The sequence below is a fragment of the Croceitalea sp. W27 genome, assembly GCF_055693185.1.
The window spans coordinates 2,803,768-2,860,247 of sequence record NZ_CM146327.1 but is presented as its reverse complement, the minus strand read 5'-3'; the positions used below and the strand labels follow the sequence as shown (position 1 = coordinate 2,860,247).

68 protein-coding genes, 1 tRNA gene and 2 pseudogenes (2 of these 71 only partly in view) are annotated in these 56,480 nt (G+C 35.4%); 50 read left to right on the top strand and 21 right to left on the bottom strand.

Annotation, left to right across the window (positions count from 1 at the left end; translation table 11 throughout):
• Positions 1–7, top strand: the 3' portion of a protein-coding gene (locus ACZ1GR_RS12990; protein WP_472609385.1) for a hypothetical protein. The gene continues 596 nt to the left of window position 1, outside the view; only the last 7 of its 603 coding nucleotides appear in the window; its start codon lies off the left edge, out of view; it ends in the stop codon at positions 5–7.
• Here the strand turns inward: ACZ1GR_RS12990 and ACZ1GR_RS12985 are convergent.
• From ACZ1GR_RS12985 to ACZ1GR_RS12950, 8 genes are all read right to left on the bottom strand, one after another.
• Positions 2–709: a porin family protein gene (locus tag ACZ1GR_RS12985; RefSeq protein WP_472609384.1), complete on the bottom strand. Its 708-nt coding sequence runs from the start codon at positions 707–709 to the stop codon at positions 2–4. The genes ACZ1GR_RS12990 and ACZ1GR_RS12985 overlap by 6 nt on opposite strands.
• A 79-nt stretch (positions 710–788) precedes the next feature.
• A complete protein-coding gene (locus ACZ1GR_RS12980; RefSeq protein ID WP_377768094.1) occupies positions 789–1,271 on the bottom strand; it encodes an ExbD/TolR family protein in 483 nt (160 codons plus the stop codon).
• A gap of 10 nt (positions 1,272–1,281) precedes the next feature.
• A complete protein-coding gene (locus tag ACZ1GR_RS12975) occupies positions 1,282–1,908 on the bottom strand; it encodes an ExbD/TolR family protein (RefSeq protein WP_377768093.1) in 627 nt (208 codons plus the stop codon).
• An 11-nt stretch (positions 1,909–1,919) separates the two neighbouring features.
• Positions 1,920–2,360, bottom strand: a complete 441-nt coding sequence (locus tag ACZ1GR_RS12970; protein ID WP_377768092.1) for a hypothetical protein — start codon at positions 2,358–2,360, stop codon at positions 1,920–1,922.
• Between the two features lie 26 nt (positions 2,361–2,386).
• Positions 2,387–3,112 (bottom strand): MotA/TolQ/ExbB proton channel family protein, encoded by a 726-nt coding sequence (locus ACZ1GR_RS12965; RefSeq protein WP_377768091.1) that lies wholly within the window; start codon positions 3,110–3,112, stop codon positions 2,387–2,389.
• A gap of 77 nt (positions 3,113–3,189) precedes the next feature.
• Positions 3,190–3,277, bottom strand: a tRNA-Ser gene (locus ACZ1GR_RS12960).
• A gap of 154 nt (positions 3,278–3,431) precedes the next feature.
• Positions 3,432–4,463 carry an asparaginase gene (locus ACZ1GR_RS12955; protein WP_472609383.1) on the bottom strand — a complete coding sequence of 344 codons (1,032 nt, stop codon included), beginning with the start codon at positions 4,461–4,463 and terminating at the stop codon, positions 3,432–3,434.
• 9 nt (positions 4,464–4,472) lie between these two features.
• On the bottom strand, positions 4,473–5,240 hold the full coding sequence (locus tag ACZ1GR_RS12950; RefSeq protein ID WP_472609382.1) for a TatD family hydrolase: 768 nt from the start codon (positions 5,238–5,240) through the stop codon (positions 4,473–4,475).
• A gap of 128 nt (positions 5,241–5,368) precedes the next feature.
• On the opposite strand from ACZ1GR_RS12950, the gene ACZ1GR_RS12945 reads away from it, so the two are divergent.
• Entirely contained in the window at positions 5,369–5,812 is a 444-nt protein-coding gene (locus ACZ1GR_RS12945; RefSeq protein WP_472609381.1) for a retropepsin-like aspartic protease, read from the top strand.
• Between the two features lie 52 nt (positions 5,813–5,864).
• On the opposite strand, the gene odhB is transcribed toward ACZ1GR_RS12945, so the two are convergent.
• Entirely contained in the window at positions 5,865–7,082 is a 1,218-nt protein-coding gene (gene odhB / locus ACZ1GR_RS12940) for a 2-oxoglutarate dehydrogenase complex dihydrolipoyllysine-residue succinyltransferase (protein ID WP_472609380.1), read from the bottom strand.
• A gap of 26 nt (positions 7,083–7,108) precedes the next feature.
• Positions 7,109–9,910 carry a 2-oxoglutarate dehydrogenase E1 component gene (locus tag ACZ1GR_RS12935; protein ID WP_472609379.1) on the bottom strand — a complete coding sequence of 934 codons (2,802 nt, stop codon included), beginning with the start codon at positions 9,908–9,910 and terminating at the stop codon, positions 7,109–7,111.
• 118 nt (positions 9,911–10,028) lie between these two features.
• Between ACZ1GR_RS12935 and ACZ1GR_RS12930 the strand changes: the two genes are divergently transcribed.
• On the top strand, positions 10,029–10,544 hold the full coding sequence (locus ACZ1GR_RS12930; protein WP_472609378.1) for an alpha-ketoglutarate decarboxylase: 516 nt from the start codon (positions 10,029–10,031) through the stop codon (positions 10,542–10,544).
• Here ACZ1GR_RS12930 and ACZ1GR_RS12925 read toward each other — a convergent pair.
• The 4 genes from ACZ1GR_RS12925 to ACZ1GR_RS12910 all read right to left on the bottom strand — a co-directional run bounded on the left by ACZ1GR_RS12925 (position 10,541) and on the right by ACZ1GR_RS12910 (position 14,494).
• Positions 10,541–10,903 (bottom strand): hypothetical protein, encoded by a 363-nt coding sequence (locus ACZ1GR_RS12925; protein ID WP_472609377.1) that lies wholly within the window; start codon positions 10,901–10,903, stop codon positions 10,541–10,543. The two genes, ACZ1GR_RS12930 and ACZ1GR_RS12925, sit on opposite strands and share 4 nt — an antisense overlap.
• 16 nt (positions 10,904–10,919) lie before the next feature.
• Entirely contained in the window at positions 10,920–12,191 is a 1,272-nt protein-coding gene (locus ACZ1GR_RS12920) for a metal-dependent hydrolase family protein (protein WP_472609376.1), read from the bottom strand.
• A gap of 90 nt (positions 12,192–12,281) precedes the next feature.
• On the bottom strand, positions 12,282–13,298 hold the full coding sequence (galE, locus tag ACZ1GR_RS12915; RefSeq protein ID WP_472609375.1) for a UDP-glucose 4-epimerase GalE: 1,017 nt from the start codon (positions 13,296–13,298) through the stop codon (positions 12,282–12,284).
• A 41-nt stretch (positions 13,299–13,339) separates the two neighbouring features.
• Positions 13,340–14,494, bottom strand: coding sequence for a DegT/DnrJ/EryC1/StrS family aminotransferase (locus tag ACZ1GR_RS12910; protein ID WP_472609374.1), 1,155 nt, complete (start codon positions 14,492–14,494; stop codon positions 13,340–13,342).
• A gap of 149 nt (positions 14,495–14,643) precedes the next feature.
• On the opposite strand from ACZ1GR_RS12910, the gene ACZ1GR_RS12905 reads away from it, so the two are divergent.
• From ACZ1GR_RS12905 to ACZ1GR_RS12860, 10 genes are all read left to right on the top strand, one after another.
• On the top strand, positions 14,644–15,819 hold the full coding sequence (locus tag ACZ1GR_RS12905) for a 3-deoxy-D-manno-octulosonic acid transferase (protein WP_472609373.1): 1,176 nt from the start codon (positions 14,644–14,646) through the stop codon (positions 15,817–15,819).
• A gap of 33 nt (positions 15,820–15,852) precedes the next feature.
• Positions 15,853–17,235, top strand: a complete 1,383-nt coding sequence (locus ACZ1GR_RS12900) for a sugar porter family MFS transporter (RefSeq protein ID WP_472609372.1) — start codon at positions 15,853–15,855, stop codon at positions 17,233–17,235.
• 399 nt (positions 17,236–17,634) lie between these two features.
• The gene (locus ACZ1GR_RS12895) at positions 17,635–17,757 is read left to right on the top strand and encodes a hypothetical protein (protein WP_377768077.1); all 123 of its coding nucleotides are present in this window, start codon (positions 17,635–17,637) and stop codon (positions 17,755–17,757) included.
• 440 nt (positions 17,758–18,197) lie between these two features.
• On the top strand, positions 18,198–19,412 hold the full coding sequence (locus ACZ1GR_RS12890; RefSeq protein WP_472609371.1) for a phage integrase SAM-like domain-containing protein: 1,215 nt from the start codon (positions 18,198–18,200) through the stop codon (positions 19,410–19,412).
• A 159-nt stretch (positions 19,413–19,571) separates the two neighbouring features.
• A complete protein-coding gene (locus ACZ1GR_RS12885) occupies positions 19,572–20,069 on the top strand; it encodes an RNA polymerase sigma factor (protein ID WP_472609370.1) in 498 nt (165 codons plus the stop codon).
• A 1-nt stretch (position 20,070) separates the two neighbouring features.
• Positions 20,071–20,703 (top strand): hypothetical protein, encoded by a 633-nt coding sequence (locus ACZ1GR_RS12880; RefSeq protein WP_472609369.1) that lies wholly within the window; start codon positions 20,071–20,073, stop codon positions 20,701–20,703.
• Between the two features lie 314 nt (positions 20,704–21,017).
• Positions 21,018–22,319, top strand: a complete 1,302-nt coding sequence (locus tag ACZ1GR_RS12875) for a dienelactone hydrolase family protein (RefSeq protein WP_472609368.1) — start codon at positions 21,018–21,020, stop codon at positions 22,317–22,319.
• A 244-nt stretch (positions 22,320–22,563) separates the two neighbouring features.
• On the top strand, positions 22,564–23,634 hold the full coding sequence (locus ACZ1GR_RS12870) for a cupin domain-containing protein (RefSeq protein WP_472609367.1): 1,071 nt from the start codon (positions 22,564–22,566) through the stop codon (positions 23,632–23,634).
• 22 nt (positions 23,635–23,656) lie between these two features.
• On the top strand, positions 23,657–24,502 hold the full coding sequence (locus tag ACZ1GR_RS12865; protein WP_472609366.1) for a TolB-like translocation protein: 846 nt from the start codon (positions 23,657–23,659) through the stop codon (positions 24,500–24,502).
• 9 nt (positions 24,503–24,511) lie between these two features.
• A complete protein-coding gene (locus ACZ1GR_RS12860; RefSeq protein WP_472609365.1) occupies positions 24,512–24,901 on the top strand; it encodes a tautomerase family protein in 390 nt (129 codons plus the stop codon).
• A gap of 108 nt (positions 24,902–25,009) precedes the next feature.
• Here the strand turns inward: ACZ1GR_RS12860 and ACZ1GR_RS12855 are convergent, their stop codons facing one another.
• Positions 25,010–25,711, bottom strand: a complete 702-nt coding sequence (locus ACZ1GR_RS12855; protein ID WP_472609364.1) for a LytR/AlgR family response regulator transcription factor — start codon at positions 25,709–25,711, stop codon at positions 25,010–25,012.
• Positions 25,704–26,699, bottom strand: coding sequence for a sensor histidine kinase (locus tag ACZ1GR_RS12850; protein WP_472609363.1), 996 nt, complete (start codon positions 26,697–26,699; stop codon positions 25,704–25,706). Before ACZ1GR_RS12850 ends, ACZ1GR_RS12855 begins: the two co-directional genes overlap by 8 nt.
• A 247-nt stretch (positions 26,700–26,946) precedes the next feature.
• Here ACZ1GR_RS12850 and ACZ1GR_RS12845 point away from each other — a divergent pair, with 247 nt between their 5' ends.
• From ACZ1GR_RS12845 to ACZ1GR_RS12710, 28 genes and pseudogenes are all read left to right on the top strand, one after another.
• Positions 26,947–27,297 (top strand): DUF3471 domain-containing protein, encoded by a 351-nt coding sequence (locus ACZ1GR_RS12845; protein WP_472609362.1) that lies wholly within the window; start codon positions 26,947–26,949, stop codon positions 27,295–27,297.
• A 76-nt stretch (positions 27,298–27,373) separates the two neighbouring features.
• On the top strand, positions 27,374–28,492 hold the full coding sequence (locus ACZ1GR_RS12840) for an alpha/beta hydrolase (protein ID WP_472609361.1): 1,119 nt from the start codon (positions 27,374–27,376) through the stop codon (positions 28,490–28,492).
• 4 nt (positions 28,493–28,496) lie between these two features.
• The gene (locus ACZ1GR_RS12835) at positions 28,497–29,063 is read left to right on the top strand and encodes a DUF4199 domain-containing protein (RefSeq protein ID WP_472609360.1); all 567 of its coding nucleotides are present in this window, start codon (positions 28,497–28,499) and stop codon (positions 29,061–29,063) included.
• Positions 29,064–29,169: 106 nt separating this feature from the next.
• Positions 29,170–29,658, top strand: a complete 489-nt coding sequence (locus tag ACZ1GR_RS12830) for a hypothetical protein (protein ID WP_472609359.1) — start codon at positions 29,170–29,172, stop codon at positions 29,656–29,658.
• Positions 29,659–29,692: 34 nt separating this feature from the next.
• The gene (locus ACZ1GR_RS12825; protein ID WP_472609358.1) at positions 29,693–30,715 is read left to right on the top strand and encodes an alpha/beta hydrolase family protein; all 1,023 of its coding nucleotides are present in this window, start codon (positions 29,693–29,695) and stop codon (positions 30,713–30,715) included.
• 107 nt (positions 30,716–30,822) lie between these two features.
• A pseudogene (locus ACZ1GR_RS12820) lies at positions 30,823–31,275 on the top strand (RteC domain-containing protein).
• A gap of 82 nt (positions 31,276–31,357) precedes the next feature.
• Positions 31,358–31,663 (top strand): annotated as a pseudogene (locus ACZ1GR_RS12815) (recombinase); the annotation flags it as partial.
• Positions 31,664–31,878: 215 nt separating this feature from the next.
• On the top strand, positions 31,879–32,439 hold the full coding sequence (locus ACZ1GR_RS12810) for a Crp/Fnr family transcriptional regulator (RefSeq protein WP_472609357.1): 561 nt from the start codon (positions 31,879–31,881) through the stop codon (positions 32,437–32,439).
• Between the two features lie 107 nt (positions 32,440–32,546).
• Positions 32,547–32,951, top strand: a complete 405-nt coding sequence (locus ACZ1GR_RS12805) for a YybH family protein (RefSeq protein WP_472609356.1) — start codon at positions 32,547–32,549, stop codon at positions 32,949–32,951.
• Positions 32,952–33,009: 58 nt separating this feature from the next.
• Positions 33,010–33,192: a hypothetical protein gene (locus tag ACZ1GR_RS12800; protein WP_472609355.1), complete on the top strand. Its 183-nt coding sequence runs from the start codon at positions 33,010–33,012 to the stop codon at positions 33,190–33,192.
• Positions 33,193–33,313: 121 nt separating this feature from the next.
• A complete protein-coding gene (locus ACZ1GR_RS12795; protein ID WP_472609354.1) occupies positions 33,314–33,877 on the top strand; it encodes a TetR/AcrR family transcriptional regulator in 564 nt (187 codons plus the stop codon).
• A gap of 43 nt (positions 33,878–33,920) precedes the next feature.
• Positions 33,921–34,328, top strand: coding sequence for a nuclear transport factor 2 family protein (locus ACZ1GR_RS12790; RefSeq protein ID WP_472609353.1), 408 nt, complete (start codon positions 33,921–33,923; stop codon positions 34,326–34,328).
• Between the two features lie 15 nt (positions 34,329–34,343).
• Complete coding sequence (locus ACZ1GR_RS12785) at positions 34,344–35,324, top strand: alpha/beta fold hydrolase (protein ID WP_472609352.1); 981 nt, start codon at positions 34,344–34,346, stop codon at positions 35,322–35,324.
• 10 nt (positions 35,325–35,334) lie between these two features.
• Positions 35,335–35,850: a glyceraldehyde 3-phosphate dehydrogenase NAD-binding domain-containing protein gene (locus tag ACZ1GR_RS12780; protein WP_472609351.1), complete on the top strand. Its 516-nt coding sequence runs from the start codon at positions 35,335–35,337 to the stop codon at positions 35,848–35,850.
• The gene (locus ACZ1GR_RS12775; protein WP_472609350.1) at positions 35,847–36,323 is read left to right on the top strand and encodes a hypothetical protein; all 477 of its coding nucleotides are present in this window, start codon (positions 35,847–35,849) and stop codon (positions 36,321–36,323) included. Before ACZ1GR_RS12780 ends, ACZ1GR_RS12775 begins: the two co-directional genes overlap by 4 nt.
• A gap of 109 nt (positions 36,324–36,432) precedes the next feature.
• The gene (locus ACZ1GR_RS12770) at positions 36,433–36,843 is read left to right on the top strand and encodes an RrF2 family transcriptional regulator (RefSeq protein WP_472609349.1); all 411 of its coding nucleotides are present in this window, start codon (positions 36,433–36,435) and stop codon (positions 36,841–36,843) included.
• 61 nt (positions 36,844–36,904) lie between these two features.
• Positions 36,905–37,864 carry an alpha/beta fold hydrolase gene (locus ACZ1GR_RS12765; RefSeq protein ID WP_472609348.1) on the top strand — a complete coding sequence of 320 codons (960 nt, stop codon included), beginning with the start codon at positions 36,905–36,907 and terminating at the stop codon, positions 37,862–37,864.
• 28 nt (positions 37,865–37,892) lie between these two features.
• Positions 37,893–38,771 carry an SDR family oxidoreductase gene (locus tag ACZ1GR_RS12760; protein WP_472609347.1) on the top strand — a complete coding sequence of 293 codons (879 nt, stop codon included), beginning with the start codon at positions 37,893–37,895 and terminating at the stop codon, positions 38,769–38,771.
• A 138-nt stretch (positions 38,772–38,909) separates the two neighbouring features.
• Positions 38,910–39,839 carry a hypothetical protein gene (locus ACZ1GR_RS12755; RefSeq protein WP_472609346.1) on the top strand — a complete coding sequence of 310 codons (930 nt, stop codon included), beginning with the start codon at positions 38,910–38,912 and terminating at the stop codon, positions 39,837–39,839.
• Between the two features lie 13 nt (positions 39,840–39,852).
• Entirely contained in the window at positions 39,853–40,251 is a 399-nt protein-coding gene (locus tag ACZ1GR_RS12750) for a YybH family protein (protein ID WP_472609345.1), read from the top strand.
• A 1-nt stretch (position 40,252) separates the two neighbouring features.
• Positions 40,253–40,654 carry a YybH family protein gene (locus ACZ1GR_RS12745; RefSeq protein WP_472609344.1) on the top strand — a complete coding sequence of 134 codons (402 nt, stop codon included), beginning with the start codon at positions 40,253–40,255 and terminating at the stop codon, positions 40,652–40,654.
• A gap of 11 nt (positions 40,655–40,665) precedes the next feature.
• Positions 40,666–41,055 (top strand): YybH family protein, encoded by a 390-nt coding sequence (locus ACZ1GR_RS12740; RefSeq protein WP_472609343.1) that lies wholly within the window; start codon positions 40,666–40,668, stop codon positions 41,053–41,055.
• Between the two features lie 104 nt (positions 41,056–41,159).
• A complete protein-coding gene (locus tag ACZ1GR_RS12735; RefSeq protein WP_472609342.1) occupies positions 41,160–41,651 on the top strand; it encodes an asparaginase domain-containing protein in 492 nt (163 codons plus the stop codon).
• 6 nt (positions 41,652–41,657) lie between these two features.
• A complete protein-coding gene (locus ACZ1GR_RS12730) occupies positions 41,658–42,572 on the top strand; it encodes a LuxR C-terminal-related transcriptional regulator (protein ID WP_472609341.1) in 915 nt (304 codons plus the stop codon).
• Positions 42,573–42,804: 232 nt separating this feature from the next.
• Positions 42,805–43,632 (top strand): RteC domain-containing protein, encoded by an 828-nt coding sequence (locus ACZ1GR_RS12725; protein WP_472609340.1) that lies wholly within the window; start codon positions 42,805–42,807, stop codon positions 43,630–43,632.
• A gap of 273 nt (positions 43,633–43,905) precedes the next feature.
• Entirely contained in the window at positions 43,906–44,190 is a 285-nt protein-coding gene (locus ACZ1GR_RS12720) for a helix-turn-helix domain-containing protein (RefSeq protein WP_472609339.1), read from the top strand.
• Between the two features lie 3 nt (positions 44,191–44,193).
• The gene (locus ACZ1GR_RS12715; protein WP_472609338.1) at positions 44,194–44,946 is read left to right on the top strand and encodes a hypothetical protein; all 753 of its coding nucleotides are present in this window, start codon (positions 44,194–44,196) and stop codon (positions 44,944–44,946) included.
• Entirely contained in the window at positions 44,930–45,598 is a 669-nt protein-coding gene (locus tag ACZ1GR_RS12710) for an ATPase (RefSeq protein WP_472609337.1), read from the top strand. Before ACZ1GR_RS12715 ends, ACZ1GR_RS12710 begins: the two co-directional genes overlap by 17 nt.
• Positions 45,599–45,607: 9 nt before the next feature.
• On the opposite strand, the gene ACZ1GR_RS12705 is transcribed toward ACZ1GR_RS12710, so the two are convergent.
• From ACZ1GR_RS12705 to ACZ1GR_RS12690, 4 genes are read right to left on the bottom strand one after another with little or no spacing between them, the layout of a single operon-like run.
• Positions 45,608–47,242: a nucleotidyltransferase domain-containing protein gene (locus ACZ1GR_RS12705; protein ID WP_472609336.1), complete on the bottom strand. Its 1,635-nt coding sequence runs from the start codon at positions 47,240–47,242 to the stop codon at positions 45,608–45,610.
• A complete protein-coding gene (locus ACZ1GR_RS12700) occupies positions 47,243–48,070 on the bottom strand; it encodes an SMODS-associated NUDIX domain-containing protein (RefSeq protein WP_472609335.1) in 828 nt (275 codons plus the stop codon).
• On the bottom strand, positions 48,063–48,479 hold the full coding sequence (locus ACZ1GR_RS12695; RefSeq protein WP_472609334.1) for a lecithin retinol acyltransferase family protein: 417 nt from the start codon (positions 48,477–48,479) through the stop codon (positions 48,063–48,065). The genes ACZ1GR_RS12700 and ACZ1GR_RS12695 overlap by 8 nt, the downstream gene beginning before the upstream one ends.
• A gap of 11 nt (positions 48,480–48,490) precedes the next feature.
• The gene (locus ACZ1GR_RS12690) at positions 48,491–48,667 is read right to left on the bottom strand and encodes a hypothetical protein (RefSeq protein WP_472609333.1); all 177 of its coding nucleotides are present in this window, start codon (positions 48,665–48,667) and stop codon (positions 48,491–48,493) included.
• A gap of 145 nt (positions 48,668–48,812) precedes the next feature.
• Here ACZ1GR_RS12690 and ACZ1GR_RS12685 point away from each other — a divergent pair, with 145 nt between their 5' ends.
• Positions 48,813–49,151, top strand: a complete 339-nt coding sequence (locus tag ACZ1GR_RS12685) for a helix-turn-helix domain-containing protein (RefSeq protein ID WP_472609332.1) — start codon at positions 48,813–48,815, stop codon at positions 49,149–49,151.
• Positions 49,152–49,153: 2 nt separating this feature from the next.
• Complete coding sequence (locus tag ACZ1GR_RS12680; protein WP_472609331.1) at positions 49,154–49,675, top strand: ImmA/IrrE family metallo-endopeptidase; 522 nt, start codon at positions 49,154–49,156, stop codon at positions 49,673–49,675.
• 69 nt (positions 49,676–49,744) lie between these two features.
• On the opposite strand, the gene ACZ1GR_RS12675 is transcribed toward ACZ1GR_RS12680, so the two are convergent.
• Positions 49,745–50,404 carry an N-acetylmuramoyl-L-alanine amidase family protein gene (locus tag ACZ1GR_RS12675; protein ID WP_472609330.1) on the bottom strand — a complete coding sequence of 220 codons (660 nt, stop codon included), beginning with the start codon at positions 50,402–50,404 and terminating at the stop codon, positions 49,745–49,747.
• A 189-nt stretch (positions 50,405–50,593) separates the two neighbouring features.
• Between ACZ1GR_RS12675 and ACZ1GR_RS12670 the strand changes: the two genes are divergently transcribed.
• The 7 genes in view from ACZ1GR_RS12670 to traM are tightly spaced (at most 20 nt apart) and all read left to right on the top strand, a layout consistent with a single transcriptional unit that may run on beyond the window.
• Positions 50,594–50,881, top strand: a complete 288-nt coding sequence (locus tag ACZ1GR_RS12670; protein ID WP_472609329.1) for a hypothetical protein — start codon at positions 50,594–50,596, stop codon at positions 50,879–50,881.
• A 2-nt stretch (positions 50,882–50,883) separates the two neighbouring features.
• Positions 50,884–51,162 carry a hypothetical protein gene (locus ACZ1GR_RS12665; protein WP_472609328.1) on the top strand — a complete coding sequence of 93 codons (279 nt, stop codon included), beginning with the start codon at positions 50,884–50,886 and terminating at the stop codon, positions 51,160–51,162.
• Positions 51,155–53,557, top strand: coding sequence for a TraG family conjugative transposon ATPase (locus tag ACZ1GR_RS12660; RefSeq protein WP_472609327.1), 2,403 nt, complete (start codon positions 51,155–51,157; stop codon positions 53,555–53,557). The genes ACZ1GR_RS12665 and ACZ1GR_RS12660 overlap by 8 nt, the downstream gene beginning before the upstream one ends.
• A 4-nt stretch (positions 53,558–53,561) precedes the next feature.
• Entirely contained in the window at positions 53,562–54,143 is a 582-nt protein-coding gene (locus tag ACZ1GR_RS12655; protein ID WP_472609326.1) for a conjugal transfer protein, read from the top strand.
• Between the two features lie 8 nt (positions 54,144–54,151).
• On the top strand, positions 54,152–54,976 hold the full coding sequence (locus ACZ1GR_RS12650) for a hypothetical protein (protein WP_472609325.1): 825 nt from the start codon (positions 54,152–54,154) through the stop codon (positions 54,974–54,976).
• 20 nt (positions 54,977–54,996) lie between these two features.
• Positions 54,997–55,620 carry a conjugal transfer protein TraK gene (locus ACZ1GR_RS12645; protein WP_472609324.1) on the top strand — a complete coding sequence of 208 codons (624 nt, stop codon included), beginning with the start codon at positions 54,997–54,999 and terminating at the stop codon, positions 55,618–55,620.
• On the top strand, positions 55,601–56,480 hold the 5' portion of the coding sequence (traM, locus tag ACZ1GR_RS12640; protein WP_472609323.1) for a conjugative transposon protein TraM. The gene runs 50 nt beyond the window's last position; 880 of the gene's 930 nt are visible here — the first part of the coding sequence; it begins with the start codon at positions 55,601–55,603; its stop codon lies beyond the right edge, outside the window. The genes ACZ1GR_RS12645 and traM overlap by 20 nt, the downstream gene beginning before the upstream one ends.

Here is a 56,480-nt window from a genome sequence, read left to right as displayed (position 1 = left end):
GCTATAGAATATAGAAGATAACCCCAACCCTTAAAGGCTGTATTTCTATAGCTTCATTATTTAAAGTAGCGTTATTTTCAAGTAATGGATTTAAACTATAATACAAGTGAACATTCCAGGTGTTATACCCAAAATTGAGTGTTAACCCATATTGCCATTGTGAAATATCATTATTTTGAAAGCTAATATTGCTGTTTTTGTTTTCAGAAATAAACTTTGATTTTCGTGAAAAGAGATAAGCTGCTTTTACCCCTCCGTAAATTCTCCAAAACTTGTAATCGGTAGCATTAGAAGTTCTCCATCGTAGTTCAAATGGAAATTCAACCGCGTGTGTTTCAAACTTAGTACGATTCAAACTATCTGCAGCAATTGGGAGTCTATAATTAATATCAGAACCTAAATCTTCTGCTATAATATTACTGTAATAAGAATTAGTCCCATAACCTACACCTAACCCAAAACCAAAATTTCGCTTTGTATTTATGGGGATATCTTTAATAAAACCCAACTGAAGTCCGTACGATAAGTTTCTCTGTATGACCCCTTCTGGTTTGTTTAGTAAAACATTATAAGCTAAACCTGCATAGAACTGATCTTCTAGGTATCTAGAAGCTACTATAGGTTCAACTTCGGTGCTATCTTGACTTTGCACCTTTAAAAATGATAAGAAACAACTAATTATGATTATTACTGCTCTAATTATTCGCATACAGCAAAATAAAACAAAAAACGCTCCAGATTTATCATCTAAAGCGTTTTAAAACTAAATTTTAGTCTAATACCTACTCCTACTGCAGGTTATTAAAAGCATCGCCTTCGAAAGTAGTATAATTTACTTTAAGGGCATTTACTTTTCTTAATTCTTGCTTAATATCTGATATCAAGCCCATATTGGCCTCTTTATCAACTTTTAAAGCAGTTGTCAATACATTTTGTAATTCTTGTGGCTTTTTGGCACGCTCGGCCAAAATATAAGAACCTACTTCATCAACACTAGCGAACTTATCATTCAATTGAATTCTAGTTTCTGTACCATATACACTTGCGTATTCTCTAGTTGGCTTACCTGCGAAAATATAAATCACACGGTCTTTCTTTTCCAACTTCTTAATTTCAGTTGCATTTGGTAAGGTATTCTCTACCATTATTGAGCTATCCTTCATAACAGTAACCGTCATAAAGAAAAACAATAACATAAAAACAATATCAGGAAGTGATGCCGTTGAAACCGCAGGTAATTCTCCGTCTTTCTTTTTTGCAAATTTTGCCATCTATTCTTTTTTATTGGTTCTTAGAAGTTTCAGCTTCCGATAGTTTTTGTGGAAACAACTCTTGAATTCTTTTTACTTTATCCTTGAGTTCATCTCTAACACTGCTCGGGGTTTCCGGATTCAAATATTCAGCTTCCATTTTAACAAAGTCAGTACCATACAAACGTTGCGCTTCACGATTACGTAAATCGTTATAGGCCCCGACCAATTCATTCTGAACTGTGATGTATGTGCTATACTTTGTTTCTCTGTCGTTCTTAAGGGATATAATCGCCTTATCAGGATTATCCGAAGAACTAGCATCTCTTTTACCCTTGCAATAATTACAATATTCTGGGCTTCCAGAAGGTGCTCCTCCGTTATCTAGAAAAGCAATTGCAGCTTCCCTTAGATTCTTAATATCCATTATCTCTTCTTCCACCAGTAGTTGTCCGTTTCTATTGATGTTTACCGTAAAAATATTTTTTTGCTTAATTACAACATCAATATCTTCTGGTGGCTCCATTGGAGGAAGCATTCTATCTAGCCCTGCATCTGTTTCTATGGTTGTAGTAACCAAGAAAAAGATAAGTAGCAAGAAAGCAATGTCCGCCATAGAACCAGCATTTACCTCTGGTGCTCCTTTTCTTCTAGGCATAACTTATATTTTTACTTAACGAATATTTTTTTAACTCCTGACCAGACCATTAGTGCCACGGCCACTACTGTAAGAATGAAGAAGACATTTAATCCCATTCCTATATTCTTTACCGTACTTTCGGTTGCACCTTTGTCAGCCATTGCGTCAGCAATCGATTTAGCCTCATCTCCTGAAGATAATCCATAAGAAATAGCTACAATTACCGCTAATCCACCTAAAGCGAAAAGCGCTTTTTTGAGTCCGCCCGGCGTAGTCATCATTTTCTTTAGACCAAAAAACAATGCCAATGCGGCGGCAGCTATTAGAAGAACCCATGTCAAAACAAACATTAGGTCAATCGCTCCGCTGTTAATAGCTTCGGGATCATCACCTGACGGCATGAAGAAGAAGCTTAGGACAGCCCCTATAACTCCGATAACTATTAATACAATCTTTAATATTTTTTGCATGATTCGATAGTTTTAAATGTTATCAATTATTTTTTATGGGCAGCCAACATATCAATCAAAGAGATTGATGAGTCTTCCATATCATTTACGATACCATCGATTTTAGCAATAATGTAGTTGTAAAAAATTTGAAGGATAATTGCAGTAATCAGACCAAATACAGTAGTCAATAAGGCTACCTGAATATCACCTGCAATCAGTGATGCGCTTAAGTTACCTACAGCAGCAATCTTCTGGAAAGCCTGAATCATACCAATTACCGTACCCATGAAACCAAGCATCGGTGCAATAGCGATAAATAAAGATAACCAAGACACGTTCTTTTCTAATTGACCCATTTGAACTCCACCGTAAGCTACAACAGCTTTTTCGGCAGACTCCAGTCCTTCACCAACCCTATCCAATCCTTGGTAAAAGATAGATGCAACAGGCCCTTTTGTATTTCTACAAACTTCTTTGGCAGCTTCAACACCACCTGACGCTAATGCATCTTCAACTTGTTGTTTTAATTTAGAAGAATTGGTACTTGCCATATTAAGGTATATAATACGCTCAATTGCAACTGCCAAACCTAAAATTAAACATAATAATACGATACCCATAAAAGCTGGTCCACCTTGTATGAACTGTTCTTTCAATACTTGAGTAAAACCTTTGCTTGCTTCAGCAGCAGCTTCTTCTTGAGCCATGGCTGTTGTTGTACCTAAAATAAACATTCCGGCAATAGCCAGAGAAGAGGATATTTTTTTCATCGTGTTCAAACTTAAATTTAGTTAGTTAATAATGTTAAAGATATAAAAATTTAATAATTAAAAAATTAATTGTTCAGCAGAGAGGAAGGGATTCGAACCCTCGATACACTTTTGGTGTATACACACTTTCCAGGCGTGCGCCTTCGACCACTCGGCCACCTCTCTATGATTCATCCGTTATTAAAACTACTTTTTAACGGTCGGATGTAATTCATCATTTTCAATTTATCCAACATCTTAAACCGTCACGGCTCATTTCATAGTTAGGTCGCCCAATAAACAAAAAAATAATTAGTTAAAGAAATTTGAGGAGTTAATTTTACTGCATTTCCCCTCGTAAAGAAGTCTCAAAAATAGTCTTGAACAACTTATCGGAAACACCACTGCCCAAAAGATACATCGCTTTCGTAATTGCCGCCTCAAATGTAATGTCCTTACCATTAACGAGTTGAATCTTTTTTAGCATTTCACTTGTTTCATAATGACCCATTACAACACTACCCCCTGCACATTGTGTTATGTTGATTACATGCAAACCGCTGCTTATTGCTTTTTTCAACTTAGCAATAAACCATTCGTCGGTTGGCGCATTACCTGCACCATAGGTTTCTACCACTAAGACCTTTAGGTTTTCGCTTGAAAGAACTGCATCTAAAACCGATTCACTAATTCCTGGAAACAGCTTTAGTGCCCCAACCTGATTGCTCATTGTTTTGTGCACCTTCAATTTTTTCCTGTTTCCTTTCAGGTCTAGTAAAAAAGTAGAATTCACCTTTAAGTTGACTCCAGATTCTGCAAGTTCTGGATAATTGGGAGAGCTAAAAGCCTCAAAATGTTCTGCGTTAATTTTCGTGGTTCGGTTCCCCCTATAAAGTTTGTACTCAAAATATAACCCTACTTCTCGTATTACCGGTCTATTTCTTTCTTGTAAAGAGGCAATTTGGATTGATGTTATTAAATTTTCTTTGGCGTCTGTTCTTAAATCTCCAATGGGCAATTGTGATCCCGTGAAAATTACCGGTTTGGTCAAGTTCTCTAACATAAAGCTTAAAGCAGAAGCGGAGTAACTCATCGTATCACTTCCGTGCAATACCACAAAACCATCATGACTATCATAATTTTCTTCTATTATAGAAGCAATAGCTACCCAGTACTTAAGATTCATATTTGAAGAATCAATTGGGGTTTTAAATGAGACGCTACTTATGTTGCAGTCTAATTGGGCCAGTTCTGGTATATGCTTTAATAGCTTGTCAAAATTAAAAGCTTTTAAAGAACCGGTCTTGTAGTCTTTCACCATACCAATGGTACCACCGGTATAAATCAATAATATGTTTACCTTTTTCTGCATTACTTTTATTTAAACTCCAAACACTTCCTTAGAATTGGCAGTGGTTCTATTGGCAATATCCGTCTTGCTCAGATCGTAAATTAAAGCCAATTTTTGCAATACTTCTATAAGGTAGGCACTTTCATTTCGTTTCCCTCTGTAGGGAACCGGCGCCAGATAAGGTGAATCAGTCTCAAGAACAATATGTTTTAAATCGATTTGATTTAAAAATTGGTGGATCTTTCCATTTTTAAAAGTAGCTACTCCACCGATACCCAACTTCATGCCATAAGAAATTGCTTTGTGGGCCTGTTCTAATGTACCCGTAAAGCAATGGAAAATCCCAAATAAATCAGCTCCCTGCTCTTGTTCCAAGACTTCAAAAATCTCGTCGAAAGCATCGCGACAGTGAATCACGATAGGAAGCCTATACTTTTTTGCCAACTGTATTTGATAAGCAAAAGCTTCTTGTTGTTGCTTTAAAAACGTCTTATCCCAATACAGATCAATACCTATTTCGCCAACTGCATAGAATTGCCTTTCTGATAACTGCTCCTCCACATGCCTTATTTCTTCTTTATAGTTTTCTTTTACATGTGTAGGATGCAAACCCATCATTAAAAACACATTCTCTGGATAAGCTTTTTCCAAATCATACATCGCTTGGGTATATGATGAATCTATCGCCGGAATAAAAAAACGATTTACCCCTATATCAATTGCCCTCGCTATAGCCTCATGTCTATCTTCATCAAAAGCCTCGCTATATAAATGGGTGTGGGTGTCCGTTAAAATCATATCGCAAAAATAGGTTTATCTTTATGAAAGCCCATGGCAGTATTTAATTTAAAATCTTAGATCCCTGCCATATAGAATTGAGAAAATAAAAAAGATTGGGTAAAATTTTCAAGAACAGAATTGCTTAGATGAAATCACTTAAAAAATATTTAGAAACAAAAAAATACACACGCATACCTTTAGTACTAACTGCTACTAATCATTTTGAAGTTTCTGCGAAAATCAATGGCGTTTCCGGTCGTTTTATTTTGGATACCGGTGCATCCAATACTTGTATAGGAATGGACAAAATTGAATTCTTCCATTTAATATCAGAGGCTACAGAAGTTAAGGCCGCCGGAGCCGGAGCCACCGAAATGGAAACATTGGTTTCTAATAAAAACAAAGTACAGCTTGGCACTTGGAAAAAGAAAAAACAGAAGATCGTACTTTTTGATCTTGTGCATGTAAACGAAGCCCTAACTGCTCATAAAGCCTTACCTGTAGATGGTATTATAGGGGCAGATATTCTTAAAAAAGGAAAAGCGATTATCGACTACGATAAAAAGCGTCTTTATCTAAAGATGAAATAAAAAGGGTTTCATTAAAAAACAAAACCCTTTTTTAGTACTAATTTCTTAGCCTTTATAACTCCAAAGCCTTTTCAACGTTACCATTCATCAACAACTCTTCCGGACTTTCCAAAGCTTCCTTTACCGCCACTAAAAACCCTACGGACTCTTTACCATCAATTATTCTATGATCATAAGAAAGGGCAACATACATGATTGGCGCGATTGCAATGGCGCCATCTTTAGCGATTGGGCGCTCCACAATATTGTGCATACCTAGAATTGCACTCTGAGGAGGGTTAATAATTGGCGTTGACAACATAGAACCAAAAACACCACCGTTAGTAATTGTGAATGTACCTCCGGTCATTTCATCAACCGTAATCTCACCTTCCCTAGCACGAATGGCCAGTCTTTTCACCTCTGCCTCAATACCTCTAAACGTTAAGTTCTCTGCATTTCTAATCACAGGAACCATTAAACCTTTAGGTCCGGATACGGCAATACTGATATCACAAAAATCATAGGAAATCATTTCTTTACCGTCGATCATAGAATTCACTGCTGGATACATTTCTAATGCTCGAACGACAGCCTTAGTAAAAAATGACATAAAGCCTAAACTGACCCCATGCTTACCTTTAAAGGTTTCTTTATATTGTTTACGCAGTTCAAAAATCGGCGACATATCAACCTCATTAAAGGTCGTCAACATTGCTGTCTCATTTTTTGCAGACACCAAACGTTCGGCTACTTTTCTACGGAGCATAGATAGCTTTGAACGAGACTCTCCTCTATTACCACCTGTTGGCGTGCCCATTGAAGGAACAGCTTTTACCGCATCTTCTTTGGTAATTCGACCGTCACGCCCTGAACCAGAAACCGATGAAGCGGACACCCCCTTTTCATCCAATATTTTCTTGGCAGCCGGAGAAGGTGTGCCTGAAGCATAGGTCTCTTTTTTTGCTTCTACAGCTTTCGGGGCCTCTTTCTTAGGTTCTTCTTTCTTTGGCTCAGCTTTAGTTTCGGTTTTTGCATCACCTGCAGGCTTTTCAGCACTTGTATCAATTAAACAAACTACTTCACCAACGGCTACGGCGTCACCCTCTTCTGCTTTAAGTGTTATGGTACCACTTTCTTCCGCAGGGAGTTCTAAAGTTGCTTTATCTGAATCTACCTCAGCGATAGCTTGGTCTTTCTCTACATAATCTCCATCTTGTACTAGCCACTCTGCAATCTCTACTTCGGTTATAGACTCTCCCGGTGAGGGAACTTTCATTTCTAAAATCATCTTACTTTCCTTTATTTCGAGTTTGTTTATTTTTTTCTTACAAAATTATCTTTTGTTTTGTCAAAAACGTAATCTATTACTTCTTGATGTCTACGTTTTGAACGAACGGCACTACCTGCCGCAGGCGCACCGTAAAATCTTCTAGAAGCTACCCTAAAGTCTTTTGCTTCTTCTAAATGCATTAATAAATGGCCCCAAGCCCCCATATTTCTAGGTTCTTCTTGGGCCCAAACTATTTCTTCCGCTTTATTATACTTTTTAATCACCTTTTGTAAAGCTGCTACTGGTATCGGGAACAACTGCTCTAATCTAACCAGCGCAACATCATCTCTTTTAGACTCTTCTTTTTCGGCAAGCAAATCATAATAAAATTTCCCTGTACATAACACCAAAGTTTTGGTTTTGCCCGCAGTAGCCGTTGGGTCATCAATCAATTCTTTAAAACTACCGTTTGCCAATTCTTCTTTTGTAGAAACCACTTTTGGGTGCCTCAGCAAACTCTTCGGAGTAAACACAACTAGTGGCTTTCTGAATTCAGCTTTCATTTGTCTTCGCAACAAATGAAACATATTTGCTGGGGTAGTGACATCGGCCACATACATATTATCCTTGGCACATAGCTGTAAATAGCGTTCCATACGTGCCGATGAATGCTCTGCACCCTGACCTTCATAACCATGAGGCAATAATAGGACCAATCCGTTCTGAAGCTTCCATTTATCTTCGGCAGATGATAAATATTGATCGATAACAATTTGGGCTCCGTTGCTAAAATCACCAAATTGAGCTTCCCAGATAGTTAATGTTTTTGGGTTTGCCATGGCATAACCATAATCAAAGGCCATTACCGCATACTCTGACAATAAAGAATTATAGATATGGAATTTACCGTTTTGTTGGTCGCCTAACTCGTTCAATAGAGTCACTTCCTCTTCATGCATTTCGGTTTTTATAACCGCATGTCTATGCGAAAAAGTACCGCGTTCAACATCTTGACCGCTCATACGCACATCATACCCTTCTTCAATAAGTGAGCCGTAGGCCAACAGTTCTCCCATAGCCCAGTCTAACTTATTGTCCTCAAAGTACATTTTGTGACGCCCCTGCACCAAACGTTCTAGTTTTCTCAAGAACTTTTTACCTTCTGGCAGTTTGGTAATACTGGCAGCTACCTTATCCATTTTTTTAAGAGAATAGGAAGTTTTTATCGGCTTCAGCATAGCATCTTCTTCCATGCGCTTGAAACCTTCCCACTCATCTTGCATAAATGGCGTTATTCGTGTCTTCTCTATTTTACGGGAATCCATCAAATCTTCTTCAAGATTCTTTTTATATTCCTGTTCCAGATTCTTAACATATGCCTCATCGATAACACCTTCCGCAATTAACTTTTGCGCATAAATGTCTCTTGGGTTCTGATGTTTAGAAATAGATTTATACAATAATGGTTGTGTAAATTTAGGCTCATCACCTTCATTGTGTCCATATTTTCGATATCCCAATAAATCTAAAAATACATCACGCTTAAAACGCATTCTATATTCCAAAGCAAATGTTGCCGCATGAACAACGGCCTCGGCATCATCAGCATTTACATGAAGTACTGGGGAAAGGGTTACCTTTCCGATATCTGTACAATAGGTAGATGAGCGTGCATCTAGATAGTTTGTCGTAAAACCGATTTGGTTGTTTACCACGATATGTATGGTACCCCCGGTTTGATACCCATCTAAACGAGCCATTTGAATAATTTCATAAACCACGCCTTGCCCTGCAAAAGCTGCATCTCCGTGAACAAGAATCGGTAAAACTTCTGAATTATTATCTTGATGAGAGGCGTCTTGTTTTGCTCGAGCGATACCCTCAACGATTCCATTGACCGTTTCTAAGTGCGATGGATTTGGAGCTATATTCATGTTCATCATCTTACCAGAATCTGTTTCTCGCATAGATGTCCAACCCAAATGATATTTTACATCACCATCAAAAATGGTCTCTTCATAATCTTTACCATCAAACTCACTAAAAATATCTTTTGGTGATTTTCCGAAAATATTCGTTAATACGCTCAAACGGCCTCGGTGCGCCATACCCATGACCACCTGTTTTACACCGGCATCTGCTGCTTTTTCTATAATCATATCCAAGGCAGGAATTAGAGACTCTCCGCCTTCTAATGAAAAACGTTTTTGCCCTACATATTTGGTATGCAAAAAACTTTCAAAAGAAACAGCCTCATTTAGCTTTCTAAGGATATTTTTCTTTTCATCGGCTGAGTAGCTCGGATGATTGTCATTCACATTCAACCAGTCCTGAATCCATTGAATGCGGTCTGGAGTACGAATATACATGTACTCCACCCCTATTGCATCACAATAAATACTTTCTAAATGTTTTATAATATCCTTAAGACTGCTCGCACCAATACCGATGATACTGCCGGCATCAAATACGGTATCCATATCCTCTTGAGAGAGCCCGAAATTGGTCACATCAAGATTTGGCTCGTATTTGCGTCTTTCCCTTACCGGGTTAGTTTCCGTAAATAAATGCCCGCGCGAGCGATATCCGTCAATTAAACGAATAACATTGAATTCTTTTTGTAATGATTGCGGAATTTCTACTTGTTGCCCATTGATTAAGGCAGACCCTGCATTTTCAGTAGGTCTTATATCAAGCTCATCCAATGAGCTTTCCATACCAAAATCAAAACCTTGAAAAAAAGCCCTCCAACTGGGCTCAACACTATCCGGGCTTACTAAATACTTGTCGTACATCTCCGAAAAAAAGGAAGTATGCACTGCATTCAAAAAGGAATATTTATCCATGAATTACTTTCTGTATCTTTAGCATAAATTTTATCAAAAATACAATATTTACAGCAGCTAACGGAGCAAGAAAAGGTATTATTGTTAAAAATGAAAGTTTAAAACAAATTCTCTTAAAATGGCCTTAAAAAAAGTTCTTTTTTTACTTTTCATTAGCACTTTAGTGCAACATACCATTGCCCAAACATCAACTAATTCCAATGATTTTTGGAGGAACGTACGTTTTGGTGGCGGACTGGGTTTTGGCCTTAACAATGGTGGGTTTAACGCTTCGGTTTCCCCTAGTGCCATTTACCAATTTAATGAACAGTTTGCGGCGGGAACCTCATTTACCTTTAATTATGCCAAATTCGATAATGATAAACGTTTGGCCTATGGGGCGAGCGCTTTAGCGCTATACAATCCCGTGCCATTTCTACAAATCTCCGCTGAATATGAGCAACTACGTGTTAACCTTAGCCAACAGGTAGGAGCTACGACTTTTGAGGATAATTATTGGTCTCCAGCCCTATTCTTCGGTCTCGGATACACCAATAGAAATGTCACGATAGGTCTTCGTTATGACGTATTATACGATGAGAATAGAAGCATTTACTTGGATGCCTGGATGCCTTTTGTTCGAGTGTTTTTCTAACTTTTTTTACTATAAATTCTTTTGAAATAGACCTTTTGATATATTCTTTTTAAGACTAGAAAAACTACTTGCTCCGATACATCCACAGCATCAGTGGGTTTTATAGTAGCGAAGGAAGCTTCTGGCACATCAATGGAATACATTAGGTTTAAATAGCCTTCAAAATCTTCCAATAGCAATACATAGATTTTTTCTTTTAAAGTTGTTTCCAAGGCACCTGAATCTACGTCGTTCACTATTGAAAAAGCGATGTTCACATGCTCAAAATCTTTCCGTAGTTGTTGCACTAATTCATCGTAAAGCCCATTTTCGATGGCTCCACTCAACAATTGCCCTGTATTTTCTGGATTAAGATCCATAATGGCTTATAACTCCCTATTGTTTGTATATTTTTCCATCCTTCATTACAAAAACAACTTCTTCTAGCGTTTTTACATTTTCAACAGGGTTTTCATTTACCGCAATAATATCAGCTAAAAATCCTTTCCTTAACTGGCCTAAATTATCAATCCCGAGCAGTTTTGCATTGGTAATGGTTGCTGCCTTTAAAGACTCTTTGACAGGAATACCCGCTTCCAATAAATAGCCAAACTCAATGGCGTTTTTTCCATGTGGAAAAACCCCGGCATCGGTACCGAATCCCATGGGGACCCCTTTCTTATATGCCTTGGCCATGGTCGACTGGTGAATTGGTCCAATTTCCAATGCTTTACGAGCCACAACAGGCGGAAAGAAACCTGGTTGTTTTGCTTTCTCGGCGACCTGTTTGCCAGCACTTATTGTTGGTATTAAGTAACAGTTGTACTTAACCATCAATGCCATAGTTTCTTCACTCATAAAAGACCCGTGTTCAATGGTATTTACACCGCCCAGAACAGCCAATTTCATGCCTTCATCACCATGTGCATGTGCTGCTACGGACATACCATAATTTTTTGCAGTGCTAGTTATTGCTTGAATTTCTTCCAAAGTAAATTGTGGGTTATGCCCGCTTTTAGCAACGCTAAGCACACCACCGGTTGCCGTAATCTTAATTACATCCGCCCCATTTTTATAGCGTTGTCTAACCGCTTTTTTGCCATCTTCTGGTGAATTGACTACTCCCTCTTTTGGACCAGGGTCACCCATTAGCTCTTTTCTTCTACCGTTTGTGGGGTCAGCATGGCCTCCCGTGGTAGCCAGGGCCATTCCTGATGTAAAAATTCTAGGGCCATCTACCAATCCTTTGTTAATGGCATTTCTAAGTGAAATATTAACTCCCGTTCCACCTAAATCTCTTACGGTGGTAAAGCCTGCCATTAAAGTCCTTTTTGCATAAACCGTACTCTCCAGGGCCACATCAGCTTCATTTAGCGTAAACTCCTTCATATAACTTCCCTTGTTATACTCCGACTCCATATGCACATGCATATCTATCAATCCGGGTAAAACAACCTTATCCTTTAAATCTACGACTGTATCATTACTTCCTCCTTTAACAAATCCATCTTCAACTGCTTCAATGATATTACCTGAAACAATTATTGTCTTTTGAGAAAGCATTTTTCCGTTGGACATATCTATAACCGTTCCGCATTGCAAATATGTTTTTTGGGCTACTAATGTTAAGCAAGAGAAAATTGAAATAAGTAGAAGAAATTTTTTCATGATTGGTTGGTCTAATTTTAGTCTTTTAAAAGTACTAAAATAAAATAGCCCAACTAATAAGTTGGGCCATTCCTAATAAATGTGTTTTTATCAGTTCCTGATTTTCTGCTCCCAGTCCCATGCAGATTTCATTGCTTCATCTAAGGTCGATTGCGCTTTCCAGCCTAAGACAGTATTTGCTTTTTGAGTATCGGCATATGCCTCTATTACGTCACCTTCTCTTCTCGAGACCACTTTATAATTCAATTTTCTACCCGAAACACGCTCAAAGCTCTTGATAACATCTAAAACGGAACTCCCTGTACCTGTACCAAGATTGAAGACTTCATAATTTTCTCCATTTTCGTCCTTGACCAAACGCCGCAAAGCCGCAACATGCGCCTTGGCCAAGTCAACAACATGAATATAATCTCTGATACATGTTCCGTCTTCCGTAGGGTAATCATCACCATATACCGATAATTGCTCTCGCATACCAATACCTGTTTGGGTAATAAATGGAACTAGATTTTGTGGCACACCTACGGGCAATTCGCCTATCTCAACACTTGGGTGAGCACCTATTGGATTAAAATAGCGAAGTGCTATAGCCGATAAATGTGGCGTGACCTTACAAGTATCTCTAATAATCTCTTCACCAACCTGTTTTGTGTTTCCATAAGGTGATTCAGCTGGTTTTATAGGAGCATCCTCTGTAATAGGCATACTATCTGCTTGACCATAAACCGTACAAGAAGAACTGAATATCAAACTAGCTTTTCCCTTTTTGGAGAGTTCTTGGAGCAAATAGGTTAAAACACCTAAATTATTTTCATAGTACAACAAGGGTTTCTCAACGCTTTCACCAACAGCTTTTGACGCTGCAAAATGAATAACTCCCTCAATATCTGTATGTCGTGAAAAGAAATTTTCAACCTTTGATTTATCTCTAAGGTCAAATTGCTCAAAAACAGGCTTTTTGCCAGTAATGTTTACAATTCCATCCAATACTTTTTCCTCGGCGTTGGAAAGGTTATCTATTATCACAACATCAAAGCCTTCTCTTTGCAGTTCAACCACAGTGTGCGAACCTATAAAACCTAAACCTCCGGTGACAAGAATCTTCATATACTATTTTTACAAGGAACTAAAGTTATAATTTTAACTTACTATTTATTTACAAACTCGATAATCATAGCCGTAATATAGCCTATCTGCTCATCATCCAACTCCGTATGCATCGGTAAAGAAATAACTTCTTCAACCAATTGATTCGTTACAGCAAAGTTGGCTTCGATATAACGCTCATCAACATAGGCTTTTTGACTATGCAATGGAATAGGATAGTATACACCGCATGGCACTCCATTATCATTTAAATGTTGCACTAAGGCATCCCTTTTACCATTCGTGATTTTTAGGGTATACTGATGAAACACATGACAATCACAGGTATCACAAATACCATCACAACCATTAACAGTTTTGGGCACTACAATATGTTCTTGATTCTTAAAGGCTTCTGAATATTTTCTAGCAGCGTTTCGCCTTTTAGCGTTATAACTATTCAATTTCGGAAGCTTTGCCCTTAAAACTGCAGCCTGAATTGAATCTAATCTAGAATTTACGCCAACAACATCATGATGGTATCGTTTGTACATCCCATGATTTACAATACCTCGGATGGTATGGGCTAAATCATCATCGTTTGTAAATATTGCGCCACCATCACCGTAACAACCCAAATTTTTTGAGGGGAAAAAAGAAGTAGAAGCCACATGACCTATGGTACCGGACATTCTTTTTGTGCCATCTTTAAACGTATGTTTTGCACCAATACCTTGGGCATTATCTTCGATAACAAAAAGGTTATGTTTTTTGGCCAAATCCATAATGGCATCCATATCTGCGCACTGACCAAACAAATGCACTGGAACAATTGCCTTGGTTTTGGGTGTAATGGCTTTTTCTATGGCATCGATAGAAATATTGAAAGTATCTGGCTCTACATCTACTAAAACTGGAGTCAATTGCAACAAAGCGATTACTTCAACAGTGGCTGCAAATGTAAAATCTGCAGTAATGACTTCATCACCTGGCTTTAAACCCAAGCCCATCATACATATCTGTAAGGCATCCGTACCATTGGCACATGGAATTACATGCTTTACCTCAAGATAATCTTCCAGTTCTTTTTGAAAAGCGTGAACCTCTGGGCCATTTATAAATGCAGAAGATTCTAAGATATTTGATATTGATGAATTTACCTGGTCTTTTATTCCTTGGTATTGACCGCCAAGGTCTACCATCTGAATTTTTTTCATCTAAACGAATTAGACCACAAAATTAAGAAATTAAGCCACTGCAAATCTTCATTGCCATAAGAAATGTATTTTAGCACAAACTTATTTTTGTGCACGCCTTGTATTCCTTTTTGGTTCGTATAGCTTGGTTTTTTCTAAAACTGATAGCATTGATAAAACCAAAAATTAAACTTTTTGTAGATGGTCGTAAAAATGTCTTTTCAGATTTAAGTGGTTCCATCACCTCTAAGGACAAAGTCATTTGGATGCATGTAGCGTCTCTTGGTGAATACGAACAAGGTCTTCCTATTCTTCAAAAGCTTAAAAGGCTTTATCCAAACTATAAACTGTTACTAACATTTTTCTCCCCATCAGGCTATGAAGTAAAAAAGAACACTCCCTTTGCAGATATTGTCACCTATCTTCCTTTGGACACCATTACCAATGCTAAAAGATTTATCAAACTGGTCAATCCAAAAATGGCCATATTTATCAAGTATGAAATTTGGCCAAATTATCTAAATACCTTAAAGAAAAATAAAGTGCCCACATTTTTAGCGTCTGCATTATTTTCTAAAAAGCAGGTCTTCTTTAAATGGTATGGTAGCTTTATGCGAAAAAGCTTAAAAGCGTTTGACCACTTCTTTGTGCAAGATTCAAACTCAAAAAAAGCTCTAAATTCAATCGGTTTCAATAATGTTACCGTTAGTGGTGACACACGATTTGATAGGGTATCTGAAATTCTCGATCAAAACAACGAACTTGACTTCATGAATGCTTTTAAGCAAAATAAGTTTTGCGTTGTTGTCGGAAGCAGTTGGCCCGAAGATGAAAAAATCATTGCCGATTTCATAAACACTTCTGCAGAAAACATCAAGTTTGTAATAGCACCACATGATATTAAAAATGAGCACTTAAAAAGTTTAACAGAACGTCTTACCAAAAAAACTGCCTGCTATTCTCAGAGAGCAAGTAAGCCTTTAGAGAATTACGACGTGTTAATTATTGATACAATTGGGCTACTCACAAAAATCTATAGTTATGCTGATATGGCATACGTTGGGGGTGGTTTCAAAACCGGACTTCACAATACCTTGGAACCTGCCGTATTTGGAATACCAATAATCATTGGCCCAAATTATAGTGGTTTTAAAGAAGCTGAGGATTTGGTCAACAGCGGAGGCATTCTATCCATAAAAAACGAAGTAGAATTTCTTAAGACCATCAATAGCTTGCTGACCAATGAAAGCCTAATGAAATCTACAGGTAAAATTAATTCAAAGTATGTAAGTAGCAATACCGGAGCTACCATCAAGTTCTTGAACCATATTAATTCAAGAATTTAATTTTTCCTAGATTTAAACAAATTAAAACCAACCATGGATAAACGTATTTTAAGAATTTCGCTTACCGCGGCATTAGCAGGTTTTCTATTTGGTTTTGATACCGTTGTAATCAGTGGCGCCAACCAACCTATAAAAGAATTATGGGGTACGAACTGGTTTTTAGGAGAAACTCCGTTTACTTTCCACGGTATTTTTATTATGTCAATGGCCCTTTGGGGAACCGTATTGGGTTCTTTGTTCGGAGGTATTCCTTGTGATAAAATTGGGCGTAAAAAAACCTTACTTTGGATAGGCATACTCTATTTTCTGTCAGCAGTGGGTTCAGCTCTAGCTGTAGAACCTTATAGTTTTTCGTTTTTTAGATTTATAGGTGGGGTTGGGGTTGGTGCCTCTTCGGTAGCCGCTCCAATTTATATTTCAGAAATTTCTAAAGCTAGTAATCGTGGTCGACTTACGGCCATGTACCAGTTCAATATCGTGTTTGGAATACTAATTGCCTTTATCTCAAACTACCTCATCGGTCTACTTTTTACCCCAGATAATGCATGGCGTTGGATGCTGGGCATTGAAGGCTTACCCGCACTTATTTATACCATTATGGTGCTAAAAATACCAAATAGCCCAAGATGGCTGGCCTTAAAAGAAAGTGAAGATTCCACTATATTAAATGCCCTGCATAATCTTGGTATTGAAAAAGACCTTGCAATGGCGCGGCTCTCAGAATTGAAAAAATCGCTTGAGACTTCTATTTCCAATCAAAAAGAAAAACTCTTTGCAGGAAAGTATAATAAACCTTTACTACTAGCCTTTCTAATAGCCCTCTTTAATCAATTATCTGGTATTAACTTTGTACTGTACTATGCTCCCGAAATTCTAGAACGGGCAGGTCTAGCCTCTGGCGAATCACTGTTGAGTTCTATTTCCATAGGTGTTATCAACCTGATTTTCACCTTCATCGGTATTGCCCTAATTGACAAACTGGGCAGAAAGCAACTTATGTACATCGGTTCAATAGGTTATATTTTAAGTTTGGCCATGGTAGGCTGGTGTTTTTACAGCGGGGCAAGTTCTTTACTACTTTTAATATTTATTTTGGTTTTTATAGCCTCACATGCCGTTGGCCAAGGTGCTGTAATTTGGGTGTTTATTTCTGAAATCTTCCCCAATAAAGTTAGGGCCTATGGGCAATCTTGGGGCACTGGCACGCACTGGGTATTCGCGGCCCTAATAACCTTATTGACCCCAACCTTTTTAGATAGTGAGATAGGTATTTTTAAAGAAAATCCTTGGCCTATTTTTATTTTCTTCTCTACGATGATGATACTACAACTACTATTTGTCATTTTCATGATGCCTGAGACCAAAGGAGTATCTTTAGAAGATTTGGCAAAGAAAATGAGGGGCGCTAAAAAGTAGAAATACAATTCAAAATCTTGACCAAACACATATAAAACCAAGCCTTTTATCGAATAAGAGGCTGATTTTTAAGACAGTGTACTGAATAATTATGTACATTGATACAAACTATATGATTATGTCAGAAAAAGCATCAACGGGAACTGGTCTTTTAGACGGCTTTCTGCGATTAATGATTTTCGCTTTAGTCGCAATTTTAATAGCAATACCTGTATGTATTGCTCTAGAATTATTGGGAATATTATAAATGCAGCCATCAATATTTTTGGTTTAAAACTTACTTGACCACAAATATTAAGACTTTTACCACAAAAATGTAGGATTTTACAACAACTTCAATCCTTTAGGTAGTAATTAGACCTAACTTGAATATGAATCATAATTTAAGTAGGTTTTATTATGGAAAATTTATCATTTAAAAATGGGGTAGATTCGTATCTATCACTACTAATTATTGCGCTAAATGGCGTTTTGGCCATTACAGCAATTGGAACTTTACTAGCCTTAGTAGGCTTGATATGATGACTTATTAACCAAAAACAATTTAAGTTATTACGTGTTTAGTGGAAAAGCCTCTCTTAGTTAAGAGAGGCTTTTTTTATTCAATTGGATTCCATTCAACTTTTTATACTAATCTAATAACCCGAATCAGTTTATATGCAATAAAAAAGCCCCTCGTTTCCAAGAAGCTTCCGTTTTGTGCGGGCGGAGAGACTCGAACTCTCACACCTCGCGGCACTAGATCCTAAGTCTTTTCTATATTGCACCAAAGAAACATAAATTATCTCAATATCAATGAGTTATGCTTCTTTCAATTTTATTTAAAGTCATTTAATATCAGTTGATTTCAACATTTGTTGTACCTATGTTGTACCCAAAAATCATTTTAAATTTATATCTTTAAAAAAGATTTTACTGAGTGTTGTGCCTGATTTGACTTTCGAAATTTAAACAGGTCAACTATGTCAGCAAGCGCACAAATCGTTCTTCGAAAGAAAAAGAATTCTAAGGGTTTATATCCTTTAGCAATTCGTATTACAAAAAATCGTCGTTCCTCCTATAAGCATATCGGTCATTATATAGACCTCGAAGATTGGGATGACAAAAATCTGAAAGTCAAAAAGTCCAATCCAGATGCAGATAATCTGAACAACCTATTATCTTCAAAATTATCTCAAGTGCGCAAAGGGTTGATGAATCTCCAAAGTGAGAATACTGATTTATCTGCAGGACAAATTAAAAGGAATATTTACAAACCTGCTTCAAGTCTAACTTTGTTTGACTATGCCAAGGAGCATTTGGAAACCATAGAGGCAGAAAAAAAGATTAACCGACTTACGACAGATACTGCCTTAACTACCTACATCTGGGCTTTTCATAAGTCCAAAAATTTGAAATTTCAAGATATTAATGGGCGATGGCTCAAAAAATTCTACACCTATCTTGTTGGCTCGAGAGCATTGTCAGAAACATCAGCACTCAATGTCTTCGTTCTTATTCGCTTGTTGTATAATCGCGCAGTAGTAGACAAGGTAGTCAGTAAGGATATATATCCATTCGGAAAAGGTGGTTTTAAAATTAAATTTCCTGACACACATAAGATTGGTCTGAGCAAGAAAGAAATTCTAATATTTGAAACTATCGACAATCTCACTGAAATTGAACGACACTCGCTTGATGTATGGTTATATAGTTTCTACTTTGCTGGTATGAGAATATCAGACGTATTGTTTACAAAATGGTCAATGATTCATGATGGTCGGCTGCATTATCGAATGGGAAAGAATAATAAAATCGTTTCACTTAAAATTCCAGTTAAGGCTTTGGCAATTCTCAAATGTTATGAAATCGAAAAGAACGGCAACGACGACTTCGTTTTTCCTGAAATGAAAATGGCAGATTTAAGTAACCCAAAAGATATTTACAATAAAATCAAGGTAGCTACTAGTAAATTAAATAATAATCTAAAGGTAATAGCTAAAAAGATTGGTATTGAAAAGAAAGTAACAATGCATATAGCTCGACACACTTTCGGTAATATAGCAGGAGACTCTATTCATCCTTTAATGTTACAAAAACTGTATAGACATAGTGACTTAAAGACTACAATAAATTATCAGTCAAACTTTATTCATAAAGAGGCTGATGATGCCTTGGATAGTGTTGTGAATTTCTAATTTAATCCATACTAATCACACAATTTCCTAATACTTGATGTATTAAAAAGTGATGGCATCGCATTACATTATGTTTTTCAATTTAAGAAAAGACAACTTTGTATTGTCATATTTCATTAACTTTTGTCACTAAATAAAAAACGAGATATCTAGAAGTACGTGCAAAAAATCAATTTTGAAGAAATATTAAAAGCCAATAAGGAGAAAATCTACCGAATTTGCAGAATATATGCAGTGTCCCCTGCAGAGCCGCAAGATTTGTTTCAAGAAGTGGCCTATCAAATCTGGAAATCTTTAAGTTCTTTTAAAGGAAACGCAAATATTGATACTTGGGTTTACCGTATTGCTCTTAATGTATGTATGCGTCATAAATTAAAACTAGAAAAAAATAGCTATAAAACTCACCGTTATGATTCGATTGAATTTAAAGCTAGTGAGGACATTTTAGATGACAAAGACAACAAAAAATATCAATTTTTAAAGGAATGTATCGCAGCTTTAAATGAAAGTGACACCTCAATTATTGTGTTGTATTTAGAGGATTTATCCTATAAGCAAATAAGCAAAATAACTGGTTTGACAGAAAATCATATTGCTGTTAAAATGAAACGTATTCGAAAAAAATTGTTCGAATGTATTAACCCTAAATTAAGTTAAAATGGAAGAACAGGAATTAAAAAATATCTGGAAAAATTCTTCTAGAACTGAAGATATAAATATAAATGCATCTCAATTACTTAAAGATTTTAAGTTTGGAATGGAAAGTAGAGAACGAATTGTTCGTAGAAGAGATAGAAGGGAAATTATAGGTGCTATTATAGGAATCTTGGGGTTTGGATATTCATTTTATGCCTATCCTAATCTGATTTCACGTATCGGTACTGGAATAGGATTGGTAGCTTTAGCTTATATCGTTTTTAAATTAAGAAACAACAGGAAAAGTAAATTGGTCCGTGAATTATTCTTACCAATAGAAGAACAATTAAGCTATCAAAAGCAGTTTATGGTTAATCAGTATAAACTGTTAGACACTGTTGTTTTTTGGGTATCAGCACCTCTTTTTATAGCCAATACACTTCTTGTCTGGGGTATTTCAAAATCTGACCAATCACGTCCTATTTTAGAAGAACTAACTACTAAATGGGAATCTAAACTCTTGACGACTCTCGTTTTCGTATTATTATTCGGATATATAGGATTGATGAATAAAAAAGCCGCAAGAGTAAATTGGCAACCACTTATTAATCAAATAGATACCATTCTCAACAACCTAAAGGAAGAAGAAAAGTAGACTCTTCTGTCATATTTTAATAACTCTTGTCACTAACCTTAAAGAGACCCAAAACAAGAGTTAAATATGACCGTAAAAACATTTAATACTACACTTAAAATAACCGGAATTATAATTATGCTCATCGCATTTTTAATAGTTCCTGACACGAAGCCTTGGTACTACGAAGTACTACTTTTTGACATAGGCTTGCTTCTAATTCTCATTCCAAAGTTTCTTGAAATAAGGAAAAGGTTAACAAAAACTAAGACGAACCTGTAATTCTATCCTTCACTTTTTAACACACTATAAAAACTCATAAAAAAACAAATAAAATGGACAACAAAAAAAGTAAAAAACGCTTAAAAACTGTAGATATAATTGGTATCGTTTTAATCTTAATTGGAACAGGTACTGTCTTTGTAGCCAATGATTCCCCTTATCATAACATCTTTCAATTAGTACTTGCCTTTGGTTTAGTAGTCAATATTTTTTCTTGGAGAACAAGAAAGAAAGCAAGAAAAAGCACGATTAAAAATAGCACCCTAATTCTAATCTTACTTTTCTCATCATTTAGCTTAATGGCACAAGATTATTCAAAACAAATTGAAGCTTTTACCAATAGTTTTGCGGACAAAAACACTGAAGCACTCCAACCTTACATGAGTGATAGTTTGCATTTTGGTAAAATACTTGCAGCCAATACACCTGCTATTATGAAGAACATTGTAACCAACCTTCCAAAGCTAAATAGTATGGTTATAATTGAGAGTGAAGTTGGAAAAGCAAAAGTTGCTTATGATTTTGTTGGCTTAGGTAAAAGTGAATCCTTTATTTATTTTGATGACACAGGTAAAATCACTAGAATTAAGTTAGTTGAAGACTTGATAAATCAAGAGGCTGAAGCGCGCAGACAACAAAAAGTGCCGTTACCTACACCAGGAGCATTAGGTGATAAATACAGCGCTACCAAAGTTGAATTTTCTGCAAAAGATGGGTTGATAATTAGTGGGGAATTATATGAAATTGACAAAAACAAACCAGTAATCTTATTACTCCACCAAGCGGGTTACAACCGTATAGAGTATTCAGATATTGCGCCTAAGTTGAATGAGTTAGGGTATAATTGCCTTACTATAGATTTACGCTCAGGTGGAACATTTGCTGGCAAACCAAACATTACTAATGCAAAAGCTTTAGAAAAAGGATTACAACCAGAAATGATAGATGCACAACAAGACATTACTGCAGCAATTAACTATTTGAATAAAAAATATAATAAAGAAGTAATTCTTTGGGGAAGCTCCTTCTCTTCTAGTTTGGCACTTTTGGAAGGCGCAAATAACAAAAAAGTAAAAGCGATTATAGGTTTTAGTCCCGGTGATTATTTTGGCGATACTAAACCTTCATTAACCGCCGTATTTTCAAAAATTAAGAAACCCTATTTTGTAACATCCTCTAGGTCAGAATCAGAAGTATTAACTGAATTAATTGGCTCTTCTAAGCTAGAAAAAAATCAACAGCAGTTTATTCCAGAATCTTCAGGACTACACGGTTCACGAGTACTTTGGACAGGTCAAAAATATGCAGAAGAATATTGGAAAGCTTTAAAAAAGTTTTTAGTCGCTATAAGATAATAGCCGTTACATCTTTAAAAAGAGATAAAATTTCAAAAAAGTGTTAATAAATAGTGCCCGTACCTTTTTTGGTAGCTTTTATAACATTAATAAATAGCTTCGTCACTTTGAGGCTAATCAGACCTGAATAAAAATTAACTTTAATAAAAACTTACGGGGAAAGTTAAACTCTTGTGCGTGTTTATTTAAAGCTACGACAGTCATTTTTTATTAATAGAAATTGATTGAAAATTAAAGGTAAATTATGGATGATTTCAAACGAAGAGAATTTATAAAGCTAAGTGCGATAGGGTTTGCAAGCATTGCTTTGCAACTTAATTCCATTTCGTCTTATGCACAATCGGCTAACGCACATTTTGGGAAATGGCATAAAGACACTAGTCTCAATTGGGATGCCTTTTTAGAGCGCCTTACACAACTAGCTAAAACCCAACACAAACCGCATTGGGAACAGAAAAGGTATACTGAACAGGTAAAACAATTACTTCTTAACTGCAACTTCCCTGAATTTGAAAATGTCAAAAAAGAAATTGAATCTTTTAAAAATAAAACACCAAACTGGATTGAAGCTGCGCGCTTACATAAGGAAGTAGACTTTCAGGTATCTCTATTTCAATTTGAAAAGGGTGAATATATTTCACATCATGACCATCCGGATATGACTGGAGTGATAAATGTTGTTTCTGGAAACTTATTGACAAAAAATTATTCAATAACCGAACAACTCTCAACAACAAGGGAAGTTATAAAGAATGGGCGAAAAGAAGTATTGCGAAAGTGCGCCATCAGGGAAGTAGGAAATGAAGTTGTTAAAGGTGGAGATGTTAGTATTCTTACTGCAGATGAAGGAAATATTCATTCCATCATGCCAAATGAATTAACTCAATTGGTCGATGTCTTTACACCAGCCTACAAGCCTGACACAAATGCCAATTGGTATAAGGTAAACGAAGATGAATTTTACATGGGACGTGAAAATATATTTGAAGCAGAATATGCAATCAAAGAATTATCAGAAGTACATACCATAACACTAAGCGGGGAAGAATTAAATCGATATGTCGGTTCGTATAAAATAAACGATAAAAACTTTCTAAAGATTTTCAGAAAAGATGAAGAAATCATTTTAGAACGAACCCGCAGCTTAGATGCATCTGGCAGAAAAATAAGTTTATTGCCATATGAACAAAACAAGTTTTGGATAAGCGGCGAGAATACGCGTTGCATTTTCAATATGGATGGTAGAAAAGCTCCCAAAAGCATTACTCTATATACAATCCCAGGAGCGGGAGTTACTGCTAATAAGATAATGTAGCATTTATAAACAAAGAAATAGTATGAAAATCATTAAAATATTAATAGTAGGACTAATAATTTTAAACTCTTGCAATACTAAAAATCCGTATCTCGGTCAAAAACCTCCAGGCTTAATTCCTGAAGTTTTCGCTCCCGGTTTAGTTACTACAGGAGGATGGGAACACGGCGGTACTTTTAGTCCAGATATGAAAGAGTTTTATTTTCTACGACAAGTTGGCGAAACTAATAAAAAACAAGAATTTGTTGTCTATAAAAATGATGACAATACATGGAAGGAAACAGTCATATCTCCTCGTAAAGGGCAACCTTTTATTTCTCCAGACGGAAAGATAATGTTCTTAGGAAAAAGATATATGGAGCGTAAGGAAAATGGAGACTGGTCTGAAATAAAAAAACTCGACACTCCTTTCGATAGTCTACCCATTATGTCTCTTTCTGCCTCTTCTAAAGGCACCTATTTTTTTGATGAATTCAAACGTGACTTCACTGGTGATATTCGGTATTCGCGACTTGTAAATGGAACGTATGAAGAACCGAGGTTACTCAATAAAAGTATTAATATGGGGAAAAGTTTTCATCCTTTTATTGCACCAGACGAATCTTACTTACTATTTGATAGTAAAAGAGAAGATGGATACGGAGATTCAGACATCTATATTAGTTTTCGCCTACAAAATGGTTCTTGGGGCAATCCTATTAATCTAGGTGATAAAATAAACACAAAGGCTTGGGAAGCTTCTGCAAGTGTAACACCTGACGGGAAATACCTTTTTTTCAATAGAAATATAGGGTCAGACAAGTATGAGAATGTAGATATATTTTGGGTAGATGCCCAGGTTATTGAAAATCTTAGACCCAAACAATAACCAAAACTAATGTCACAAATTAAAATTTACGGCTTAAGAACAAATCTGAATGAAATTAAACTTCAATTATCTGATATAATACACAATTGTATTGTTGAAACATTACAGCTTCCTATTTCTAAGCGATTTCATAGATTCATTAATCTGGATAAAGACGATTTTATCTATCCAATAGGAAGGACAGATGCTTACATCATTATTGAAATTTTGATGATATCGGGTAGAACGTCCTCAACTAAAAAAAGATTAATTAAAATGCTAATTAAAAAGATTAATGAGCAGTTGCATATTTCATTAAATGATATTGAGATTACTATTATTGAAAGCGAAGCTTTCAATTGGGGCTTTAGAGGGCTGACAGGAGATGAAGTCAATTTAAATTATAAACTTAATATTTGATTCTTTATAATTTAAAGTAAAGAAGAAGGCTCCAAAACTATTGACACAATTATTGAAATGAATAATTAATACGTCTAGCAGGTTCTATGTAATGAATAAAATTGCCATCTATAGCTTAGGGTAAGATTTCACTTTTTTCGTTAATATACTTTTAAACTGAGACCCAATTGGTATTTTAATCTCACCTACAGTAATGTAATCGGGAGTCATCGAGTCAATTTTTTTAAAGTTGACAATAAAAGATTTTTGAACTTGTATAAAATCAGTAGTTAGGTTTTGCATTGCCTCACTAATACTTTGTCTTGCCATAATTTTTTTGTGAGGCGTCACGTAATAAATATAGTTACCGTCTTTTTCAAGGTAATTTATATCATCAACTTTAAGTTGATGTGTTTCAAGGCCACTTTTAACAAAAATTGTTATACTGGACTTATTTGTATCAACTACATTATTTATACTAAAGGCACTAGTCAATTTTGTAATTGTTTTAGAAAAACGTTCTAAACTAATCGGTTTTAAAAGGTAATCAAACGCATTAACATTATAACTCTCTACTGCGTGTTCGGAATATGCAGTGGTAAAAACAATAGCAGTTTCTTTAGGTATCATTTTAGATAAAGACAACCCGCTTAAATGAGGCATATTAATATCCAGAAAAATAACATCGACTTTATTGACATTAATAAATTCTAAAGCCTTAAGGCCATTCCTAAATGTCTTTACCAATTGAAATTCAGAAAAATGAGATACATATGAGCTTATTAACTCAATTGCCTTTGGTTCATCATCCACTATAATAGCCTTAATCATCTGTATTAATTGTTAATTCAACTTTGTATGTTCCATTACCTTTAAGAACTATCGAATGTTTATCTGGGTAAGCTAAATCTAACCGCTCTTGATTTGATTTTAATCCAAACCCTCCACTTTTAGTATTAAAAGGCACTTTAGGTATGGAGTTCTCAATATGAAATACAATTGTTTCTTCTTTAGATATGTCGATATCAATAGTAATAAACGCATTTTCTTCAGGTTGTACACCGTGCTTAAATGCATTTTCCACATAGCACACGAAAATACCTGGTTCAATATATTGTGCATCAAAATTTCCTGAAGTTTTAATTTTGAAGTCAATTTCGTCATCTTCAAAACGTAGCAGGTGTAATTCAGCAAAATTCTTAAGAAACTTAATCTCTTCGGCAATAGTTACTTTTTCATTCTTAGTATCATATACTACATAGCGCAATAATCCTGATAATTTATCGATACTTTGTGCTAATTTTGGGTTATCTGTTTGATTTACCATCGACAGCAAATTATTCATTGTATTGAATAAAAAATGAGGTTGCAATTGCTGTTTCAATAAATTTAATTCTGCTCGATTTTTAACCAGTTCTAACTCTTTCCTCTCTCTTTCGTGCTTGGTCCATTTTTTGGTAAACCCATAGCATACAACCACTGCTACATAAAAAATGTTTAAAAATATAGCTCCATCAATCTCCCAATTCTCCTTGTTATCAGGAAAAAATATTACCGTCACTAATATGCCATAAAGTAATAATGTGATTGTAAATAGTCCTATTGATTTTAGGACAAAACCTTTTACTGCCTGTGGCTTTTTAAGTTTATGAATCAGATACAATTCAGCATAAAAGAATAGTATAAACAAAAATTGTGTAATAGCAAGCACAATTAGTTTATCTGTATTTCTAACTTGTATTTTATGCTTTTTTCCGTCAACTATTTCAATATCGACTACATCCATAGAACCATTTCCAAAGACAAAAAACCAGGTCATAAATCCCCAGAATAAAACATTCAGCAGTATTTCTATACGTTTAAACTTCACAAATCAAAGATACTATTCTGCACCAATTATAATCTGCTAGTGTTATGAAACAGGTTTTTCTTGTTATGAATTGAGCAAAATTTACTACGTCACATATTTTTTATATCTCATAACAAAACATACTGTCTTTATAACTTCATAGGATTTTCAAATGAACTTTCTACTTCATTTGTCATCAAATTATAAACCCATAAAAATGAAAAAAATCCTATTAATTCTAAGTATTGTATGTCTAAGTTTAACCGCATCTGCACAGGATAAGAAAGACACTCCAGATGTAAAAGTCCCTATTGAAACATTAAAAACTTACGTCGGTAAATATGAGATGGCACCAGGTGCAATTATAGATGTTACAACAGATGCTAACCGCATTTTTGTACAAATGACTGGGCAGGCAAAATTTGAAATTTTTCCATCGTCTATGACCGAGTTTTATTTAAAAGTGGTGGAAGCAAAAGTAATCTTCAAAGCTGATGATAAAAATAATATTACAGGTCTTACGCTACAGCAAAACGGGCAAGATAACCCAGGTAAAAAAATAGAATAATACAATGAAACATAAAGTGCTACTATTTCTATTTTTTTGTTTTAATCTGATAAGTTTTTCGCAAGAACAATAAATTATGAAAAAAAATCTCATTTTAATACTACTCGCTTTGGTATCATCAATGGGTATGAGAGCACAAAGCTATACGGAACAATTCGAAGCTTTTAAGCAATCAGTTGAAGCAAAGAATGGAACTGCTTTAAGGCCTTTTATTAGTTCAGAAATTGAATTCCTTCCTTTTCTACCAAAAGAGCGACTATCACCTGCACTTTTAGAGCGTGTTTTTCAAGATGTATTTAAAGAAATTAATTCTGTATCCATAAAAGAGTATACAGATAGTGAAATAGTCGTTTTTTATCATTTTATAGATGTTAAAACAAAAGATAGAGTATCGTCAATTATTTTAGATTCCGAAGGGAAAATAAAGGATGTTAAAATTATAGGAGAACTTATTAAAGAGGCTCAAGAGCGCAAACTAGGCAAAGATGCCGAACAACCCATCGCAGACGAATTCACTACTAAATATCCCGCAAAAAAAGTGTCATTCAAAACTTTAGATGACAGAACTGTTTTTGGAGAACTATATGATACTGGAAACAATAAACCAGTCATTTTATTACTTCATCAATTCGGTTATAATAAATATGAATACTCAGATATCGCCCCTAAGTTAAATGATATGGGATTTAATGCTTTAGCTATTGATTTAACTGGCGGTGGCACATTTGCGGCGCATAATAATGAAACCGTAGACAAAGGGTCGCCAATAGACAATTCTCCAGAAAACAGACGTAAAATGATTGAGAGGATTAAGGATGAATTAGAAGCAGCTATCGATTACCTAAATAAAAAGTACAACAGAAAAGTGATAGTTTGGGGAAGTTCTTACTCTGCTAATTACGCTATATCCATAACAAAAAATGAAAATGTAAATGCGGCTATAAGTTTTAGTGGTCTCGCAAATGGATTATCCAAAGAATTATTAAAACTAGAGAAACCTGTTTTTATGACCTCTTCAAAAGAAGAAGCTTCGCAAATAAAAACCTTGCTCAAGGATGTGCCACAAAAAGAAAATCTAATCCATTTTATACCAAATAGTAAAGGTGGTCATGGTTCTAGTGTATTATGGAATGGGCAGCCTTATGCCGAAGAATATTGGGAAGCGGTAAAAGCTTTTTTAAATAAGTTAAAATAAAATTATGAATACTCAAAAACCGGCACTATTTAAATATGCACTAAAATATGGACTCATATTGGCAACTATCCCAACCATTTACAATATTGGATTAGTGATAATGGGATTGCATTTAGATTACAATTATTATGGCGATGGTTTAGGAGAATCGTATACTAAAGCTAGGTCATTTCTTTTGCCTGTTATACTTTTTATAGCGATATATATTTACAAAAAATCTAATTCTGGAACTTTAAGTTTAAAAGAAGCGCTTAAAATTGGACTTTGGATTCTTCTTATAAATACGATAGTGGTTATTGGCTATAATCTTTTTTTCAGATTTATTATTGAGCCTGAATTTGCCACCAAATTTTATGAACTCAATAGAGAGCAGATTTATACTATTTTATTAGAAGGGCACCAAGAAATAGGTAGAGACTATACTCAAGCTGATATGGATATTCACGTATCAAGAAATGGAAGTGTATGGAACATGCTATTTGCCAATGTAGTTCTCAATTTTGTTTTTATGCTGTTCTTTTCATTAATAATTGGTTTGATTCTAAAAAGAAAGCAAACTAAGGTTAAATAATTTGACTTAATTATAAAAAAGATAGTGTTGAATGTTTCTTGAGTTAAAATTTTTAATTCAAGAATTGTCATATTTCTATAATTATTATAACCGCTTAATAAATAGTATGAACAACAGATACTTATATAACATTTTATTAATTTTTGCTTTTTTATGCTGCTTACCTATTACTACTCAGGGGCAATCTCTTTCGATTAAGAATACACTTAACGGTAAAGAAAAAGTAATAAAGGAAAATAGAAGAATACGAATCAAAACGGTTAACAAAGACAAATTTAAAGGTAGATTCAAAATCATTGATAACTCTAGAATATGTATCAAAAATAATACAATAGCTATTCAAGATATTAGTTATATAAGAAAAGACCCTTTTGCTCTAAAAATCATTATAACAGGTGGTCTCATTTATTTAGGAAGCTCACTAATAATTGTAGGATTGGTTTTTGATGCTTTTGGCGCAGCAACAGCAATTAGTGGGAGCACATTATCGATTACTGGTGTTGGTGTATTGGGGTTAGGATTTTTAAGTCCAGTACTTATTCCTTCTAAAAAGACTAAAAATAATTGGCATATAGAAATAGTACCAAGTCAATAGGGAAATATTTATTTTTAACTATCAAAGAAATAAAATGAAGAATTTTTTGATAATTACAACAGTTCTTTTTTACTTTTCTTGCAGGTCGCAAGAAAGTGATTTTAACGTAGGTCAAAAATCCATCACTTATATCGACGAATCTCGAAACCGTCCTTTAGTAACAGAAATATGGTATCCTACTAAAGATAGTCTAGATAAAAACATCGCTACTAATACTCAAAGAACTCCCTTTGTTACAATAAATGCGATACCAGATGCAAGCATTATAGACGAGAAACACCCTTTACTACTAGTTTCCCACGGTACTGGTGGTAATCGGTTCTCATTAACCTGGTTCATTGAAAAAATGGTAAAAGAAGGTTATATCGTAGTATCGTTAGACCATTATGGAAACTCATCATTTAATAAAATTCCTCGTGAATTTGTAAAATGGTGGGAAAGAGCCATTGATATTAAGCATGTCCTGACACAAGTATTAAATGATGATACAGTAGGGTCAAAAATTGATATTTCAAAAATTGGAGGCGTTGGATTCTCATTAGGAGGATATACAAATATTGCACTAGCTGGTGGTTATGTTAATAGAAATCTAACTAAAACAATGGATATAGAACTACCTCCTGAATTCCCCAAAGGAGAGGAAATTATTGATTTTAATACGGATAGTTTAATAATTGCATCTTACAATAAGTATAAAGACCAAGTTAAAGATGAAAGAATGAAAGCATTCTTTATAATGGCTCCAGCTATAGGCTTTGGGTTTCAATCCGAAAAACAAACTAAAAATATTACCGCTCCAATTTTTATAATAGCAGGGAAAGGTGATACGAATACCCCTATCTCAGGAAATGCTGAAAATTATCATCTATTAATTAAAACAAGTGAGCTTTATCTTTTTGGAGAACACGTAAACCATTATGTTTTCTTAAATGAAGCTACGGAATTTGGAAAACAGATATTACCAGACTTAACCATTGACCATCCTAGTGTAGACCGAAGGGAAATTCACAATAAAACTATAGGACTAGCTATTGTTTTCTTTGACAAAAACTTATGAAACCATTGAAGGATAAGCCGAAAAAAAATTAAATATAAAAGCAATTAAAGTAACTCCACTTGACCGAGCATAAAGAAATATTAAAGAATTTAGATGCTAGTTTAGATATGCTAGAATCTGAAAATAAAGATTTTCTTTATAAGGCAGAACAAGGGATAAAAATTATAAAACAAGCCCTCAAAAAATCTCGTAATCTTATTACTGATTATAAATTTAAAACCAATCAGGAAGAAATTTCTTTTTTTAAGAATACCAAGCCAAAAATATACAGCAAGCTTATTTATTATGTGAAGTTTTTTAATATAGAAAGTAAAAGACCTTGAAGTAGTAATAAATCTCAAGTCAAATATTTAAACAATCATATCGATAAGCTTCAACTCTACTTCAATGACAATCTTGAATTTTATCATTATTATCGTAGAGGTGCCACTTCACTTGACGAACAATATTTTTTACGAGGAAAGACAGATATACGCTTGTTCCCTGACACCTTTCATTGTTTTACGGATGAACAATTCTCAACAAGTCACGATAATACAGTAGCTATGATATGCTCATAGTACACTTAAAAACTCAAATAGATAAACTAGAAAATAATAATGGAATGGAAACCACTAATAGCTCTTTATTGAAGCCTTCTAATTTATTTTTCCAGAAATGAAAAAAGCAGATTTAACCAATCCTAAGGATGTATATAATAAAACTAAGGTAGCGATAAGTAAATTCAATGGATTCTTAAAAATGATTGTAAGCAAAGTTGGTATTCAAAAGAAGGTAACAATGCACATTGCTCGCCATTCCTTTGGAAATATTGCCGGTGACTCTATCCACCCATTAATGCTTCAAAAATTATATAGACATTCGGACCTTAAGACCACTATTAATTACCAAGCAAATTTTATTCACAAAGAAGCCGACGATGCTTTGGACAGCGTCATAAATTTCTAAAAATATTCGATAAACTCTTAATCTAAAAACTAAAGTATCTCACTATAACCCCATTAAGTTTATAAATAGAAATAATATGTAGTGATTATAAAGAATTGTTTTTTTACTCACCAGATTCTTAAAACTCTTTTCAACCAATAAGAACCAAAAAAGAATTCTATAACTTTGGAAGTTGAATACTATAATTTCGTCTTTTCAATTAATATTAAAAAAACATGAAAGATTTTTTATCTAAAATATACAAGGTAAATGATGATATTTTAACAGAATATCTTTCATACTGGGAGGAATATATCGTTCCAAGAAAAACGGTGATGACTGCACCAGGTAAAACCCAACGTCATTTATACTATGTACTTGAGGGAATTCAAAAATCTTATTATTTAAACGAAGATAAACAACATATTATCTTATTTACCTATGCACCATCATTCAGCGGAAATCCAGGGTCATTTGTAACTCAAACCCCTTCAAAGTATTTTCTTGAAACCATCACTGAAAGTAAATTTCTACGTATTTCCTATGAGAAACACCAGCAGCTAATGGAGCAATATAGAGAAATTGAAACGCTTTTCCGTAAAGCTATTGAGTATCTTTTGATAGGGGTCATGGAAAAGCATTATGAATTAATGGCATTTGATATCGAAACTCGTTTTAAAATTTTTACCAAGAGAAGCCCTCATCTGCTTACACTTATATCTCAAAAAGACCTTGCCTCATATTTACGAATTGATTCAACTAACTTTAGTAAATTAATGAACAATACCCGCATTTAAGAAATCTTGGTTTACACCAAGAATAAATAGTGATTCATCTTATAAGTTTGTAGTGTAAAAAATTACACACTAAAAAATAATCATTATTAAACTTTAAATGTTACGTTATGAATAAAACAGCAAAAGACGAAATTAGAAAAGCTTGTCAAGATTGGATGGATGCTTTTAACAGTCACGATATTGATCAATTAATGGCATTATATGATCCTGAATCTAGCTATAGTACAAGCGGAGGCTCTAGGAGATCCGATTTAGTGTCCATTAAACAAGGGTTTATAGAACACTTTATGGTAAAACCTCATGCTACGATTTTTGAAGAACAAGTAATTGCAGGTAGAGATATAGGTTACTATACAGGAAATTTTATTATGAAAGGCACCAACCCTGAAGATGGCTTGGAGATGTCTGAAAGAGGACGCGTTGTAGTTATCTTTAGAAAATCAGAATCTGGAATGTGGAAACTGGTTTTTGATATGGATAACAGACCACCGGATGTTCAAGAAGCTGCATAATTAAAACTTACGGAATTATTCTAAAAATGGATAATTCCGTCTAAATACTTAAATAATAATGGAAAAAACGAATCCCGATTTTTATTCAGTTAATCTAGAAGGGTTAACAAATATAAAGGTCAATGTTTTAGACTCTGAATATGTGATTACTTTAACCGATACTCCAGATATAGAAATTTTAAAAGGTTACGGTAAAAATATCACAGATGCAATGAACGATCTTTTCAATAATCTGATGTAGCATTTTTGGCTACTCCAAAATTACATACCAGAAAGAAGCAATGAATACTATCTTAACATTTATTTATAATAGTTTTTTACCGATTGTTTGGTAATTAATTATTTTTAACTATATTTGTACCATGAGACCACAAAAAGTAATAGACAAAGAAATGTTATCAGGCCTGACCGACGTTTTCCGTTCCAAAGGTTACGAAGGTGCCAGCTTAAATGATTTGGCACAAGCAACGGGGCTAAAAAAAGCAAGCCTGTACCACCGGTTTCCAGAAGGCAAGCAAGCAATGGCTAATGCTGTAATGGACCATACAGGAAAATGGGTAGAAGATAATATTGTGAAGTCTTTATTGGATGCCGATGAATCGCCTCAACAGCGTTTAAAAAATGGGCTTTCCAATATAAAAATGTTTTATGATGAGGGAAATAAAGATTGTATCTTTCGAGCCTTGTCCATGCAAGCTGGTCTGACCTTGTTCGCAGAACAGATAAAAGAAGGTATGGATGCCTGGGTATCTACATTTACCGCAATTGGATTGGCATTAGGGCAACCGGAACAGGATGCTCATAACAACGCGGTACAAGCGTTGATAGAAATTCAGGGAAGTTTAATAGTTTCAAGAGGTATGAACGATATTACCGTCTTTGAAAATACCTTGAAAAATATTGAAGTACGATATTTAAAGGAATAAAAAAATTTATCAATATAACAAACCGAATGTTCGGTAATTAATTATGAAGAAACACCCATTACCTCCTTTTACTAAGGAAACCGCTCAACAGAAAATACAAATGGCAGAAGATGCTTGGAATAGCAAAGACCCTGTAAAAGTATCGCTTGCCTATTCGATAGATACCGAATGGCGAAATCGTGACCAATTTATAAATGGCAGAAAAAAAGTACAAGCCTTCCTTACCAACAAATGGAAAAATGAACTAGAATACAAACTCAAAAAGGAACTCTGGGCATTTTTAGATAACAAAATTGCTGTACGATTTGAATACGAATACCATGATAAAGCTGGACAATGGTTTAGAGCCTACGGCAATGAAAATTGGGAGTTTGATGAAGACGGATTAATGAAAAAAAGGTTTGCTAGTATTAATGACCTTAGAATAAACGAAACAGAAAGAAAACTATAAATTAAAAACAACAAAATGAAAAAATTAATCACATTACAAGTACTGTTTGTATTACTATTTACAGGATGCCAACAAACGTCAGATAAAAAAAACACCAATACAGCTATGACTAAAATTCAAAACACCACAAAAAAACAACCTACGACTTACAAAAGTATTGAAATTGAAGGAGTCAATATCGCCTACAGAGAGGCTGGAAATCCTAATAATCCTACCATTGTATTATTGCACGGATTTCCTGCATCATCCCATCAGTACCGTAAAGTCTTAAATCAACTATCAGATGAGTATCATTTGATTGCGCCGGACTATCCAGGATTTGGGAATAGTGATTTTCCTTCATCTGATAAATATGAATATACATTTGATAACATTGCTGAGACAATTAACGCTTTCTTAGAAAAAAAGAATTTGAGTTCCTATGCTTTGATGATACAAGATTACGGTGCGCCGGTTGGATTTAGAATAGCTACCAAGCATCCTGAAAGAATTACGGCCATTATCAATCAAAACGGGAACGCATACGAAGAAGGTCTTGGGCCTGGTTGGGAAGGAATAAAAAAGTTTTGGACCAATAGAACAAAAGAGGCCGAAGCGGCTATAATACCTGCCTTCGCTTTAGAAGGATTAAAATGGCAATACACTCACGGAACACGTAATCCCGAAAATGTTAATCCAGATACCTGGCACTTAGATTATTTAAGATTATCAAGACCTAATGCACATTCAATGAATTTGGACTTACTTTATGATTATCAAAATAACGTAAAGAAATATCCAGAATGGCAAAAATACTTAAGAGACAATCAGCCACCATTATTAATTGTATGGGGTAAAAATGATGTTTATTTTCCAGAAAGTGGTGCTGAGGCCTTTAAAAAAGATGTCAAAAACATCGACTATAACATTTACGATACAGGGCACTTTGCCTTAGAGGAGGATGGCGATGAAATTATTGTAAAAATTAGGGCTTTCATGAATCTACTAACAAAATAAACTGGCTGAAATGAAAAGAATAGCAATTAACGGAATGGGGCGAATCGGACGCGCTTCTCTAAAAATAATCTTGAACAATCCAGAACTTGAACTGGTAGGTATAAATGATATTGCCCCAATTGAAAACATCGCGTATCTTTTAAGGTATGACAGTACCCATGGAGCCTTTGAAAAAGAAGTGGCGGTAAAAGGTAAATCATTGGTAGTTGGGGACAGGCATATTCCGTTTTTTAATGAAAGAAACCCCGCCCACCTTCCTTGGAAAGAACTAGATGTTGAAGTGGTCATCGAAAGCACTGGAGTCTTTACTAAGGAAGAAGACGCGCAAAAGCATGTTGACGCCGGGGCCAAAGTGGTCGTAATCTCCGGACCCACTTCAAGCGGTGGCGTACCAACGGTGGTGCATGGTGTAAATACCAAAGATGGTTCAAGTACTATTTTCTCATGTGCTAGCTGTACCACCAATAATATCAGTCCCATAATTGAAATCTTGGGTCGAAATATTGGCATAAAAAAGCCATTATGACCACGATACATGCCAACACGACATCCAATAAAATGGTAGACTCGCCATCTAAAAAGATTCGAATGGGAAGATCAGGTCTTAACAATCTGATTCCCACGACTACGGGCGCAGCTACAGCAACTACTAAGGCAATGCCCCAGTATGCAGGGCGATTTGATGGTATGGCGATTCGGGTTCCTATTTCTGTTGGTTCGGCTTCAGATATTACAATAGTAACGGAAAGGAAAACATCAGTTGAAGAAATAAACGAAATCTTAACGGAAGAAGCTTCTAGCAATAGATATAAAAACGTAATCAGGGTATCTAACGAGGCCATTGTATCTAGCGATATTATCAAAGACCCACATGCTGCGATTATTGATTTAGAAATGACTAAAGTGGTAGACGGAGATTTGATAAAAGTATTGGCATGGTATGATAATGAATGGGGATTTGCTAATCAGATGATTCGACAAATTTTAGAAAATGTGTAGGAAAGTTTTAGCCACGTTCGTAAAAAATATTAAAATAAATTTGCAAGGGTAGAATTTTTAGGCGACTTTTGTACTGTAATAAATAATATGACAGTTAAATTAAAAGACATTGGTTAAAAGTAAATTTTCCATATCGTTACATATCATGACCTTGTTGGCCTACTATCCAGGGGAATGGCATTCTTCTGCCTCAATCGCAGAAAGCCTGAACATAAACCCCGTTCTAGTGCGCAAAGAGTTAAAGGCCTTAAAAGAAAATGGTTTATTGGAAAGCAAAGAAGGAAAAAATGGAGGGGTCAGACTTGGGAAGTTAGCTAAAAATATTACGTTAGCCAATATTTTTGAAGCGGTAAAAGGCAGTAATCATGTGCTTAGTCTATCAAACAACTTGCCAGAGGTAAGCTGTAAGATAGGAGGCCAAATCAACACCAAATTACTTGACATATTCGATAAAATCGACAGCGCCATTATAAGTACTTTGCAAAACCAAACCTTAGAAGAATTTAAAAATCAATTTTAGCTTTTTTTTACATAAAACTGTAATAATAATAGTGACAGTAAATAATTTAATAAACAATTAAATGAAACAAATAATTACAAACACCATGCTATTGCTACCCTTACTTATGGCAGCTCAGACCTCTAACAAAAATTTTAAAATCAATTCTTTAAACAATAAAAATAATACAGATATGCAACATAAAAATTTAGATGTTGATGGACTTTCCGTTTTCTACAGGGAAGCTGGCCAGCAAAACAAAGAAACTATTTTGTTCTTACACGGTAACCCCACATCATCACATATGTATAATGACTTAATGCATTCATTAAAAGATAAATATCATGTGATTGCCCCAGATTATCCCGGATATGGTTTTAGTTCCAGGCCTACTGTATCAGAATACGAATATACTTTTGATAATATTAGTAATACAATAAACCAATTCATAGACAAGCTGGAACTCAAGCATTTTTATCTGTTCATACAGGATTACGGTGGTCCAATAGGGTTTCGTATTGCTACCGAAAGACCAGAACTGATTAAAGGTCTAATTATCCAAAATGCTAACGTCTACCAGGAAGGTTTTGGGGAATGGGCCGTTGAAATCGGTGGATACATCCAAAACAACGATCTAGAAAAAATGGATGCTTACAAGAAGCATTTGGTAAGCTTGGATGGACTTAAAGAACAATATGTTACAGGTGCTAAGGATGAAAGCCTTATCGACCCTTCTTCATATATGTTAGATTATGGTTTTTTAAACCGTCCAGGTTCCAAAGAATTATTTCTAACCCTCTTTGATGATTACGGAAGCAATTTCGCAAAGTACGGAGAGTGGCAAAATTACCTAAAAGAACACCAACCTCCTACCCTAGTCGTTTGGGGAACCAACGACAAATTCTTTAGTAAACCAGGAGGAGAAGCCTATGCCAAAGATTTAAAAGACGTAGAAATTCATTTTTTCGATGGAGGCCACTTTATGCTCGAAGAGTACAGTTCGGAAGTCGCACAATTAATAAAAAAATTCATTACAAAATAAAAAAGTTTAACAATTAAAATTCGAAAAAATGAAAGTATTTGTAACGGGGGCCACGGGTTTCCAAGGCGGCAATATTGCCGGAGCACTATTAAATGAAAACCACCAGATAACAACCTTGAAAAGAGACCCAAACGTTGGCCAGCCGGCAATGGAAGGAATTGAAGTCGTAAAAGGTGGATTAGACAGTCGAGATTCACTAGCAACAGCGATGCGGGGAGCCCAAGCTGCCGTATATTCTTTCCCTCTTATTTTTGACATGGAACTTGCAGTATCTTATACCGAGAACTTCATAGCAGCCGCAAAGCAGGAAAATGTCGATTTAGTAATCTTTAATACAACATTTCATTTGGCTAAAGAAGAAACAGGCTTTTTAGCATTGGATTTAAAAGTTGCTATGAAAAAACAATTCGATGCATCTGGTCTAAATGTGATAACACTTGCACCAGACACCTATATTGATAACATTTCAGCCCCATGGTCCATTCCAGTTATTTTAGAACACAAAATCGTACCATATCCAATTGCATCAGATAAAAGGCTTCCTTGGATAAGTCATTCGGATTTAGGAAAGTATGTGGCTAAAGCAATAACAAAACCAGAATTGGCAGGACAAACACTTCCTATTGGGGGAAGTTTAATTTCTGGAAATGAAATCGCAGCTGCCATATCTAATGCAATAGGACAAGACCTTAATTTTGTTTCGGTACCTGTAAATGAATTTGAACAACAATTAACTTCAGGGTTCGGAGAATTGGCCGCTAAGGAAATCTCCAATCTTTATAGATTCATAGAACAAAATCACAACGAATTTGTGGATAAAGATTTTGACAAGACCAATCAACTTTTAGGTGTGCAACCCCAATCGGCACAAGACTGGGCCAATTCAGTAAACTGGAGCCTTTCATAAGAAGTCAATATAAGGGCAGAGTGGGTTTGATTTAAACCTAAGAAATTATCGGTTGATCGATTATTCTTTAGAAACTTAAATCAAACCCTACTCAAAAGTTACTTTAAAGGGGCGTATAACCATTAGATATATTTTACAATGAACGACACACATTTTCATGCAGGGGAATTAGAAATCCAGAACAAATACAATATTACGCATGATCCGCGTCTTGCGGAAAGGTTGTTAAAGGCTCATATTATGGAACAATTAGTACCCTTTATCGAGCAACAAACAACCGTAATTGTAAGTACTCTTGATAAAGATGGTAATATATGGGCATCCATGCTTGTTGGTGCTACCGGTCTTATTAAGGTAGCAACATCCAAGCTGCTCCATATTCATCTGGAACACTTAAAAAGTACTCCAACAGAGATTCTTTTTAAAAATATTCGCCCTAAATCTAAGATTGGAATCTTATTTATAGATACGGCCACAAGATCTAGATACCGTCTAAATGGTTGTGCTACTTTACATACAAACAGAATAGAAATTACGGTATCGGAAGCCTACCCAAATTGTCCCAAATACATACAACAACGAGTCCCAATATTATCGGAGGAATCTTCAGAACTAGGTATTGAAAAGTTAAAAGGTACCGTCCTAAATAATATGCACAAACAATGGATTAAGAGTGCAGATACTTTTTTTCTAGGCAGTATGAATGCAAATGGTGATATGGACGCTTCGCACCGCGGAGGGGATACAGGTTTTGTTGAAATATTAGAAGATGGTACTCTTAAAATACCTGATTATATCGGTAATAATTTGTTCAATACATTGGGCAACTTTGTTCAGGTACCCAAAGCAGGTTTACTCTTTATGGATTTTGAGAAAGGCCATTCGTTACAACTTTCTGGTGATACAGAGTTGATTTTTGATAGGGAAGAAACTATGGACATACAAAAAACGATGGGAACAGGGCGTTATTGGTTGTTCAAGACCAAGCACTGGATACAGACCGAATTTCATAACAACATAGATTGGAAACTGGTGAGCTTTTCACCTTTCAATCCAAAAATTAATTAAATAAAATAGAAAAATGAGTAAAGATCTAGTACAAGAAGTAAGAAATGCTTTAGACCAATGGTTAGCGGCATTTAACGATAATGATATAGAAGCATTAATGGCGGTTTACGATCACGAAATTGTTTACGCCAATAGTGCTAAACCAGTAGAAATAGGAATACCTGTAGTAAAAGCAGGTTTTATAAACAGTTTTGCCATAAAACCCAAAGTATTTTTTAAAGAAGAACAAGCCATCGCTGTTGATGGTTTAGGGTATATAGCAGGACAATTTAGAGTAGCTGGCACAAGCCCCGAGGACGGTAGTGAAGTGGGTGAATCTGGTCGTGTAGTCGTTATTTTTAGAAAAAACGATGCGGGAGAATGGAAATTGGTATTTGATATGGACAACCGCCCGCCAGACGTAACTATTTAATATGATGAACAAAGATTTAACAGAAGAAATCAGAAACGCCTTAAATCAATGGTTAGCCGCATTCAACAGTAATGACGTAGCATCAGTAATAGCCTTGTACGATCCGGAAATTGTTTTTGCAAATCAATCGAACCCTATTGCTATAGGAATTCCAGCGGTACAAGAAAGCTTACTAAAAAGTTTTGCCATCAAACCAAAGTTGTCTTTTAAAGAAGAGCAAATAATTGCCGTAGATGGTCTTGGTTACGCTGCGGGACAATACAAAATGACCGGTACCAATCCGCAAGATGGAAGTGCAATCACAGGGGCAGGCCGTGTAGTAGCTATTTTTAGAAAAAATAGTGCAGGAGCATGGAAATTAGTATTTGACATGGACAACTGTCCACCAGATGTAAACTTATAAATTAAATAAAAATGATAACAAGAAAAGCAATGCGACCTAGAGATGTCGCCAATCAAATTAGTGAATGTATCACCGAAGGGAATATGGAAAATGTTCTGGACTTTTTTCATCCGGATTACTTAATGTCATTTCCTCCTTCGGAACCCCTTAAGTCTGGTTTGGATACCATACAAGAAAGTTTTCAACCTTTTATCGATGCAGGGGCCAAACTTAACAGCACTGTGACTGGGGAGCTTATAAATGGGGATATCGCGGTTGTACAAGCCAATTGGAATATTGTTGATGGTTCGGGGAATATGATGGGGGAAGGTTCTTCCACCGAAGTGCTCAAACAGCGAACAGATGGTTCTTGGCAGTATTTTATAGACTGCCCTTTAGGGTTGCCTTTTCTGGAACAATAACTGTTAATCAAATATTGATTCAGGTAGGTTTGAACAATTGTAAATATTAATAGTAGTAAAATCTATTATTAATAAAGAGTCATAAACTGATTTTTGAAAATAAAATGATAAAAATTTTAACAACGGGAGGTACGATTGAAGGGCTTGAATATGATAAATTTAATCAAGCTCCTTCACGTGCGCCTGTGACAATCCTAAAACATTTACAAAGCATTGAAAACCTTCCTTCCTATTCTATCAAAGAAATATTTTCAAAGGATAGTAGGTTCATAACTGAAGGAGACCGTAAACTAATTCTTCAGGAAATCAATAACACAGATTCGCAAAGAATTTTAATTACCCACGGTACTTATTCAATGATTGAAACCGCTCAATACTTGGCTAAATCAGAACGGAATAGAACTATCATCCTAACTGGTGCCTTTATTCTTGGCAATAAGCTAAACACCGACGCAAAAGCCAACCTTCACTATGCCTTTAATCAATTTAATGAATTAGAAGTCGGGGTTTTTATCGCCATTCATAATGAGACCTTTCATTGGAATAATGTGGTTAAAAATGAGTTCAAAAACAGATTTGAAACGGTAACAAAATGATAAAATATGTTTGGCACTTCAATACATTGGACTACGTTTTTCTACCTTCTGGTAGATGTGTTCATTGTCGTGTTTACGAGCATTCAGGCCTCGCGACTAAAAAGAAATAATTTAAAGAGGTTTATTTTATTAGGATTTTTATTTATTCTCTACAACATTACTGGTGGTTTTCTGCCGTTTGATAATTTTCCTGGACCATACATTATTCAATATATAATTACCTATTCTGTCGCAATAGTTCTCGTTGTATTTATCGTTTTATATCTCTACAGGGAATATGACATCGTAATTTTAAGAACATATCTATCTGTAAACAATATTGCCGCCATACTTACTGGAGGTCTTATCAGTTTATTTTTAGTTCCATACTTTCTTACCCAGTCCTTAGAAATTGCTAGAAAGATTTTCACTATCCCAATCGCCTTAATTGCAATATATTTTCTTTGGGCGTTTTATCAAAAGCTTAAAAAACTTACCAAAGCTAATACCTTCACCCAGAGGAGAGCTAAACTCTCACTAATAAGCGCAAGTGGTATTGTTCTATTACCTATGATGACCTTAATAGGTGATTTTCAATGGTTAACTTTTACCATAATGAATATTTCCTTCTACGCAATCACCGCTATAGAAGTTGATAGATATCTTTACTTTCTAGAAAACAAAAACAAGATGTTCGAGGTGTTTAGTTTTTACGAATCCAACAAGCAGAAATTGATGGAGTCCAAGCTCATATACCAAAGTCTTACTAGAAGAGAGATAGAAATTGCCGTATCTATCTTAGATAAAAAATCATACCAAACTATTAGTGAATCATACTTCATTGCAAAACATACGGTAACCAAACACGCATCAAACATCTACAAGAAAACGGGGGTAAAAAATAGAGCAGACTTTCTCAAACGCTTTGGTTTAAAACAATAGTATTTTCAGTCTAAAACGTATAAAAATACGTTTTTACCGTAGTCAAATACGCTGTGTTTTCTTATTTGTATTGTAGTCCTTCATTATTTTAGCTTTCCAATTCTAACTAAAAAACATTGAAATCTATCATTGTAAACGCTTACCGACTTCAAAGAGAATTGTGCGGAGTAAACTATCACATTTGATACAAATACTATTCTCGTAACCGGTTTGCAAATCGAACAACGGGAAAATGAATACAACCAAACTTCTTATCCAATTTCAAAAGAAGTATACTTCTTTATCATCAGAATATGATGATATTTTCACGCTTTCGAGAAAGCGTATTCATCTTTGCCGAGAAACGTTGCTTATGATGCGTAAAGTAGTTTTAAAGAATAGCTTCACATCACCATCAGAAGAAATCACTTTTTTTAAACATATAAAACAAGGTCCTTTATCCAGTTTACTTTTCAATAAATTCCTTGCAAGATTGGAATGGCATTGCCCAAAAGCTTCCATAAAAAAGCAGGAGGTCTATCTAAAGAAAGAATTGGTGCGTTGTGATGATTTCTTTTTGGAACATATCGACTTTGGACAATATATACAAATCGATGCCACACATCTAGACGAACTTTATTTCACTAGAAAAGCGAATGAAAACCCTCAATTTGAACTCCAATTCTCAGAAATATATGACCTAGAGTTCAATACACCAAGAGACTTACTACTTGCTAAGTTTTCAGCCTTTAAAAAATTGATAAAGCACATACATAACCGCTTGGTAGAATTACCTTCCAAATTTTACAGAGAATACCTGTCTAAATCTCATTTGGTATGGACGGGGAATAAAGTAGACTTAATCGAACTTATTTATGCCCTTCATTCAGTAGGTGCCGTAAAAGGCGGGCGTATTGAAATTCGCGAACTAGCATCTTCCTTTGAGACCCTTTTTAATATTAATCTCGGTAATTATTATCGAAAATTTATTGAAATAAGAGGTAGAAAAATAGACCGAACCAAATTTCTGGATTCACTAAAAGACAACCTTCTTCAACGAATGGATGAGACTGATAATTAGTCAATATCATTCACAACTTGTGTACGTATTGTGATTACAAAACCTTTTGTCCTAACTGTTAAATATTTAATTCTTCTATGATCCGCAAAAGCATAAAACAAAGCAAATTCACTAAAAATCTACCAAATAAAAATCTTTCACAACCTGTGTAGCAGATGTGAACAAAATCCATCAATCCGCTTCAACTTTGTAGAACGAAAGTCAAATCAGGTCAGGGGCTATCAAATTAATTGAAAGCAATGCGATAGTCCCTTTCTTTTAAATCATTCTATTATGCCGACAAGTATTATTACAACAGACGACCTTCGGGAATTCAAAATGGAATTACTCGATGATATCAAAAAATTATTATCCAAACAAGTTACTGGAAAACTAAAAAGATACCTCAAATCTTCCGAGGTTATGGATTTGCTTCAGGTAAGTCCCGGCACACTACAAAATCTTCGTATCAATGGCACATTACCTTACACCAAAGTTGGTGGTATTATCTATTACGATGCCGAGGAAATTCAAAATATAATGACCGCCAACCGTGTACAGCACAGTTCAAATTCTTAAGTAATGAACTATATAAAGCTACTTAATGCGGCTTTTGAAAAGTTCTATTTTGATGACCGCCTTAATCCTACCCATATCAGTCTGTATATGGCACTGTTCCAAGAATGGAACAGCAGTCGCTTTGCAGACGAGTTTTATGTGAACCGAAGGGATTTAATGCGTTGTTCCAAAATAGGTTCAAAATCCACATACCATCGTTGTGTTACTGATTTGGACTCGTGGCTTTATCTATCCTATTTCCCATCTAACAATCCATATAAGGGCAGTAAAATCAAGATGTCTATTATTGGTACAAGTGATGAACCAGATATGGGACGGTACAATCCCACATTAGAACAGCTTGCGGAACAGTACTATCCCATATGTGAACCAGTTGTGGGACAGCACAATCCCATAAATGGACAGGTTGTAGACCCACACCGTCCCATAGGTGGACAAGCATTGGTATCTACTACAAACAATATCAAACAAGAAAACTATACAAAACAACCAAAGGGCTGGCAGGCCGTAATTGATTTTTTTATTGAAAAAGGTTTTAATGCTGATGAAGGAAAAAAATTCTACGAGCATTATGAAGCTCGGAACTGGCAAACGAGCGACGGTAAGGCAATTCGTGATTGGCGCGCTCTAGCCACGAATTGGATGGACAGAACGGAATTATTTGATGAAGATAGCAGAACAAACAAAAACCAAGCGTCCCAAATCAAGGACAACTTGCGAACCACTAAAAACAAAGACTATGGACAACCCCTCTAAAATTACCGAAGGTGGCGTAGAATATTCGCTCGGACAATTTGATGGCAAGAGCGTTGTCTATGACTTTCCGAAAATCCTGATTTACCTGAATGCCAAAGGCAAATTATTGTTTGGCAAAAAATTTAGAATTTATGATGAGGACAAAGATATTCTACTGAGGCTCTGTTCTTATTTTATTAGGGATAAAGACAACTGTGCCACCTACGACATAGACATAGACATAGACAAAGGAATTTTACTTTCCGGACCAGTAGGTTGTGGCAAGACCAGTTTAATGAAATTGTTACGACATTTAGTTCCCTTGCAACGCCCTTATGAAATGATTCCCTGCCGAAATGTAGCCTTTAGTTTTAACCATTTGGGTTTTAAAACAGTTGAAGAATATGGGAATACCAAGTTTTACTGTTTTGATGATTTGGGCGTTGAACCTGCTGGACGGTTTTATGGAAAAGACTTGAACGTAATGGGTGAGGTACTCTTATCCAGATATGAACTCTATCTCGATACCAAACACAAAATCAAAACTCACGCTACCACAAACCTAAATGCTGAAGAATTGGAAGAACGCTATGGAAATCGTGTTCGTAGCAGAATGCGAGAACTGTTTAATTTGATTGCCTTTGATAAAGGTGCTGGTGATAAGAGGAAGTGAATACGCTACCTAATGTTTGACTTCGTCTGCTAACCACACGCCATACTTTTTCCATAGTTCATACATAACAAGCCATTCAGATATCCAAGGCATAACATCTACAAAATTTAAGTCCAAATGTGCTGACAAATCCTTAGGATAGTAAAGGCATAAACTATTGCCAGGATAGAGATGTGGTGTCTTGCCAAATTTAATTTGACTATCATTTAGCACGTAAATCCTTTCTTTTCGACCCTCTCTGTTGATATCATACTCGACAAGAATCTCATATTCTTTTTTGCATCCATTAGGTTTAATTCTACCTTTTCCTAGCAATTTTCCGTTAGTGATTACAGTTTTAAGCCAAGGGAAATTTGTATCCAAGTATTCTTTTTGAATATAGGCTGCCACATAATTCTTCTGCAAAATGTCCTTAGGGTAATCCTTTAAATTAAGTTCAACATCACCATAGTTACGATTAGGTTTGCTAGGATAGCCATTATCTTTTGAAATATTTCCTCGGTCGTCAACATAGCTTTTCCCAGACAATATCGTGAGACAAGCTTTTTCTAAGTCGTTTTTATTATTTCCGGATAAGTCTTCGAGCTGAGATTTTAATATGGTCTTTGTTCTGGAACTACCAAACAAATCTTCAGCTACACCAAAGTTACCATTCTTTAACTGCTCCCACTTCTCTTTAAAGCTTCTAATGAAGCTGACAAACTGATTATAGTACTCTTTATCTTTGTCCCACTTTTCAGTAAAATCTTCATCTTCATTAACCGGATTAAGAACCTTGATTCTTTTATACACACCGCTACTCTCATAAAGTTTTTCATAACTAGTGTATCGCTGCAAAATCCTATTAAGTATATTATCAATTGTCTCATAAATTGAGGATTCACCTTGATATAGTTCCCCAAATATTGTAGTCAATACGATACTTGATGTTTTGTGCTTTGGTCTCTTTTCAAAGAAAATATCCCTATATCTCTTAGTAAGTTGGACAGAACGTTTTAGAGGTTCTTTTTCGTAAATATTTTCTTCTGGTAAGTCCTCCTGCTCTGCCTTAGCTTCAGATAGTGTAATAAAATCACTAAATGCATTCCGCAGCAATACTGGTTCACGGATATCTTCAGCTTTGTCTGTAAACCATTTAGCATATCCCTTGGGAAATGAAGATGCCCAAGATGCAAGTTCCCTATCTGGCACCATAATTTTATCCTCAAATGGAATAATAATACAACCGGGTAAAATGTCTAAATGAAAATCACCTGCATAATTTATTCTAGCACATCTATTCTTTTTTAAAAGTTTAGGCCTGTAAACTTCATTGTTAGTAAAGACACGTATCAAGTGATTATAAATCTCTGAAGAAGTGTAGTTCCTATATGAATCCTTAATTTGAACTACGATATCCAAATCAAATTCGTCCTTTCCTATTGGTTTAGTGGTTGTTCCTATAGCTTTTGACCCTTGTGGATAAACTATGAAATCAACTTTAGAGAAAAATACTGGGTCTGCTTTTAAAACATCATAGATGGCATTATAAGCAGTCTCCATCTTATTTGACCTTGTTTCATCAAGCTCTAATGATTGGGCTAGTCTTGCCAATAAGTCCTCTCGCTGAAAGCCATTTCTATATAAGTAATCTTGAAAATTCATTTACAATATGTGTTTGGTGTGTTGTCCTATTCGTATTTTATGCTCATCAAAACATTCATTTTTAATGTCGTCTTCAGTAACAAAAGCATACTTCTCATTAAATGCACTACTTTTCAATAGTTTTTTAAATTCCTTTAACTGTTTTGTGTTTAATTCAATCTGGAAAATATCATATATCAATGTATGATACTCTTCATCTTTAAAACGGGTTTGTTTACATAGGATGTTTTCCTTTGTCCCCAGATACTCTGCCCTAATAGATTTAAAATTTTTGGCACCTAAAATTTGAGCTTCAATCAATTCTTCTGAAAATTCACGCCATACTCCAATTTCCCTATCTTTTCGAGAATAGAACCAGCTGATTATTTTGGGGATGAACTTTGCGCTTACGAAAAAACGAAGGTCTTCAGGGTTTTTTCCATCTGCTTTAGACGAGGCCTTCCAGTCCTTATACAAATCTTTATTGCCAACCAACTTGTAAACTCCGCCAACAGGCTGATATTGATTTATCTTAGTACCTTTGACTAAGAAATATTTTTCGTCACCTGGTATTTTTATTCTGAGCAAGTAACTTAGAGATACATATACCTTTTTATTTGGTATTAGAAGGAAACACTTTAACGCAATCCAAAAGTATTTTCCTTGCGTCTTGACGATTTCAGCAGTACCAGTAATGCACGCAATTATGAACGCGAAAGCACTGGCAACTAAAATTTCTTTATGAAAATCGTTTACATTCTTAAGATGCAAATAACGATAGGCTAAGTAACCGACAGATAATAAAAATACGGTTAAGTACAATAGAAATCGCCTAAGCTCCTTATTCATCACTAGACATAATTCTTAAAAAAATCATACTACCTAATAACATCAAGCCATTATTAACTTGGCTACTTCTTTCTTTACCGTATTGCACCCAATTTGCAAAATGCTCACAATTGAAACCTAAAAAACTGTAACGATGACCTAGCTTCTGATATGCTCTCTGGATGGCATTCTGAATATCGAAATGGCTTCCTCTGAACCTTCTAACTCTGACAGGTTCGTACTCTTGCAGAAGTTCTAAAAGTTCATCTCTTGGAATAATCTTTACAGCACCTTTAAGATTGCCTATAAAAAATCCGTTCCCTAAGTAGACGACATAATGGTCCAGTATCCTTCCTAAGCCATTTCTCTTTTTAGCCACTATCACATCGATAGGGGCTAATTGGTTAATCAATTGTAAATACTTTGTCATATTGCTCTGTATTATTTTTCCTTTCGTACTCCTTTAAATGGTTTTTTACTGGAAGTCTTGCCATCCATAAACTTACCGGTTTCTGAATCACGTTTGGTCCAAATACCAGTTTTAGTATTTTTTACTTGAGACCGTTTCTTAACTGCCCCGTGTCTGCGGTTGTCTCCGCTTTTTCCGTTTGTTGCCATATGCTTATAATTCTATCATAATTACGACACAAATATAAGCATTATTTTTGAATGTTATAAATTGAAGGATTAAGTTATTAACAATGTATTGACAGATTTATAAACATTTACTATATTTGCAAAGAATTAATTTCTTGAACTAACCTTGTCAGAGTATAAAGAAGCACTATATAAACTTATAGGTGAGAGAATCAAGTCTCTTCGGGAATCTCTTAACCTCAGTCAGCTTGAATTATCAAAGAAATTAGACCTAAGCAGGTCATCTATCTCTAATATCGAACTTGGACGACATCAAATTCCGCTTCATACTCTATATGAGATTTCTAGGGAATGTGATGTTGATATTGTTGAATTTCTACCACACTACGATGAAGTTGTAAGTTTTGCCACTTCCGATGTTGTTGATTATACTAAATTTCTAGACTCTTCCAAATTGGAAGATAGTCAGAAAGAAAAATTAAAAGATTACCTTAAAAACATTTAGCTATGCTTAATCAATCGATAGAGTCTATAACTTCTAAAATTTTAGACGATTTAAATATTAAAACTCCTAGTAAAATTGATGTCAATAAAATATCAAGACACCTGGGGGTAGATGTCAAAGCTGAAAATATGGATTTTGATATATCTGGCCTATTCATTATTAAAAATAATAAACCGTACATCAGATACAATGATAATGAACATCCCAACAGAAAAAGGTTCACTATTGCTCACGAGCTAGGCCATTTCGTTCTGCATAAAGAAGCTAAACCAATTTTTGTAGACAAAAATGAACGGATTATGTATAGAGATGGTGATTCAAGTACAGGTGAATTCAGAAAAGAACGTGAAGCAAATGCCTTTGCTGCATCCTTATTAATGCCAAAATCATTTATTGAAAAAGCAATTAAGAAATCTCCAAAAGAAACTGACGATATTGTTGCATACTTGGCTCAAAAATTTAAAGTTAGTGAACAGGCAATGAACTTCAGACTTGCTAATCTTGGATATATAGGCCTTTATTGATTATTTTTTGGTTTTGTAAGTATTAATTGAAATAGATTCTTAACTATTTCTCTCAGACATTTAACAACCTCAATCCCCAACTCTTTCATAACTATCCATATTTTTATTTAAACTTTCTAATATCACTAAAGCCATAGCTGTAATAGATTCTGGCTTTAGATAATGAACACTTTCATCCTCATTACTCAAAAATCCCAATTCCAATAGTACAGAAGAACAATAGGCAATGGTTTCACGCAACACCTGAAAATTCGCAAACTTCACACCGCGACTTTCAAAACCCAACTTCTTATTTAAGTGGGCTTGCAGCTGAAATGCCAACCAAATTGATTCATCTGAAAACTTGGAATCTTTATCAATCACATAAACTTCAATCCCTCTTGCATTCGGATTATCGGAATGGTTACAATGCAGGGACACAAATAAATCAGCCTTTAAGGCTTTGGCCAACTCGGTTCTATCCGATAACGAAATGAGCGTATCGGTGTACCTGGTTAAGTAAATATCCAAAGGGGTATCCGATTCATTATTGAGCTTCAAAATGGCATTTGCAATATTGAGTACGACATCCTTTTCTTGGATGCCATTTACGCCTACCGCACCGGAATCTTTTCCACCGTGTCCGACGTCAATTACAATTCGTTTTGGGGTACTCGTTTCTTGACCAAAAAGGATGCACATTTTGACGAACAAAATCACAAAACTGACGTTTTTGAGCAGATTTTTCATTTTCAACTTTCGAGTTTTCAACAGTTACACTTTAAAATTCCATAAAATTTGATACCAAATAATGGCAACGGAAATCAAATGCTATCAAATAATATTTTATTCACAAATATTTGATTTTCAGTTATTTATAATCAAATATATGTAAATTTCCCATAACGAAAACAACACAAAATTTTAAACCGTTACGTTATGAAAAAATCAATCTATTTAGCAACATTTTTATCACTGCTCTCAACATCACTTTTCGCTCAAATTGGTGGAATCGAGGATTCCGTTAATGATGTGGGTGATACCATAAGAGCCATCTTTCCTATTCTACTTGGTGTTATTTTTCTTGTTGGTTTCCTATTTAATGCTGGGCATTTCTTTGGCGAAAACGCAGACCTTAAAAAAGGAATTACCAGAGTACTTGTCTTTGTATTGATTGCTGGCGCAGTAGTCGGAATCTTCACGTATATCATCGGAATCGTAGTGTAAGGATGAAGAAATTCGAAGTCTATAAAAATATTAGGAAGCGGGCAGTCATTTTTGGGCTGCCCATTTCCCTGTTTGCCTTAATGATGGTTTCCATTTTAGCTTCACTACTCATCATCATTTTCTCTTTCAGTTTTATAATGATTATAGGCATACTGGTTTTCAATGTCTCTCTATATGTAGCCTTGACAAGAATAGCCCATAATCCACAGCTATTTCAGATGGCAAAGGCCTTTCCAAGAATAATTAGTAACAAAAGAAACTCTGGCTTCAATTATGAATAAGATGAACCTATCGGAATATAGACCCATAACTGATATTCAGGACAATATCATTTTTGCCAATAATGGTAACGTGGTCTTATGCTATGAGGGTAGTCTACCAGAAATCTACTCGTTGTCCGAAAAGGATTTTGAGGATATACACGGTGCTTGGTTTCAAGCTTTAAAATCGTTACCCATTGGTACGGTAGTGCATAAGCAAGATGTTTATCTCAAAAAATCGTACACCTCAGAAAAGCTTTCCAACAAAACATTTTTAGAAAAGGCCACCCACGAACATTTTAAAGGTCGTGAGTATATGGAACATCGGTGCTTTTTATTCTTCATACTGACCAAGAACAAAGCATTGAACAACCCAAAATATGTCAATCCATTTAGAAAGATTTCCAAGGATATTGTTCAGAAGTTCGATGATAACGTAAACAGTTTTATCGGTTCGGTAAGCGATTCGGTTTCCTTTATAAATAACAGCCGCAAGATGACCTTTTCTTCGCTTAAAGCGAAAGAAATTCAGCAACTCACAAATGGGTATTTCAACGGATTCAATGAGGGATTTGACACCGACATCATCTTAGACAAAAGAAGCGTCAATATTGGCGAAAACCATTTTGATGCCCTGGCTATCAATAGCGAACTGTGCTTTGGCGAAAGTGTACAGAGTAGCAAGACCAATGAGAAATTCACTTCTGACGATTTTGTGTTTCATCAAGGGTTTATTGATGGCTTAGGGCTTACGCTTAACGAGAATCATATCGTAAACCAAATTATCTATCTCGACGATAAGCAAAAATGGCGCAAGCAGCTCGATAAGAAAGTAGAAGAGCTCAACAAAAGTTCAAACTTCGGTTCGCAGAATAAAGTGGTGCTTGGTAAAATCCAGCACATTTTGGACCAAATCAATGCCGATGATAATGCACGGATTATTCGTGGTCATTTAAACATTGTCTATTGGACTCGGGAAGCCCAAGAGCTAAACAAAATAGCCTCGAAGATTAAAACCGAATTCAAGGAACTGGATATCATCCCATACTATCCAAGAGGTGAAGAACGAAAGAATTACATCCTTAACAGTTATTGCTGTTTCTCTTCCAATTTTTCAAACAATGACCTGTACGTAACTGATTTGAAACATGCCCTGTGCCTTTTCATCAATAACACCAATTATAATTCCGATGCAACTGGAATCATCTTTAACGACCGTGAGCACAACGTTCCAGTTTTAAAAGATGTTTGGGATGAAAAAAAGAAACGCATCAAGGCACGCAACTTTGCCATTTTTGCACCTACTGGTGAGGGTAAATCTTTCTTGGCCAACAACATTCTGCGCCAATATTTTGAAAGTGGTGTCCGCTTGGTCATTATCGATTTGGGTGGTTCATATACCAAGTTTGCCAAACTCTATCCTGAAAAATACACCGTACTGCGTTACGAAAGTGGAAAGAATCTTGGTATCAATCCATTTTACATCAGCGATGTAAACGACTTAACACCTGAACGTTTGGAAGACCTATCGGTTTTCCTGTTTGAACTGTTCGCTTCGGATTTGAAAGTCTCGAAAGCACAATCTGTTTCGGTTAAAAAGATATTACGCCATTATTTCGATAGCACTTCAGAAAACCACTCTTTAGATGGCTTTTACAGTTTTATAGAAAGGAATCAGAAAGACATTCTGAACACCTTAAAAATCCATCCCGACTACTTCAATGTTACGAGCTTCTTGCACGTAATGTCCGAATATGTCGGCGATGGTCTATATAGTTTTCTGTTTGAAGTCAGCGAAGACCAAACCTATAAAATTGAGGACAAACGATTGATTGTTTTTGAACTGGACGAAGTCAAGGACAATAAGGAAATCCTATCCGTAATGCTGAAGCTGATTAAGTCAGCTATCCAGAGAACCATTTGGAAAAACAGGGCTGAAAAAGGTATCATCCTTTTCGATGAGTTTGCAAAACAACTGAAGTTTGATAATGTGCTGGAAAGTGTAGAATTCTACTATCAAGCCATTCGTAAACAGAATGGTGCCATTGGGATTATTCTTCAATCTATTAATCAGCTTCCGAACAATTCTACTTCCGCAAGCATCCTTGAAAATACGCAAGTTATTTATAGTCTGAACAATGAAAAAGGCTATGACGAACTGGTCAAACGCCTCAATTTATCCAGCCACGACCTGAACCAATTAAAGTCCATCAAGAACAATCTTTCCGGACCACGAAAGTACACGGAAATGTTCATCAAAATAGGTAGGGAAAGTAACATCTTTCGTCTCGAAGTTCCGAAAGAAGTGTATGCGGCTTACTTAACCGACGGACAGGAAAATGAGGCCATAATGGCCATTTATGAAAGAACAAACGATATGGAACAAGCCATAAAAGAATTCACATCTAAAATTTAATCTTATGAAAACAAAAATCAAAATCTTATTAATGACAGTTGCATTGACCTTATTTATGTCTGGAAAAGCTACTGCCCAAGGAATGCCAGTTTATGACAACACCAACTTTGTTAGCTTGGTAAAACAACTCGTAGAATCTGGCAAGCAGACAGCAGAAATGATTAAGTCCGTAAAATTCTTGAAAGATGCTAAAGAAGCTATTGAGAAAGTATCCAGCGTTGTCCAACAGCTTCGAGCAGTTGAGGAAATAGCACAAAACAATCAACGCCTTATCAATGTAATGCAAAATGACTTACACGATATTTTAAACTCGCCTTACATCAAGCCAGAGGAAGTTTCAAGGATTGCTGAATCATTTGACGCCATAGTCCAGAACTCTTTGGACACTGTTGATTTTATGGGTGAAATTTTATCTAGCGATAATCTAAAAATGTCCGATGCCGAGCGTGCTGAAGTCTTAAAGCAAAAAGAGAAAGAATCAAAAGAAATGGTATCGAGCATTACTACTAAAACAAAGCGTTATCGCGACATTATTTCTTTCAGAAAAATGCAGGATAAGATAAACAATCGCGAAACTCAATACTAGTAGCCTTAATGTCAATCGGACTAGAATATATCGATACCGTTTTTCAAACGATACAGAACAGCAGTTTCTCGCAATACACTATTGCCGGAATGAAAACGCTCGCCGTTCTGTTCTTTCTCATCAACATCCTTAAAAAATACAATGAAGGTATTGCCGATAAGGATGGTTACACTTGGGGATTGAGTCCAGGGGAATTGACAAAGAACTTTGCCATCGTTATTCTGGTCATTTTTTCGACACAAGTACTTGGTTTCTTCGATAGCATCTTGGTTTCTGTTGAAGCTCAATATCGTGGTACGGCACCAGCTTTATTGCCTTTACAGATGCAGGATATTCCTATCGAAGAAGATGTGAGCATCATAGAAGTAGCTCAGGCTGCTATGACACTGTTGTACGAAGCCTTGGTAACACCACTTTACGGTTTCAAAATATTTGCTTTTATCATCAGTCTTTTTCTTTGGATATTGGATTTGTTCATTTATCCATTGTTTTTGGCAGAACGATTCTTCCTTTTAGGAATAATGCAGGCATTTTTTCCGTTGGTCATTAGCTTGGCCGTATTTGAGAAATTCCGCTCATTGGCCTATACATTTTTCAAATTGTACGCTGCGGTTTATATGCTGGTGCCAGCTTTTTTTCTCGTTAATGTATTCATAAACGCGCTTTATACTGAAATCAACACCAACTTCTGGACAAACCTTTTTGGGACCGATGTGGGCCAGAGCTTTTTTGCACCTGTGGTACAGCTTGGTTCTGTAGGCTTTATTGTATTTCTGAAATTCAAGCTCTATAAACGCGCCACATCCTTTACACTCAGATTGTTTACTGCCTAAGGCAGATTAAAAATATAAATATGAAAGCACCATATAAGAACATATATACCGTCCTAAAACTGAACAGATACATCGTACTGGCAGTTGTCATTTTTGCAATGTTATCCAGTATATTTTCACTTTGGATGGCATTCAGCACCAATCAAAAAGCACTAAATAGTGCCTTTGCTATCAATACTGATGGCAGCATAATCCCGCTGAAACTCGTTACCCAAAAAGAGAATTTTAGGGTCGAAGCGCTGGCTCATTTAGACCTGTTCCACAACTACTTCTATAACATTGATGCTAGTAACTATGAGCGGAATTTGGAAAAAGCACTTTGGTTAGGCAATAGTTCTGTAGACAATCTATACCGTCAGAAAAAAGCGGATGGTGTTTATAACCGATTATTACAGTACTCATTGGTGCAGAAAGTATTGAGTATCGATTCGAGAATTTCAGAAAGCAATGGCACGCACAGTTTCACGACCACAACCATTTTTGAAATCAACAGAGGCTCTATCATCGATACCTACGAATTGGTTTCAAGCGGAAAACTAATCACGGTTGACAGAAACTTTCCAAACAATCCACACGGATTGTTGATTACAAACTATTTCGAGAACACCTTAAAAAAATTAAACGATGAAGGTAGAAAAAAATAAAATTGTCTTTTCGGCAGTATTGGCTGTGATTTTTATATTCCTGATTTCTTATTCCCTATTAGTGATGGGCGATGATGAGAATGAAAACGAAAATCTTGAACAGACTTTAGTCCCAGATTTGGAAGAAAACCAGCAAGAGTACGAATCCAAGCTTGATGCTATCAATGACTTAAAAGAAGTGCGCGAAAATAATGCGCCAAGTATCTATGATGAAAAACTAATCGATTCTTTAGGCTTCTATGACCCAGACCTTCCGGAACGAGAAAAAGAACGTATTGTAGATAGTATTTACAAAGCTGGTAAAATTCAATATTCTGAAAAGCGCTATCAGAACTTTGGACAAAGAAAAGTCGCAGAAAAGAAAACACAAAAAATTGATTCAACCGATATTAAAAGAGAACAAAAAATTGAAGCTAAAGAATTGGGACTCGAACATCAATTGTTCTTTGCAGCCTCACCTAAACCCAATGAGTTTTCTGTTATTGACAATACAGACGAAAATATTTATGTCATCGTCGATGGCGACCAAATCGTAACTGCGAATACGAGATTAAGGATGCGTCTTACTCAATCGGCAACTATTAATAGTAGGCTGATGCCAAAGAATACATTGGTATTTGGATTTATCAGTTTTCAGCCCAATCGTGCGCTAATTGAAATTGAAAATATCAATCATCATCCTACAAAGCTCAAAGCATTCGATTTGCAAGATGGAAGCGAGGGTATTTATGTCGAGAATAACTTTAGAGCGGAAGCAACGAGAGAAGTGCTAGATGATGTCATTGGTGATATTAATATCCCTAGTGTTCCTCAAGTGGGCGGACTTACTCAAGTATTTCGCCGCTCTAACCGAAGAGTAA

Coding starts and splice junctions, on each gene's coding strand:
- ACZ1GR_RS12985 (WP_472609384.1), bottom strand. CDS start 709: ATGCGAATAATTAGAGCAGTAATAATCATAATTAGTTGTTTCTTATCA.
- ACZ1GR_RS12980 (WP_377768094.1), bottom strand. CDS start 1,271: ATGGCAAAATTTGCAAAAAAGAAAGACGGAGAATTACCTGCGGTTTCA.
- ACZ1GR_RS12975 (WP_377768093.1), bottom strand. CDS start 1,908: ATGCCTAGAAGAAAAGGAGCACCAGAGGTAAATGCTGGTTCTATGGCG.
- ACZ1GR_RS12970 (WP_377768092.1), bottom strand. CDS start 2,360: ATGCAAAAAATATTAAAGATTGTATTAATAGTTATCGGAGTTATAGGG.
- ACZ1GR_RS12965 (WP_377768091.1), bottom strand. CDS start 3,112: ATGAAAAAAATATCCTCTTCTCTGGCTATTGCCGGAATGTTTATTTTA.
- ACZ1GR_RS12955 (WP_472609383.1), bottom strand. CDS start 4,463: ATGCAGAAAAAGGTAAACATATTATTGATTTATACCGGTGGTACCATT.
- ACZ1GR_RS12950 (WP_472609382.1), bottom strand. CDS start 5,240: ATGATTTTAACGGACACCCACACCCATTTATATAGCGAGGCTTTTGAT.
- ACZ1GR_RS12945 (WP_472609381.1), top strand. CDS start 5,369: ATGAAATCACTTAAAAAATATTTAGAAACAAAAAAATACACACGCATA.
- odhB (WP_472609380.1), bottom strand. CDS start 7,082: ATGATTTTAGAAATGAAAGTTCCCTCACCGGGAGAGTCTATAACCGAA.
- ACZ1GR_RS12935 (WP_472609379.1), bottom strand. CDS start 9,910: ATGGATAAATATTCCTTTTTGAATGCAGTGCATACTTCCTTTTTTTCG.
- ACZ1GR_RS12930 (WP_472609378.1), top strand. CDS start 10,029: ATGGCCTTAAAAAAAGTTCTTTTTTTACTTTTCATTAGCACTTTAGTG.
- ACZ1GR_RS12925 (WP_472609377.1), bottom strand. CDS start 10,903: ATGGATCTTAATCCAGAAAATACAGGGCAATTGTTGAGTGGAGCCATC.
- ACZ1GR_RS12920 (WP_472609376.1), bottom strand. CDS start 12,191: ATGAAAAAATTTCTTCTACTTATTTCAATTTTCTCTTGCTTAACATTA.
- galE (WP_472609375.1), bottom strand. CDS start 13,298: ATGAAGATTCTTGTCACCGGAGGTTTAGGTTTTATAGGTTCGCACACT.
- ACZ1GR_RS12910 (WP_472609374.1), bottom strand. CDS start 14,494: ATGAAAAAAATTCAGATGGTAGACCTTGGCGGTCAATACCAAGGAATA.
- ACZ1GR_RS12900 (WP_472609372.1), top strand. CDS start 15,853: ATGGATAAACGTATTTTAAGAATTTCGCTTACCGCGGCATTAGCAGGT.
- ACZ1GR_RS12895 (WP_377768077.1), top strand. CDS start 17,635: ATGGAAAATTTATCATTTAAAAATGGGGTAGATTCGTATCTATCACTA.
- ACZ1GR_RS12890 (WP_472609371.1), top strand. CDS start 18,198: ATGTCAGCAAGCGCACAAATCGTTCTTCGAAAGAAAAAGAATTCTAAG.
- ACZ1GR_RS12880 (WP_472609369.1), top strand. CDS start 20,071: ATGGAAGAACAGGAATTAAAAAATATCTGGAAAAATTCTTCTAGAACT.
- ACZ1GR_RS12875 (WP_472609368.1), top strand. CDS start 21,018: ATGGACAACAAAAAAAGTAAAAAACGCTTAAAAACTGTAGATATAATT.
- ACZ1GR_RS12870 (WP_472609367.1), top strand. CDS start 22,564: ATGGATGATTTCAAACGAAGAGAATTTATAAAGCTAAGTGCGATAGGG.
- ACZ1GR_RS12865 (WP_472609366.1), top strand. CDS start 23,657: ATGAAAATCATTAAAATATTAATAGTAGGACTAATAATTTTAAACTCT.
- ACZ1GR_RS12860 (WP_472609365.1), top strand. CDS start 24,512: ATGTCACAAATTAAAATTTACGGCTTAAGAACAAATCTGAATGAAATT.
- ACZ1GR_RS12855 (WP_472609364.1), bottom strand. CDS start 25,711: ATGATTAAGGCTATTATAGTGGATGATGAACCAAAGGCAATTGAGTTA.
- ACZ1GR_RS12850 (WP_472609363.1), bottom strand. CDS start 26,699: ATGACCTGGTTTTTTGTCTTTGGAAATGGTTCTATGGATGTAGTCGAT.
- ACZ1GR_RS12845 (WP_472609362.1), top strand. CDS start 26,947: ATGAAAAAAATCCTATTAATTCTAAGTATTGTATGTCTAAGTTTAACC.
- ACZ1GR_RS12840 (WP_472609361.1), top strand. CDS start 27,374: ATGAAAAAAAATCTCATTTTAATACTACTCGCTTTGGTATCATCAATG.
- ACZ1GR_RS12835 (WP_472609360.1), top strand. CDS start 28,497: ATGAATACTCAAAAACCGGCACTATTTAAATATGCACTAAAATATGGA.
- ACZ1GR_RS12830 (WP_472609359.1), top strand. CDS start 29,170: ATGAACAACAGATACTTATATAACATTTTATTAATTTTTGCTTTTTTA.
- ACZ1GR_RS12825 (WP_472609358.1), top strand. CDS start 29,693: ATGAAGAATTTTTTGATAATTACAACAGTTCTTTTTTACTTTTCTTGC.
- ACZ1GR_RS12810 (WP_472609357.1), top strand. CDS start 31,879: ATGAAAGATTTTTTATCTAAAATATACAAGGTAAATGATGATATTTTA.
- ACZ1GR_RS12805 (WP_472609356.1), top strand. CDS start 32,547: ATGAATAAAACAGCAAAAGACGAAATTAGAAAAGCTTGTCAAGATTGG.
- ACZ1GR_RS12800 (WP_472609355.1), top strand. CDS start 33,010: ATGGAAAAAACGAATCCCGATTTTTATTCAGTTAATCTAGAAGGGTTA.
- ACZ1GR_RS12795 (WP_472609354.1), top strand. CDS start 33,314: ATGAGACCACAAAAAGTAATAGACAAAGAAATGTTATCAGGCCTGACC.
- ACZ1GR_RS12790 (WP_472609353.1), top strand. CDS start 33,921: ATGAAGAAACACCCATTACCTCCTTTTACTAAGGAAACCGCTCAACAG.
- ACZ1GR_RS12785 (WP_472609352.1), top strand. CDS start 34,344: ATGAAAAAATTAATCACATTACAAGTACTGTTTGTATTACTATTTACA.
- ACZ1GR_RS12780 (WP_472609351.1), top strand. CDS start 35,335: ATGAAAAGAATAGCAATTAACGGAATGGGGCGAATCGGACGCGCTTCT.
- ACZ1GR_RS12775 (WP_472609350.1), top strand. CDS start 35,847: ATGACCACGATACATGCCAACACGACATCCAATAAAATGGTAGACTCG.
- ACZ1GR_RS12765 (WP_472609348.1), top strand. CDS start 36,905: ATGAAACAAATAATTACAAACACCATGCTATTGCTACCCTTACTTATG.
- ACZ1GR_RS12760 (WP_472609347.1), top strand. CDS start 37,893: ATGAAAGTATTTGTAACGGGGGCCACGGGTTTCCAAGGCGGCAATATT.
- ACZ1GR_RS12755 (WP_472609346.1), top strand. CDS start 38,910: ATGAACGACACACATTTTCATGCAGGGGAATTAGAAATCCAGAACAAA.
- ACZ1GR_RS12750 (WP_472609345.1), top strand. CDS start 39,853: ATGAGTAAAGATCTAGTACAAGAAGTAAGAAATGCTTTAGACCAATGG.
- ACZ1GR_RS12745 (WP_472609344.1), top strand. CDS start 40,253: ATGATGAACAAAGATTTAACAGAAGAAATCAGAAACGCCTTAAATCAA.
- ACZ1GR_RS12740 (WP_472609343.1), top strand. CDS start 40,666: ATGATAACAAGAAAAGCAATGCGACCTAGAGATGTCGCCAATCAAATT.
- ACZ1GR_RS12735 (WP_472609342.1), top strand. CDS start 41,160: ATGATAAAAATTTTAACAACGGGAGGTACGATTGAAGGGCTTGAATAT.
- ACZ1GR_RS12730 (WP_472609341.1), top strand. CDS start 41,658: ATGTTTGGCACTTCAATACATTGGACTACGTTTTTCTACCTTCTGGTA.
- ACZ1GR_RS12725 (WP_472609340.1), top strand. CDS start 42,805: ATGAATACAACCAAACTTCTTATCCAATTTCAAAAGAAGTATACTTCT.
- ACZ1GR_RS12720 (WP_472609339.1), top strand. CDS start 43,906: ATGCCGACAAGTATTATTACAACAGACGACCTTCGGGAATTCAAAATG.
- ACZ1GR_RS12715 (WP_472609338.1), top strand. CDS start 44,194: ATGAACTATATAAAGCTACTTAATGCGGCTTTTGAAAAGTTCTATTTT.
- ACZ1GR_RS12710 (WP_472609337.1), top strand. CDS start 44,930: ATGGACAACCCCTCTAAAATTACCGAAGGTGGCGTAGAATATTCGCTC.
- ACZ1GR_RS12705 (WP_472609336.1), bottom strand. CDS start 47,242: ATGAATTTTCAAGATTACTTATATAGAAATGGCTTTCAGCGAGAGGAC.
- ACZ1GR_RS12700 (WP_472609335.1), bottom strand. CDS start 48,070: ATGAATAAGGAGCTTAGGCGATTTCTATTGTACTTAACCGTATTTTTA.
- ACZ1GR_RS12695 (WP_472609334.1), bottom strand. CDS start 48,479: ATGACAAAGTATTTACAATTGATTAACCAATTAGCCCCTATCGATGTG.
- ACZ1GR_RS12690 (WP_472609333.1), bottom strand. CDS start 48,667: ATGGCAACAAACGGAAAAAGCGGAGACAACCGCAGACACGGGGCAGTT.
- ACZ1GR_RS12680 (WP_472609331.1), top strand. CDS start 49,154: ATGCTTAATCAATCGATAGAGTCTATAACTTCTAAAATTTTAGACGAT.
- ACZ1GR_RS12675 (WP_472609330.1), bottom strand. CDS start 50,404: ATGAAAAATCTGCTCAAAAACGTCAGTTTTGTGATTTTGTTCGTCAAA.
- ACZ1GR_RS12670 (WP_472609329.1), top strand. CDS start 50,594: ATGAAAAAATCAATCTATTTAGCAACATTTTTATCACTGCTCTCAACA.
- ACZ1GR_RS12665 (WP_472609328.1), top strand. CDS start 50,884: ATGAAGAAATTCGAAGTCTATAAAAATATTAGGAAGCGGGCAGTCATT.
- ACZ1GR_RS12660 (WP_472609327.1), top strand. CDS start 51,155: ATGAATAAGATGAACCTATCGGAATATAGACCCATAACTGATATTCAG.
- ACZ1GR_RS12655 (WP_472609326.1), top strand. CDS start 53,562: ATGAAAACAAAAATCAAAATCTTATTAATGACAGTTGCATTGACCTTA.
- ACZ1GR_RS12650 (WP_472609325.1), top strand. CDS start 54,152: ATGTCAATCGGACTAGAATATATCGATACCGTTTTTCAAACGATACAG.
- ACZ1GR_RS12645 (WP_472609324.1), top strand. CDS start 54,997: ATGAAAGCACCATATAAGAACATATATACCGTCCTAAAACTGAACAGA.